This window comes from Ensifer adhaerens (assembly GCF_020035535.1).
GTDB lineage: Bacteria > Pseudomonadota > Alphaproteobacteria > Rhizobiales > Rhizobiaceae > Ensifer.
In genome coordinates, this window is the sequence record NZ_CP083349.1 from 1,409,343 (window position 1) to 1,465,242 (window position 55,900).

The window sequence follows — 55,900 nt, forward strand, 5'->3', positions numbered from 1 at the left end:
GCGCGCGGGACGGTGACGACGGCTTCCTGGATGAGCTGTTCGAGACGGCGCAGCGCGCCGATGGCGCTGCCGGCGTGGATCGTCCCGACGCCGCCGGGGTGGCCGGTGCCCCACGCCTTGAGCAGGTCGAGCGCCTCTGCACCGCGCACCTCGCCGACCGGAATGCGATCGGGGCGAAGGCGCAACGACGAGCGCACGAGGTCGGAGAGCGAAGCGACGCCGTCCTTCGTGCGCATGGCGACAAGGTTCGGCGCGGCGCATTGGAGTTCGCGCGTGTCCTCGATGATGACGACGCGATCGGCGGTCTTGGCGACCTCGGCGAGCAGCGCGTTGGTGAGGGTGGTCTTGCCGGTCGAGGTTCCACCGGCGACGAGGATATTGGCGCGAGACGCCACGCCCTGGCGCAGCATCTCGGCCTGTCCAGCCGACATGATCCCGGCGCGCACGTAGTCATCGAGGGTGAAGACCGCGACCGCGGGCTTGCGGATCGCGAAGGCGGGCGCGGCGACGACGGGCGGCAAAAGCCCCTCGAACCGCTCCCCCGTCTCGGGCAGTTCGGCCGAAACTCGCGGGGCACCGGCATGAACCTCCGCGCCGACGTGATGGGCGACCAGTCGAACAATGCGCTCGCCGTCCGCTGCCGACAGCCGCTCCCCCGTGTCGGAAAGCCCCTCGGAAAGACGGTCGATCCAGAGCCGCCCGTCGGGGTTCAGCATCACCTCGACGATGCCGGCGTCGTCGAGATAGCGCGCGATGGCGGGACCGAGCGCGGTGCGCAACATCCGCGCGCCGCGCGCAAAGCCTTCTGAATTTTGGTGAGACGCCGCCATACAACCCCGATTCCAACGGGGTTGAGACAGACCTTCCCCGGACGGGGATGATTAAAAGGGCTTGATTTTAGGCCGATTCAACAAGGATTTGCCGGCGTAGTACCGTAGCGTGCAAATACAGGAGATAGCGTAGGTCGCGACGTTGTTATGATTTGAATGCGCCCGAGGAGACATATTGATTCGCTGTTACCGGAGAGCTGAATGACGGCACGATTGCAACGGACATTGAAGCGTGCCGTTCGTCTCCGAGACATGACTGCGATTTCGAGCGATGACCTGCTTCGGATCGATGCAGACGGCTATCAGGAGATCCGGCGTGCCGCTACGCGCGCCCGAAACGAAGGACAGCCTGCTTTCGTCTGCGACCATTGCGGCTTTGCTGTTTATGCTCCGCGGGAGCCGAAGACACGATTGCCATTCTGGCGGCACCACAAGGGGGCGCCCCGGAGTTGCCCGTGGTGGACAGGCGAGCCCGGCTCAACTGATGACGTAAGTGCTTCGCAGTTCCAGGGCGCGCAAGAAAGCCCGTTGCATCTGCGCGTCAAACATATGGTCGCTGAACTACTGGCTGCAGATCCAAGCACAGAACCGGGATCTGTCGTGGTCGACGAATATGTTGTGTGCGGGGAAAGTCGACGCCGCCCTGATGTGCGTGCCGTCTACGATGGAAAGCCGATTGCCATCGAAATTCAACTTGCAACAACCCAGATCCCGATCATCGTCGCACGCGAGGATTTCTATCAGCGCGAAGGACGGCATCTCATTTGGTTGACTTGGAACTTCGTTCCCGTTGAGAGGGCGCATTTGCTCACGGCATTCGAGGACATCTTCTACTCGCACAACAAGAACCTGTTCTCGCTTGACGACGCGGTGGTTTCTGAAAGTCGGGAAAATGGAACCTTCCTCCTTCGAGCTTTTTGGGAACACGGCTCTGGTTGGAACTCGAAGATCACGACGCTTCCTGATCTGGAATGGCCTTCGTCTGGCTTGCCTTATGCAGTCGCTCCGCCTCCGCCTTGGCATAGTGACTTTCGGGCACGCTGGCTGGCAGCAACGACGCCACAAGGGACGCCGTGGCCCGCTCGAAACGCACTGCTTTCCGAACTGGCAGAGAAGTTCGTCGACGATTCGATTGATGCTTCAACGCTGGAGGAGATCGACATCGGAGCACTTATCAATGCGATATTATCGTTCGTTGAGGGCAAGCCGGTCGGATCGGCGCAAAAGAATCTGACCGAGGTGATCAACACCTTTCTGGCAAGTGAACGACGCTTCAGGTTTGCTCGCATCATGCGAAAAGTCATCGCAGTTACCGGAGTATTCGAAATTCTCGATAAACCGAGCGTCACAGCAAAGTTTTCTCGGGCGACGGAAGATGGCCAAGATGGGCCAGAAAGCCTCACCGGCAGAGTGGTTCTGCTGCTCTTTTCGGAATTATTTGAGAAACGACGACCGGCTAACTACCCCTCATCCCCTTGAGGGCTGACATCCTCGGAAATCTCCTGCCGCAGTTTCGGCCCCTTGGCGAGGCGGCGACCAAGGGCGGCCACGAAGGCCTCGTAGCGCTCACCAGTCTTGGCACGGGCGGCCTGCGCGGCGGGTTCCGGCAGCGCCGGCGTCGTGGAGAGCCAGAAGCGGATGAATACCGCGAGCGTCTCGACCGCGATGCCGACATCCCGCTCAAGCCGTGTCATCCGGCGATCGAGCTGGTCGAGGCGTTTCGTAACCGCGGCCTCCTGCCGTTCCGCCGCATCGGGAGATAGGAAAGACTCGATGGCGGCCTCGGCGATCAGCGATCGCGAATGGTCGCGGCGCGCGGCATGCTCTGCGAGCCGCCCCATCACGCCGGGATCGAGATAGACGGAGAGGCGCTGCTTTCTGGGTGATCTCGACATCGGCGCTCACAGCTCCATGCCGTCGTTGGGATCGAGCGAAACCTGCCGCGCCACGCCCTGTATCATCCGCGTCATGCGGCGGTTGCGGGCGGCAGCGTCCTCATCCTCATCGCGCTCGACATCGATCTCGAATTCGTTCTCGACCGGCGGCTTCTTCTCCACCGGCTGCACCCGATTAAGCTCGGGCTGATGCCGGCGTTCCGACTCGGTCGGATCTTCGTCGGATGTGGCGGACGTAGTCTTGGATTCGAGCAGCTCCGGGCGAGTGGGCCGCGGTAGAGTCGTCCAGTCGTCGGGTCGCCCTCGCGTCGGCACGGCAAGCGACGGCAGTGGCAGCAGGCGCTCCTTGAAGCGAGCGTCCTCGTAGTAGCGCGCCTTTTTCGCCCGGATCGGCGGGGTGCCGGCAACCATGACGATCTCGTCCGCAGGCGGGAGCTGCATGATCTCGCCGGGGGTCAACAGCGGCCGCGCCGTTTCGGACCGCGACACCATGAGATGGCCGAGCCAGGGCGAAAGCCGGTGGCCGGCATAGTTTTTCATGGCTTTCATCTCGGTGGCGGTGCCGAGCGCATCCGATACCCGCTTGGCGGTGCGTTCGTCGTTCGTGGCGAAGCTGACGCGGACGTGGCAGTTGTCGAGGATGGAGTTGTTCGCCCCGTAGGCCTTTTCAATCTGGTTGAGCGACTGGGCGATGAGAAAGCTTTTCAGGCCGTAGCCGGCCATGAACGCCAGCGCCGACTCGAAGAAGTCGAGGCGGCCGAGCGCCGGAAACTCGTCAAGCATCAACAGCAGCCGGTGGCGTCCCGCCTTCGCCTGCAGATCCTCGGTCAGTCGGCGACCGACCTGATTGAGGATCAGGCGGATCAGCGGCTTGGTGCGGTTGATGTCGGAGGGCGGCACGACGAGGTACAGCGTCGTCGGCCGCTTATCGCCCGCGATGTCGGTGATCCTCCAATCGCAACGCCGCGTCACCTCGGCCACCACGGGATCGCGATAGAGGCCAAGGAACGACATGGCAGTGGAGAGCACACCCGATCGCTCGTTGTCGGATTTGTTGAGCAGCTCGCGCGCGGCGCTGGCGATGACCGGGTGCGGTCCCGCGTCGCCAAGATGGGCGCTCTTCATCATCGCGGCCAGCGTCGACTCGATCGGGCGCTTTGGGTCGGAGAGGAACGCCGCGACGCCGGCGAGCGTCTTATCGTCCTCGGCATAGAGGACGTGGAGGATCGCGCCGACGAGCAGCGCGTGGCTGGTCTTTTCCCAGTGGTTTCGCTTTTCAAGCGAGCCTTCGGGATCGACCAGTATGTCGGCGATGTTCTGGACGTCGCGGACTTCCCATTCGCCACGACGCACCTCGAGCAGCGGATTGTACGCTGCGGATTTCGTGTTGGTCGGATCGAACAGGAGCACGCGGCCGTGCTTGGCGCGAAAGCCCGCCGTGAGCTGCCAGTTCTCGCCCTTGATGTCGTGGACGATGGCCGAGCCCGGCCAGGTCAGCAGTGAGGGCACGACCAGCCCGACACCCTTACCGGAGCGGGTCGGCGCGAAGCACAGGACATGCTCCGGCCCGTCATGGCGCAGATAGGCGTGATCGTAGCGGCCGAGCACCACCCCGTCGGGACCGAGAAGGCCAGCAGCATCCACCTCCTTCTTTTCGGCCCAGCGCGCCGAGCCATAGGTCTCGACTTTCTTGGCTTCGCGGGCCCGCCAGACCGACATGCCGATGGCGACGGCGATCGAGATAAAGCCACCGGAGGCGGCGATGAAGGCGCCCTCGACGAAGATCGACGGCGCATAGGCATCGTAGAAATACCACCACCAGTAAAAGGCCGGCGGATAGTAGAAGGGCCAGCCCAAAACCGAGAACCAGGCCGGGCCGAGCTGCGCCTGAAACCCCAGCTTCCACGCGACATATTCGGTGGCACCCCAGGTGGTGGCGAGCACGATCAGAAAGACGGTGAGGATCTGGCCCCAGAGGATTTTTGTTGCCGACATGACGACGGTCCTTTCCGAGAGAGGTTAGAGGCCGAGGCCGCGCTTGCGGCCAAAGCTCCAGTCGACCCCGCCATCGTCACGGGCGACGCCGGTGACGTGCTTGCCAAGCTGCTTTTCGAGAGAGGGCGACCAGGGGACGAGCTGGAAGCCGAGGCCGTCGTCCAGCATAGCGAACCGGCCGGAGGCGAGCGCCAGCCGTTGGCGGTAGGTGCCGGCGACATATTCGCCGCCGCCCGCGCGATTGAACGGCCGGCCTGTCTCGACGGCGAGCTTCTCGCCAACGGCCTCCAGTTCACGACGGCGCAGAGTCTCGATCAGCCCGCGATTGAAGGTGACGCGTTGGCCATGCTGCTCGCCGAAACCTTGCGCGACCAGATGATCCGCGCGCCGATCGAGCGCCTGCCGGACCTCGGCGCCGAAGCCGCCCTCGGAGAGAGCGGCCGGTTCACGCGCGAAATTCTGCCGGTCGAGCCAGGTCGCGCCCGTCGCCGTCACCTGCCGATCGATGTCGAGATCGGAGCGGACAGCGATGGCGACCCGGCGCTGACCCTGCGCGTCGTCGAATTTGCGCAGCTCCACGATCGAGCCCGGCGCGCTGTCGCCGGCGGCGTCGAGGTCGGACAGCTTGATGTGATGGGTGCGGCCATCGACGCCATCGACAACGGCGTAGGCCGTGCCCTTCAGCTCGTCATCAAGACCGCGATCGACCAGCCGGCCGATGACGGGCGCATCGAGACTCTCGGCCGCGAGCACATAGCCCGCTGAACCGCGCTCGATGCCGCGATCCGTCAAAGCCCGGTGCATGCGTTTGATGATGTCGCCGCGCTCGCCGAGTTCACGCAGCGTCGCCTCGGCCTTCGCGTCGATCGCCCATTGACCGGGGCCGACTTGTTCGGCGAGGCCGAGTGTCTCCAGCTTGCGGAGCCGTCCGACCTTCTGGGCGTGATAGTCGTCCGGCCGGGCGTTCGGATCGACCGCCATGTCGATAACGCCAGTGGCATGGCTATCGCGGAGGAGCTGCCGATCAAGCTGCGTGAAGCGCTCGGCATCGATCTGGCGTTCCAGACTGCGCTGGATGTCGAGATCGGTGCGTGGTCCCAACTCCTGCGTGATGAGGTCACGCGCTCGGTCGCGCATCCCTTCCTTGATGTAGTCGCGCGAGATGACGAGATCCTGCCCGTCGTCATGAACCCCGCGCACGATCAGGTGGACGTGGGGATGCTCGGTGTTCCAGTGGTCGACCGCCACCCAATCGAGGCGGGTGTCGAGATCCTTTTCCATCTGCGTGACGAGATTGCGGGTGAAGGACCGAAGATCGGCCATGTCGGTCGCATCGTCGGGCGAGAGGATAAACCGGAAATGGTGTCGATCGTCCTGGCACCGCTCCGCGAAGGCCTTCGGATCGGCGTCGTCTGCGCCCGGTCCGAAGAGATGGGTTTTCTCCCCGTCACGGGTCACGCCCTCGCGGCGCAGATAGTTGAGGTGGGTGGCGAGAGGCGCGGCGCGAGCGGTGTGACGCACGACGCGCGCCTTGATGACGGCGCCACGCGAGCGGGCCGTGAGCAACCGGTTCGCCTGGATGCTTGCACGTTGACCGCGCCCGAAGCGCGAGCGGTTTCCCGATGTGATCCGGCCAGAGCGCGAGACGCCGGCTCCGGCCTTCTTCGCCGCGGCGAGAGCCTGCGCGATGAAGGGACGGGCCTGCTGCGCACGAGACGAACGGATGCGGCCTGGCCGAATACGGAAATCACTGTCGTCGGTCATGGCCGATCCCCCGCACATCGCGCCAAGCGCAGGAAATCGCAGGAAAATCGGCGTAGCCGCGAGGTGCGGAGAAATCCCGCACCTCGCGAAATCGCCTCATAACCTATTGAAAAACCACAACCGAACGACGCGGCACCTCGCGGCCTTTTATCCTGCCATCCCCCGGTTGTGGTGTCTGCCTGCCACATCCGCGCCCTCTTGGACACGCTGGGGTGCGATATGCTGCGAATGCCGCCGAGTGCCATCATCGCGGCTCTTCCGAAGAGGCGCGCGCGACGAACAGCCCGTTCGACTGCGGCACGATGGCGGAGACATCGCGCGCCGTGTTCGTAGTCGCGGTGTCATTGGCAGGACGCTCGGCCGACACGGAAGTGACAGCCCGCGCGCGACCGGACTGCGCTATGAACAGCGGCGCGCGTGTCCACGCCGATCGGTCGATTGCAGCCATCACGGTCGGATTCGTGCCGCCCGAACCGTCGATGACCGGCGCGAGCAAGGCGACATAGGCGCGCGTCTCGGCCGGCAACGGACGGCCGCCGAGCGACGCTTCATAGCGTCCGGGTCCGGCATTGTAGGCCGCAAGAAATCCCGGCGAGCCGTAGCGATCGTGCAGCTCGCGGAGGTACGCCGTGCCCGCGAGGATGTTGTCGCGCGGGTCGTAGGGATCGCGACCGAGGCCATGCCGCGCGCGCAGGCCTGCCCAGGTCGCGGGCATGATCTGCATCAGACCCATCGCGCCGGCGGAGGAAACTGCGCGCGGTTCTCCGGCGCTTTCGGCGCGCATCACTGCCCTGATCCAGGCGATCGGAACACCAAAGCGCCGCGAGGCCTCGGCGATGTAATCTGCGTAGGCATCGCGCGTCAACGGTCGGACGGCGGGCGCGTGATGCGCCATGGTGATCACCGGCATCGCGCTTGCGAAGGTGAGGCCGGAAAGGAGAAGGAGAGCCATGCGCCGGGCAGCGCAGCGCGGCCCGGACGCAGTCGAACGGCTCGCCGGCTTGCGAGAGCCAAGCATCGCTCAATCCTTCTCGGCGCGGTCGCGCGGGCGCGACCAGTGCAGCGACCAGGCCTTGCCGGCGTCGTCGTCGCGGAAGAGGTTGGCGCGCATCGGATGCGGAAATGTCGGATCGTCGATCAGCAGCGCGATGTATTCACCGGCCTTCTCGCCGGTGCGTTTCCAGGCCGCGCCGACCTCCGGACCTGTTTCGTTATTCATGCTGTCGAAGAGGTGAACGCGATAATCCGGTGCGTTCTCGGCATCGGACGGCTCCGCCGTGACGATGATGACGTCCTGATGCAGCAAGAGCGTTCCGAGATGTCCGATGAAGCCGGTCTCCTCGCGTGTGAATTCTCCAATCTGTGGCATGACAGTCTCCATGGCGGTGAGGTTGAAGAGGCAGTCGGCGAGCACCGCTCCCGCCGATGGGGAAGCGGTCAGCGCGTGGGTGCGCGCCATTCGAAGTGGCCGGTGCCGTCTTCGTCGGTCCACAACGGGACAGCGCGGCCGATGATCTGGTCGGCCGAGATCAGGCCGAAGTAACGTCCATCTAGGCTGTCGCGGACCTGCCAGTTCATGAGGAAGACTTCGCCGATCTGCACGCGGCGGCAGCCTTGCCAGATGGGAAGATTGCGGCCGGCGCGATCGCGCTCCAGCGCTTCGCCCACCTCGACGCCATCCACTGTGACGGTGAGGTTCGAGCGGCACACGGTCTGCCCGGCGACTGCGAGAATGCGCTTCATCAGCGGCACGCCCTTGGGAAGATAGCTGCGCTCGGCGAGGAACGTCGCGAGCGGTTCGGGCGCATCTACGGCGACGAGATCGGTGACCTCGAACGGCCCGTTGAAGTCGATCGAGTAGAAGCCGATCGGCGCACTGGCTGATGCGTTCCAAACCAGCTTGATCGGCATCGGTGCGAGGCCGGGATAGCCGACGCCGAGCGCAGCGAGCGTCGTTGCAAGGAACAGGCCGGCGCGGCTCACGGCTCCGCCCTCCGGCGCAGCATGAACGCACGATGATGGTCGAGCGTGTAGGCGCGCGCCTCGTCGCCGGCGGCGAGCCGGTTGTGGACGTGCCGCCAGTGGTCGAGCGAAACCGCTTCCGGGTCGATGCCGAGACGCTCGATGGCGTCGATCGCCTGCAGCACGCGCTCGACCTTCGGCCAGCTCTCGACCTTCAGCAGGATATCGCCGCCTGGGCGCACGAAGGGCAGCGTCTGGTAGGCTTCGCCGCGCGACACGGCGCGCACAATGTCGATGCGCGAAATGATCGTGCCGAAGTCGTTCGAGGCCCAACGCACGAAGGCGAAGACCGTGCCGGGGCGGAAGGAGAGGACGCGCCGCCGACGGTCGAGAATCTGTTCGTGGGCGTGCGTCCCGAAGCGAATCCAATTCTCGATCTTCTTCTCGACCCAGGTCAGCTCGACATGGGTGAGCGTGTCGTGGGGGAGCGCGGCCGGCGACGGGCCGCCGCGCATGCGGGAGGCCGCGATGCCGGTCATGGTGTGTCTCCTTGGGTTTGCGGGAATTCGCGCGCGAGCAGCTCGCGCAGCATCTCGGTCACGGTGACGCCGCGTTGGAACGCGATGATCTTGATGCGCCCGCGCAGCTCCGGCGTGACGTCGATGGTCAGGCGGGCGGTGAAGCCCGCAGCATCGGCGGTTCGCGCCGGCTCAACCTGGGCGGCCTTGATCCAGGCGTCGGGATTGGTCGGGCGAGATGCGAAGCCGCGCCGTTCGGATCGCTCGCTCATGGCGCGATCCTTTCGATTTCGGTGACGAGCGCCGCGATCTCGCGCGCTGCGGGGCCGTCATCGTCGATCTCGAAAGCGAGGCGACCGGACTGTGCCGCATCGGCGTAGATGACGCGCTGGCCAATCGTGTTGCGCAGCACGGGCGGATCGTGATCGGCGAGCGTCTCGGCGGTCTCGCGGGCGATCACGGTGCGCGCACCGCAGCGATTGAGGACGAACCGCGCGCGCAGGTCCGGCCGATAGATGCGCGCCTCCGACAGGAGCGCCAGCATCTCGGCCGAGGCCCATCCGTCGAGCGGCGAAGGCTGGACCGGGATCAGCACGAGGTCAGCGGCGAGCAGCGCCGAACGCATCAGCCCGGCGACGCGCGGAGGTCCGTCGATGACGACGTGATCGACGTCGCGCGCTAGCTCTGGCGCCTCGCGATGCAGCGTGTCGCGTGCCAGGCCGACGACGCCGAACAGGCGAGGAAGACCACTGCGGCTGCGCTGTTGCGACCAGTCGAGCGCGGAGCCCTGTGGATCGGCGTCGACCAGCGTGACACGCTTTCCCTTGCCGGCCCATTCGCCGGCGAGATGCAGCGCCAGCGTCGTCTTGCCGACGCCGCCCTTCTGATTGAGGAGCGCAATGATCATCGCGCACCTTCCGACCGCGAACGAAGCGGCAGTTCGGGGGCGGTTTCGGGGGAGTGCGGGGCCGAGCCTGTGACTGGACCGGTGCTTTTCTTCGCGGCTGTGCTGAGGCTGCGGGCGGTGGTGCGGATGAGCTTTTGCACATCGCGCGCGCGCTCTTCAAAGTTAGATTCTTGGTTAGACTCTAAGTTAAGGGCGCGATTGCGGGTTTTGTTTCCGTGGGTTAGACCCTGTTTCGGTTCCCGATAGCACGAGCCTCGGGTTCCCGATGGCACGATAGTCCGGGTTCCCGATAGCACGAGGCTATCCACAGCCGGTCCACAGGCCGGAGATGGCTCAAAGGCGAGCAGGACGCGGCCACCGATCTCCGTTTCGAGGAACAGCGTGTAACCGGGCAGAGGCTGTCGGCGGATGATGTCGCGCAGCTCGAAGGCGAAGCGCTTGAACGGCGACAAGCTGCCGGATTTCTGATGGAGGTGGCGGAAGTCGAAGCGCCAGCCGTCGCGCTGCCGACCGCCGTGCTTGCGCACCAGGCGATAGAGCCAGCGATCAAGGCCGCCGGTGAGATCGAAATAAGCGGGGTCGATCGTCAACACGAGCGCGTCGTCGAGAACCGCGCGATAGAACCAGTCCGGGACGATCAGTTCGATCCCGGCCGGCCGGCCCTTGTGATCCGTCCGCTCCTGCCATTCGTTGATCCAGGAGAAACGATGGCGCCGGCCTTCGGCGGGCTGGCGGATTGAGGTGGAGACGGTGGTCGATTGCAGACGGTCGAGCGCGGCCTTCAGGCGTTGATAGTCGCGGAGGCCAGTGCCCCGCCCGACGAACATGAGGATTTCGTAGGGCGTAGCGGCCATGAGCCGGGAGGTTCGAAGGCCAGCATCGCGGGCCTCGACGATCTGGCTGGCGGCCCAGATAAGGATGTCGGCGTCCCATATAGTTGCCATGCCGTGGTCGGGCACGGCCTCGACACGGATAGAAACATTGCCGGCGGCGAAATCGATCGGGGCAACGCGGTGGGTCTTGGAGAGGGAGAAAAACGGATAGGCCATGAGATCCTGCGCGTCTCGGGGCGCGAAATCGCCGGGGAGCGCTCGAAACAGGTCGAGCTGTCCGCGCTCCGAAAGGGACCGGGGTCGCGCCGCCATTCTGGAATCCAGTCAGCGCGCGTAGCGGCCGGCATGGGACGGGGGTGCGGACGTCTGGCGCTTGGCCGGCAGCACGCTGCCGCGCGGATCAGACGTGGAGGTGACAGCCCCCCGTTCAGCCCAGGACTGGAGGTCGTCGACCGCGTAGACCACGCGGCCGCCGAGCTTCCGATAGGCCGGACCAGTGCCGTAGGTGCGGTGCTTCTCGAGGGTTCGGGCGGAGAGACTAAGAAATTCAGCTGCTTCTTTGGTGCGCAGAAAGCGCGGCGGCAAAACGGCGAGTTCGGGTCGCATGGATCGGGCCTCCGTGGGTTTTCGGCGACCGCTGGGGCTCAGCGGCGGACGGCGACCACGGTGGCGGAGAAGAGACGGCAGGAGGGATGGGGCACTTGAGGTGGCCAATATCCCCACCCGCTGCATAGCTTTATCACCGGCGACGGCGGTGCCGGAGCAACTTCAGGTATCCGCCATTGATGAGTGCTAGCCCGCCTTCGACGAAAGCGATCGCGGCATCGCGCAGCGGCGACGTCTTCCAGGGATCCGATTCGACGCGGCCTTCGCCATAGATCGCTGCGGCAATCTCACGATAGGTGGCGCCGTTCATATGGCCGTCGGCGGCGCGTAGCTTCAAGCGAAAGCGGCGACGCTGTTCCGCGGTCATCCGCGTGTCGCTCAGCGGCGCGCGCGCGAGCCATGTGCGGGACAGGCGTGTCAGAGCGCCGATACGATCAGGAAGATCGTCATCGAGCGGGACGACAGCCGCAAGTGGATCGTCTTTTGATGTATCGGCAAGGAAGAGGACCGGGAGATCGCTTTCGGAAAGCGCGGCGTATGTTCCTTCGGGTCCGTCACGCCCTGCGGTGAAGCTGCCAGTGGTCGGATGCGAGATTGCCGGGAGGAAGTGCGGGCGACGCGCCAACAAAAGTATGCTGGGATCGGCCGATGGCGACCACACCACCTGTTGCTCCAAGGCGGATAGAACTGGGCTTGCGGGGAAATCGTAAACCCCATCGTTGCTGTTTTTCTGGCCGAAGCGGCTGGTTCTCAGCCTTGTCTGTCAGGAGGCTTATATATTCGTCTTGATAAGGAACGTATCGGCGAAGGCATTCCCAGGCGAGCCCTTCGATCGGCAACCTATCAATGAAATCGTAGCTGCTGTCGTTTCGCCAGTTCGATGTATCGGGCCTCATTCGCTTGAACTCCCCGCTTATCGCGCAAGCCGAAGAATTCAGTGTTGGCCGCTCGCATCGAGAGATGGAAGTCTGGGAGAGGGCATCGCGTGATGGCAAAAGTGCATCACGGCATCCGCGGAAACGATCAGTCGCGGGTTTGCCTTAGCAACTTCCGATAGCCCGTGTGCGCCATCCAGTGAGCGCGTGTCAGGTGGCTGTCATGGACGCGTTTGCAGCGTTCGGTCTCGCGAACCGGATCGAGTCCGAAGAGCACGCGGACGGCTTCCGTCCAATCGGCGCCGTCGGCTGCAGCGTCCAGCAGGCGCATGTAAAGTTTGATATGCGACCTGTCATATTCGGTCAGCTCTGGCGCGGACGGTGCAGTATCTTCAAACGGTTCGATCATGACGCAGGTACGATTGGTAAACGAAGTTTGCATCGTAACCAAGAATGGTCCGAATCGGAGGCAACGCTGCAGGTGGCCAAGGTCGCTGCCGAGTAATCAGCGCTTGAGTTTAGGATGAGTCGGCTTGTCCCCGCGATCATCGACCAGCAGCACTCCTTGGCCTCGGTCGGTCGACAGAAGAACCACGCCGGAAGCTTCGAGAGCCCTGCGCACCTGATCGCGCGTCGTTTCATAGACCTCGAGCCTGCTTTCAGATTCGAGGCGCTTGAGCGCTGTCAATGATACACGGGCCTTGTCAGCGAGCGTCTCCTGCGTCCAACCCAGCAACGCGCGTGCGGCCCGCGATTGTCGGGCTGTGATCATGCATGATCACCTCCCATCGCAGCCGGTGCGCATTCCAGAACTACGACTATTTTAGTCGTCCTCGATCCTTTTCGCCAGCCCGAACGGTCTTAATAAGGCTGGCGGTGCGCTCCGTCCGATGAGCTGATTCGGCCGCGCTTGCTGGGGTTTCTGTTTGGCCGATCGTCAGCCGCGCACGAGATGGGGAATCCGTTGTACTTTGGATCGGTTTTGGCCGGACGACGACTGTTTGAGGTGTTCATCGGGTAGGGAGGCGGGGGCACGAAGGCGGCCCCGGCCTTCTGGGCCGGGGCCTTTGCCAGCCTCAATCGGTGCGGCGGCCGTTGGGGCGGGACCAGATCAGCGAGTATGCCTCACCGTCCTCGTCGTCGAAGAGGTTGGCGTAGATCGGGGCGTTGAAGCTCGGGTCGTCGAGCTTCAGACCGAGATAGTCGCGGCCCTCGTTGGAGGTTTTGGACCAGGCGGCGCCGATCTCGGCGCGGCCGACCAGGACCCGGTGGCTAGGGGCGTTCTCGCCGGTGGCGCGCTGGTCGGGGACGATGCGCACGTTCTTGGCCTGGACGCTGAGGGTGACGATTTCGCCGGTGAACTCGTTCGAGCCGGTCTTCTTGAAGGTGCCGATGGTCGCCATTGTAAGTCTCCGTTTTCCGTTCCCGAGCCCGCACCATTGCGGCCTCGATGGCGATCGGCAGGCCGGAGGCGATCGACGGCGCACCCCGAAGGGGCCTGACAGCTAAGGAGGGCTTTCTTGTCTCGCGAGGAATGCCGGCTTGAGCCGGCAGGGGAAGAAAGTTTGACGCGGCTGTTGCGTCATAGTCGAGCGAGGCGCAGCCGGCCTTCGGCCAGATCAAGCCGTTGAAGAGGCCGTTTGGAGCGGTCGATGTACGGCCAGGTAACGGAGAAGATGGCGGCCATCCTGCAACGGCAAACCGGCATCACGGCATGCTTACCGAATTCGTCTCCTCCCGCCAGGCCGATCCTGCTGCAGCCTGGCTTCCCACCGCCACCCCGGAGAACGCCGCGCCCGATGTCTGGTGCCCCGCCAAGACACGGCTTTGCTCCCGCAGCGCTCCATCGAGGACCGCCTTTCCGGACCAACGTCGATCCGCGTCGCACACGCCCATTGCTCCGACATGAGACGACGGCAGCGACCATGGCCAGGGTGCCCTGATCCTCCTGACGGCGATGTTGAAGATCAGGCCCGTGCAAGATCGCGATCGGACGGGGGCGATGCCGCCGCCATTCCAGCGACCCGCACGAAGGCGGTGATGCCGACCGCGACCGCGCCGATGACGGAGAAGGTAATTTGCCACGCGTCGGACGGCATAAGGTGCTTCACGATGCCATGGGTGGCATGGAAGCCGGCGATCGCGGCCGGCGCGACGAAGGCTGCGGCTACGATCAGCTTCAACCACAAGGGCCGGACGAAGGTGATGAGCAGATGGCCAGCGGCGAGCGTCACCGCCGCGGCGACTGCGCCAATGAGGATGGCGCCGGGAATGCCGGCGCCCGTGCCGTGAGCCCAGGCGCCCGCGGTGACGCCGACGAACGCCGGCAGCGCGAAGACGGCCAGAGTGAACAGCAGCCAGCAAAGCAGGCCTATCGCTGCGAGGGATGCCAGTATTGCGAGGATGATCATGGTGATGGCCTCCGTATGGGCAAGGTCTGACGGTCGCGCCTTCCACCACCACCACGGCGCGGTTGAAGTATAGCGCAAGGGCGCGCGTGCCGGGAGCGGAAATCGGTGACGATTTCCGCTCCTGCGACCGGAGCGCCCCCGTCAAGGGGCGAAGGGGTCGATCTCATGGACGATGGCGGCGGTGTCGCCGTCATATTCGCTGGCGGGCGTGACCGACAGCGTGCCGTCGCCGGCCTGGAAGATGATGATGGCGGCCATCAGCGTGGTGGCGAGACTGAAGGCGAAGGCGTGGGCGTCGTTGAGGGACATCGATCCGGCTCCTGTTTCGAGCAGAGGACCATCCCCCGCTGACAGGCGCCCGATGTGTTGGACTGAGCGCTGCAATCGCCGCGCAGGCGAAGCCGTAGCGGCGGCATGCTCGCATAGCCGACCCTTCACGGGTTGATGGCGCCAAGCGATCAGTCTGACCAAGGATTAGCGCAAAGAAGCGGGGTGGAGCTCGGCGACGACGAGAGCCGTTCGCGCTCCCGATCAACCAAGGAGAGCCGAACGATGCCCAACGGGAGCGTTGGCGATGAAATCCCTGTAGGCGTAGTTGATGAGGTCGCGAACGAGCTCGAGCAGACCGCCGACAGGCAGACCGTCGAACGGATCGCCATGGGCCATGCCATTGCGACGCTGGCTGAGACTAGGCTTCGACGCGCCGGTGACAAAGCCGATCGCAGTGCCGCCGGTGCGGACGATCATCGGGATGTGTGCGTCGTCGAGGCCGTCGACATCGACCATATGCTTCAGCAGCGCGGCGAAGGAGCGCTTCTTCTTCGCAATCCGGTCGCCATATCGATCCATCAGCGTCAGCTCAAGGGCGATGAGCGCGGCGAGTTCGCCGGCCTTCAGCACGTCGAGATCGATCCAGCCGAGAAGATAGAGCGCCTGCGCGCGCCGGAATTTGAGCTGGACGATGTCGGGTATGCGCGCGTCGATGCCGAGGCCGCCGATGAACTGGCGCCATTCGTCGGGCTCGTTGAACTGGATCATGCCGCCGGGGAGCCCGGGCGATGGCCATGCGATGATCAGGGGCGCGTCACGCGCGGCGAGTTGAATGTGGTCAAGGTCCAGATGCGCCTCCTGTCGGCAAAAACTCAGCGTTTCTGCCGACAATACCAGATCACGGTCAGTCGTTTGAAGTCGTGCGGCGCTCACGCGCCGCCGAACTTCCAGACCGGGATGCCGAGCTTCTTGGCCTTGTCGGCGAGGTTGTCGTTGATGCCCGTGCCCGGGAAGTGCATCACGCCCTTCGGCACGATCTGCAACATTTCGTCGTTGCGCTTGAATGGCGCTGCCCGGCCGTGCTTCGTCCAGTCGGGCGCGAAGCCGATCTGCGGGACGTTGCGGTTCTTCGCCCAGAGCGAGGCGATCTTCTCGGCGCCTTTCGGCGACTTGCCGTGGATCAGCACCATGTCGGGATGCTTCTGGTGGACCTGGTCGAGCTTGGCCCAGATCAGGCGATGATTGTCATAGTCGAGTCCACCGGTGACGACGATCTTTGGGCCTGGCGGCAGGAGCACTTCCTGGTCGGCGCGCTTCTTCGCCATCAGGAAATCGCGGCTGTCGATCATCGCCGAGGTCAGATTGCGATGGTTGACCTTCGATCCATTGCGAGGGAGCCAGGGCTTGCCAATCTGGCGTTCGTAGTGCTCGGCGGCCTGGTCGCGCATCAGCTCGAAGGCGTTCTGCCGCTCGATCAGTGTCATGCCCTCGGCGATCAGGCGCTCCAGCTCGACCGACTTCACTTCGCTGCCGTCCTGGTCGCGCTGTGCCCGCTTCTGGGCCTGCTCGTTGTCGTCCAGTTCCCGGCCGATCCGGTCGGTGGCGCGGTGGAAGACGTTGACGGTCGACCAGAGGAGATCGTCGAGGTCGGGTTCGAGGCGGGTGTCCTCAAGGGTTACGATCAGGGCGTCGAAGATGTCGGCGACGGCGCCCGCGACCTGGTTGCCGTCGGGCAGAAGCCGCTGGTCGGGCTCGTCGGCGAAGGGTCGGTAGCCGTGGAGCTGGAGTTCGTTGAGGACATGGTCGGTTGGTGAGGATTCGTGGCGTGGTTCGTAGTCGTCGTGATCGCGCATGGGATGCTCCGTCAGTTGGACCGCGACCGTCGCGGCCTTCATGGCGACGACGCCCACGGGCCGGACGGCCGGGCACCCGAAGCGCAAGCGCAGGGCTCGATGGCAAAGGCCGGCTATTTTGTCTCGCGATGGAAAGCGGCCTTCAGGCCGCGCCGGAAAATAGTCGGCCGCCGCCATTGCCCGGCTGGTCGGCTTGTGGGCCGATCGCCCTCTCGAAGGCCGTGGCGCGGTCCCCTTCGACGGATTGATGCATCCGCCGACCACGGCGGCGCAACCGCAGGCCCGTTCTCCTGCCGGCTATGCCGCCAACGCCATGAAGTGCGCGACGTCCTGCGGTGCTACTTGCAATCGGGCTTCCATGCGCAGTGCATCCAGACCGAGGGTGCGGAGATCCTCGTTGAAGTCGCTTAAGCTCGGCGAGATGACGATCGCCTCGATCCCGGCCGCGTTGGCCCGTTCGATCAAGCTATCGCGTGCCCCGTCGCCGGCCGGATCGTTGTCGCGGACGATGTAGAGCCGCCGCAGCGTGTCGGGGAACAGGATGGCGGCGAGATGCGCCGCCGAGAGCGCCGCCACCATCGGCATGTCGGGAAGGATCTGGCGGAGCGATAGGACGGTCTCGATGCCTTCGCCGGCTGCCATCACATCGCTTGCCGTGCCGAAGCGCACAGCGTTGCCGAGAAGTTCGCCCATTGCCCGCCTGGGCGTGTCGATCGGCGCCTTGTCGCGGCGGCAGGGATCGAGCCAGGTGCGATGCGCCCCGGTGATCTTGCCGTCGAGGTCGGTGACGGCTGCGATCATCGCCGGCCAGGTCTCGGTCGGCGAATGCTCATCAGGGCGGTAGTAGCAGCGCGGGTGGAAGCGGAGATTTCCGGTTCCACGTAAATCCGTAATGCCGCGTTCGCGTAAATACGCCTGCACGAGCGTGCGGTGGATCGGCTGCGACATGCGAACCAGTCGGCGGGCCGCCTCGGGCGAGCCATGCGGGACCGGACTCTGCCGCTGGTGCTCACGGGCTTCCAGCTCCGGCGGCGGCGTCGAGAGGAAGGTCCGGGCCTCATCGGCGACGTCCTTGAAGTCGACCAGGCCGCAGCTCTCCCGGATGACGTCGAGCAGATCGCCATGTTCGCCGGTCGCTGCGTCGGTCCATTTTCCGGCCCGGCCCCTTGGCGAGTCCTTGAGCCGGACGTACATGGAGCGGCCGGGCGTGTTGCGCACATCGCCGACCACCCAGTAGCCGCCCTCGCGCCGCCCGCTGGAGAGATAGTGCCGGCACGCCGCCTCGGCCTGCCGGCCGAGACTGTGCGCGAGGTCGGAAGCGTCCTGACGTGCCATTACGCGGCCTCCCGCTCGGAGATGCGCGCCACCGGGAAGGTGTCGAGCAGCCTGGCGAGGACGCCCGGTCCGGTGACGTCGACCGGTACGAAGAAGCGGAGCTTCCACGAGATGATCTCGCTGAACAGGCCATAGGCTCGTAGCCGATCCCGCATCGCCTCGGTGAAGCCGGTCAGCTCCAGGCGCTGGACGCTCATGACCCGGGCGCGCCGAAGCTGAAGGCCCTCAGTGAGATCGAGCATCGTCGTGCCGTCCATCAGGGCGGTGAAGGCCTGCTCCGGGGTCAGCGACGCGGCGCCCGTCGTGACGGCGTTCGCCGCCCACGCCGGCGAGACTCGGCGGCCGATGATGCGCTCGCCGGCATCGGTCTGGAGCCGGTAGACGCGGGTCGACTCGTTCGGCAGCCGCTTCCAGATCGGCAGCAGCAGGCCGGCGACAACATGGATCGTGCTGTCGGAGAACTCCGGCACGTCGTTCAGCTCCGCCCACCACGCTGCGGCGAAGGCGGCGCGATCGGCTTCCTCCCAATGGCTCTCGTCCATCATGCGCCGCGGCGCATAGTGCTGTTCCATCGGCCGGATCAGGCAGACGCGGCGCTCGATCTCGCCGTCGTCGAGCATCATCGACGGTGCGGGAACCTGCACGGCGGCGCGCCCGGAGCGGCCATTAACCAGGAGCCGTGCGCTTGGATCGGACAGATGGTCGAGCGCGTCGGCAAGGCTCGTCGGCCGATTGCGCTCCCTGCGGTTGATGGTGAGCAGCCGCGTTTCCGCGCCGGTGCCCGGATGGGTGTGGATCACCTGGCTGGCGGTGACGACGAAGCTCTCGGCCTGCAGCGTCTCAAGGCCGATGTCGTAGACGCCGCTGCGGATCGCGCCGTCGACCTTCGCGGTGAGAAGTTGCTCGAACGCCGTGAACAGCACGCCTTGCAGATCGATGGTGAGCGCCAGCAGCCGGTTGAGGAAGGTGGTGATTGGCGGCAGCTCGTCCGTGATGCCGTTATCGTCCACGAGCTTGAGGCCGGTGGCGGACTCGAAGCGATCGAGCGAGCAGCCATCGACCTTGCCGCGGACGAGCATCAAGTAGAGCTGTCGCAGCGCGTCGCGGGCGTACGGGCTTTCCAGATTGTCCTCGGGACGGAACAGGCCCTGGCCACCGGTCTGGCGCTGCCCGCGCGTGATGGCGCCAAGCGTGTCGAGCCGGCGCGCGATCGTTGAAAGGAAGCGCTTCTCGGCCTTCACGTCGCTGGCGATCGGCCGGAAGAGCGGTGGCTGCGCCTGGTTGGTCCGGTTGGTGCGGCCGAGCCCCTGGATCGCCGCGTCTGCCTTCCAGCCCGGCTCCAGGAGATAGTGGACGCGCAGGCGCTGGTTCCTGGCCGCGAGATCGGCGTGATAGCTGCGACCCGTGCCTCCGGCATCGGAGAAGACGAGGATGCGCTTCTGGTCGTCCATGAAGGCGGCCGCCTCGGCGAGATTGGCCGATGCGGCCCGGTTCTCGACCGCGAGGCGTTCGCCCTTGCGCACGACGCGTCGCGAGCGGCCAGTGACTTCGGCGACGACGTCGGTGCCGAAGCGCTGGACAATCTGGTCGAGGGCGCCTGGAACGGGCTCAAGCGATGCGAGCCGCTCGATCAGTTTGTCACGGCGGGCGACGGCTTCCCGGCTCTCGACCGGCTGGCCGTCCCGGTAGACCGGCCGCGACGAGAGATTGCCCACGCTGTCGGAGAACGGCTCGTAGAGCTGCACCGGGAAGGAATGGGCGAGATAGTCCAGGACGTATTCGCGCGGCGTGATGTCGACGCGGACGTCGTTCCATTCCTCGGTCGGGATCTCTGCCAGGCGCCGTTCCATCAGCGCTTCGCCGGTCGAGACGATCTGGATGACGGCGGTGTGCCCGTCGGCCAGGTCCTGCTCGATCGAGCGGATCAGCGTCGGCGTCTTCATGCTGGTCAGGAGATGCCCGAAGAAGCGCTGCTTCGCGCTCTCGAAGGCCGACCGGGCGGCCGACTTCGCCTGCCGGTTCAGCGTGCCGCTGTCGCCGGTGATATTGGCGGCCTGCATCGCCGCGTCGAGATGATTGTGGATGATGGCGAAGGCGCCGGCATAGGCGTCGTAGATGCGGGTCTGCTCGGGCGTGAGGTGGTGCTCGACCAGCTCGTATTCGACGCCGTCATAGGAGAGCGACCGGGCTGTGTAGAGGCCGAGCGCGCGCAGGTCGCGGGCGAGCACCTCCATGGCCGCGACGCCGCCGTTCTCCACGGCTTCGATGAACTCGGCACGACTGGCGAAAGGAAAATCATCGCCGCCCCAGAGGCCGAGCCGTTGGGCATAGGCAAGATTGTGGACGGTGGTCGCGCCCGTCGCCGAGACGTAGACGACGCGGGCGTTGGGCAGTGCGTGCTGAAGCCGAAGCCCAGCACGGCCTTGCTGCGACGGGGCCACGTCACCCCGTTCTCCCTTGCCGCCGCCGGCGTTCTGCATCGCGTGGGACTCGTCGAAAATGACCACTCCATCAAAGTCGGAGCCCAACCATTCGACGATCTGCTTGACCCGCGAAAGCTTCTCGCCGCGGTCGTCGGACCGTAGCGTGGCATAGGTGGTGAATAGGACGCCTTCGCTCAGCCGGATGGGCGTGCCTTGCGGGAAGCGTGACAGCGGCGTGACGAGCAGGCGCTCCATGCCGAGCGCCGACCAGTCGCGTCGTGCATCCTCCAGCAGCTTATCCGACTTCGAAATCCAGACGGCCTTGCGGCGGCCCTGGAGCCAGTTGTCGAGGATGACACCGGCCGATTGGCGGCCTTTGCCAGCGCCGGTGCCGTCGCCGAGCATGAAGCCCCGGCGAAAACGGGTGGCTTTCGGCGCATCGTCCGGCGCGGCGGTGACGAGGTCGCAGGTCTCGTCCACGGTCCAGGCGCCGGCGAGAAATTCGCCATGGGCCTCGCCGGCATAGATTACCGTCTCGAGCTGGGCGTCGGACAGCAGACCATCGGTGAGGATCGCGGCCGGAAGGGTCGGCCGATAGCTTGGCTTAGGCGGTGCGACTGATGCCATGGCGGCCGATTGCACCAATTTGGTGGGATGGGGCTGCGCGCCCGGGATGCGGATCGACTGAAGCGCATAGGCCTCGTAGATCGAGTCCGACAGGCGGCCACCCTCGGGCGGCGTCCACTCGACCGTTTCGTAGTCCATCGGCACGCCTTCGATCTCAGCGGTGCGCCGGGCGGGCGTGGCGGGTACGGCCCGGGCGAGATAGCCGCGAACGCTGCGCGGCGCGGCTTCGGGCCCGGTCCTCGGGAGCGCGACGGCCATGCGCGGCGGGACGTCCCGCTCGATCCAATCGAGCAGCGTCGCGACATCAGGCGCGACCCCGGGGGATGCGGGGAAACGCGCCGCATCCTCGGCGGGCGCCTTGTCGATGATGGTCAGGCGCGTCTCGACGGTCGTGCCGTGCTTGGCATAGACCGAGCCCGCAATCGCCGCTGTGAACACGACGCGGCAGCGCTCCTGCAGCCGGACGAAGCTGTCCCGCCAGGCCGGGAGCTCGGGCGAGAAATTCGCGCCGGTGATCGCGACCAGACGGCCACCCGGCGCCAGCCGCGCCAGCGCCGAGGCGATGTGGCGATAGGCGGCGTCAGCGACGCGTCCGGACACGTTCGCCATGACCGAGAACGGCGGGTTCATGATGACGACGCTGGGGATGGCGGCCCGATCGAGGTGATCGTCGATCTGGGCGGCGTCGAAGCGCGTAACGGAGAGGGCGGGAAAGAGAGACGCGAGCAGATCGGCGCGGGTCTCGGCCAGTTCGTTGAGGATGAGATCGGAACCGGCGACCTCTGCGAGGACCGCGAGGAGGCCCGTGCCGGCCGAGGGCTCCAGCACCCGGTCGGCGAGCGTGAGCGATGCGGCTGTCAAGGCCGCGAGACCCAGCGGCGTCGGCGTCGAGAACTGCTGGAGGGCCTGGGCCTCCTCGGAGCGGCGCGTGTGCGTCGGCAGCAGCCCGGCGATCTTGCCGAGCGCGGCGAGCCGTGCAGCCGGAGACGCGGCTTTGCGGAAAAGCGGCTTTCCGTATTTGCGCAGGAACAGGACGGTCGCTGCCTCGCAGGCGTCGTAGGCCGTCTTCCAGTCCCAGGCGCCGCTGGCGTCGGAGGCGCCGAAGGCCTGTTCCATGGCCGAGCGCAGTATCGCGGCGTCGATCGCGCGGCCCTGTTCGAGATGAGGAAGGAGATCGCCGGCGGCGGCGAGAATGGCGGCGGCCGGAGGCGCATCGGGCGCAAGCGGAAGCGAGGCCGCCGGAGCGGCTCCGGAGACGGGAGTGTGAAGCATGGAGGATACCTCGAAAGAGCGGAGAACGGACGAGCCGGCCTGGCGCTCTCTCTCGACCGGACGGGCTCAAACCCGTCCCGGCGGACCTCGAACTCTCCGTTCGAAGGCGCTTGAATGTCGCCGCTCGAAGACTAAATTTTCCGATGTCAGGGTCGCTGTGCGCCACGCACGGCAAGAACCGCTTGCGGCTATAGCCGCAATGGCTGAACTGCCCGAACCAACGGGCCGCCGCTGACCTGCCATCGCGATTTTCGCGGGCGGGTCTCGGCTATGCGGTTCACCGATCCCGTTCCTCCTCAGAACCGCGCAATATGACGGAGATAGGAATGGGTAAGGTCCTTACGTTCCCCAAGAAGATGATAGCGCCGGTGACAGTTCGGAACGGCGCGAAGCATCGCATCAGCATCGAGGTGCGCGATGCCGTGCGTCCTCGCCGCACGCGGTGGGCCGTGGCTGCCGGTCGGATTGCCCTTTGGGTCGACGGCGTGCGCGTGCAGTCACAGATCAAACGGCGCGCATAAAAAAAGGGGCCGGAGCGGGTTCTCCGCTCCGGCCCTGCAATCATTCGGCTACGACGAGGTGGGGTTCGGAGTCCTGGTCGTCATCGTCCGCGAGGAAGTCGGGCAGCGCAGCGCCGCCATCCTCGCCTTCGCTCTGGAGCTCCGGCGCAGACGTATCGGTTTCGGAGACCAGGCGCAGCGGCTCCGGCAGCCAACCAGTGTCGGCCAGCAGGCGCTCGGCCTCCTTGGCCATGTCGCCCTTCTTCAGATGGTCGATGAGCTGGGCAGCCTGTTCGCCGGCGCCTTCGCGGACGGCCTGAAGGATGCGGGACTTAGTGACCCGGTTCAGATAATTGCCGAAAGTCGGACGCCAGCCGGCTTCAACCAGGTCGAGCCCGGTCGCTCTTGTCAGCCGGTCGGCTTGCGCGAGCCGCATGTCGAGCGTGTGCTGGGATACGCCGCCGGCGCTGTGCGGATTCGGTCGCTCATAGAGCGCATTCACGCCGTAGCTGACGCAATGCGCCAGGAGAGCCATCCGGCTGGTGTCGTCCATGTTCGCGAGCCAGTCCCACAGGGCGTCGTCATCCTTCGGTATCTCGCCCGCCCAGGCGGCGTGGCGGTCCTGCACAGCGCGCGCGGACGGGCTGTCCTTCAACGCATCGTCCTGGGCCGGGAAGAAGATGTGCTTCACCCCGGCTTCCATGGACCCCGTATACATGCGGGTCATGAAACTGTCCGAAACGAGCTTGTGGAGCAGCGCGGTCATTGCCACGTGCGGATTCTCCGCGACGGCATTGCGCAGCGCGAGCGTGCGATAGGCCGTCAGCTCGATCACGAGGCGCTCCGGCAGCGGCTTGATGACGCCGTCGTCCTCGTCCTCCTCGGGATCAGCAGGCTGGCCGCCGACGGTGATGATCGCCCGCTGCACCACGGGCTCGGCCGAATCGGCGCCGGCTTCCACGCCGGTCTCGTCCTCTTGCTCGATCGGCGCTTCGTCCTCGGCCCGCACGTAACCGCGGTCGATGTCGAGGCTGCCGTCATGGGCGATGCTGATGAACACGCCCGCGCGAGGGATGTCGTCCGTATCGAAGCGCACCGGCCGGATCTCGAAGGCAGCGAGCGCCGTCTCGATCTCGCCGAGGCGCTGATCGACCTCGTCCGGAAGCTCGTCGGCACCTTCATATTCGGCCTCGAGCTTCTGATATTCGGCGTTGAGCGCCTCGATGGTCGCCTGTTCCTCCGCAGAGAGGTCAAGCGGCTCGCGCTGCAGCTCGCGAAGGCCTCGGGTGGCGTCATAGGGGAAGCTGACCGCGACCTCGATCCACTTCCAACCTTCGGCGGCGATCGTCTCGGCCGTGCCTTTGAGCTTCTCGGCGACGAGGCGGTCGAGCAGGGCCGGATCCTGCAGCCAGCCACCATCGTCGGACTGGAAGAGATCGCGCATGATGCTGCCGCCGGCAGCCTCATAGGCCTCGACTCCGACGAAGACCGCGCGCTTGTCGGACGCGCGCACCGTCGTCTCGGTGAGCATGCGCCGGATCTGAAATGGCTCCTTCGACCAGGCGTCCTTGATTGCGTCCCAGACCTGTTCCTGGCGAGCGTGGTCGTTCGACACGGTGAACGCCATCAACTGGTCGAGGGTCATGCCGTCCTCGGCATAAACCTCAAGCAAAGCGGGCGACGCCGCGGCGAGGCGGAGACGCTGCTTGACGACCTGCACGGGGACGAAGAGCGCCGCGGCAATCTCCTCCTCGCTTTTCCCTTTGCTGCGCATGTCGTGAAAGGCGCGAAACTGGTCGAGAGGATGGAGGGGTGCGCGGTCGGTGTTCTCGACCAGCGAGACTTCCTCGGCCAGGATGTCGTCATCACGGTTGCGGACGATGCAGGGGACCGGGGCAACCTTGGCGAGGCGCTTCTGCTTCACCAGGAGTTCGAGGGCGCGGTAGCGTCGGCCGCCGGCGGGCACCTCGAACATACCAGTCTCGTTGCCCTCGCCATCAACGACGGGGAGCACACTCAGGCTCTGAATAAGGCCGCGGCGGGCGATAGAGGTCGCCAGATCCTCGACCGAAATGCCGGCCTTCACGCGCCGGACGTTGGACTGACTGAGGACCAGCTTGTTGAAGGGGATGTCGCGCGAGGACGACAGGACGATCTTTTGAGCTGCAGTAGCCATCGGGGTTTACTCCGCGACGGGCGGCCGAGAGCCTCTCTCTCAACCTCCAACCCGTCACGGAAATCCCGTCCTTCCTCTCACTCTCTTCTTGCAGCGCTGCGAAGCATGCGCTCCGCCTCTCGGATGCTGCCGGTTCGGCGCGCGGTCTTCGCCCATATCGAGATCGGGACAAGTCCTTCGAACAGAATGTCGCGCTCGATGCCGAGCCCGAATGGCAAGCGGACGGCTGTTATCTCGGCGAGGCTGAACGAACCAAGCTCGGGCTCGCCAAGATCAGCCAGGCCATACAGGGTGTCGCCGTCCTCATCCAGCTCGGTGGCGAGCCAGACGCCTTCGCCGAGCGGGTTGAAGAGTTTGACCACGGGGACGGGGTCGGCACAGCGCTCGCGGCCATTGGCGAGCAAGCGCGTGCGCAGCTCGGGGGCGAGGAGGATCATGCCGCCCTCCTGTCGATCGAGGGCTCGCGCTGCAGCTTGGGGGCGTCGACGGGGACGAAGCCGAGTAGCCAATCGGCTGCCTTGCTCGCTTGGCTCGCGGCGCGGACGATGGCGCGATTGTCCTCGCGCAGCACCTCCAGCCAGGAACCGATATAGTCGGCATGCCTGACTGTCGGGACGATCCCCAGCGAGGCACAGCAGAAGGCCGCGTTCATCTCGGCGACCAGCTCCTCGAACGCGTACTTCTTGCTGCCGAAACCGCCGGTCATGTCGCGGCCGAGACGGGACGGATGGCCGGTGGCGTGGCCGAGCTCATGGAGCGCCGTGCGGTGCCAGTTGATCGGCTCGAAATAGGCCTGAGGCGGTGGAACCTGCACATAATCCAGTGCCGGGACATAGAACGCCCGGTTGCCGCCGATGCGGAAGTCGATGCCCGTCGCTCGGATCAAGGCCTCCACCTGCGGCTCGATCAGGCAAGGCGCCGGCGGCGGCGCGACGAGCGCGACTTCCTCGGGCAAATTCTCACACTGTGCCGCGTTGAAGACGGTAAATCGCTTCAGGAACGGAATCGCATGGGCTTCTTGGCCGCTCTCACGGGCCCGCTGTTTCTCGTCGTCCGGCACGAAACGATCAGCATAAACGACGGTGGTGCCGCGCTCGCCTTTGCGGACATTGCCGCCGAGCGCCAGCGCTTGGCGGAATGTCAGCCAGCTCTGGCCGGGGAAGCTGTGCTCGATCACGGCGCCCCAAAGGATCAGCACATTGATCCCTGAATAGTGGCGCCCGGTTGCCGCGTTCCTCGGCATGGCGAGCGGCGCCTTCGCCGCCGCCGTCCCCCAGGGCTGAACCCAGGGAATGCGTCCGGCCTCCAGTTCGGCGATGATCTTGTCGGTGATTTCGTCATAGAGGCTCGTCCGGTTCTGGCCGGCGCGAGTGGTCGCGGTCTTTCTGGACATCGCGGATCTCCGCGACGGGCGGCGGAAGCCTCTCTCCCAGCCCTGAACCCGTCACGGCAAATCCGGCGGGCACTCTCCCTCTAAGGGGGCGTTGCGGGGTCTCCCCGCAGAAGGGGTTGGCCGAGACGACAGGCTCGGTCGCAGGGGAAGTCTTTCCCCTATCGGTCCAATCTGACCCGCAATCTGCGCGCGCGCTCCCGGAAAGCCTCCTCACCACCTTCCAGGATATCGCAGACGGCCTTGCGGATTTCCGCATTTTCCAGGCCGCCAGCCTTGTAGGTGATCGGCGGGAGTCCGCCCGTGGGGTGAGGGCCGGCGTCGGCGACGATGATCTGATCCGCATCGGTGTTGATGACGAGATTGGCGTTGTGCGTGACCATAATTACCTGGCGCTTAGCCTTGGCGGCGATGAACAGGGAGACCAACTCCTCGAACACCGACTTGGGATCCAGGTTCTCCTCGGGCTGGTCGATGATGAGCGGCCGGTCGTCCGCATCGTCCAGCGCCAGGTAGAGCAAAAGAAGCACGATGCCACGCGTGCCCGGCGACAGCTTGCGGATGTCGATCCCGTCATAGACGATCTCGTATCGTACCGAGATATGGTCGGTGTCGAAGAGCCAGTGCGCGAACTGTTTCAGCCAGGCGCGAAACTCGGCTTGCTGGTTCTGGCCGTAGGGAGCATGGCCAATCAGATCGCGCATGTATTGCGCGATGAAGTTCGTCATCGCCGCCTGGACGTCGGCAGCCGAGCCCGTTTCCCAAGCCGGGCGCAAGGTAGCCTCGACCAGCGCGATCAGCGCGCCGCGGCCTTGGAACGGACCGGCCTTACGTCGGTCGAGAAGATCTTCTTCGGCGACCGTTCCCCAGGCGGTGATATCGACCACGCGGCGGACCGAGAAACCGAGCTTGCGCAGCGTGCCGGTCGACGCAGACAGGCGGGCCATCAGTGGCGCGTAGAGATCGGCTAACGCGGTTTGCTTGTTGATGATCGCTTGAAACACCCGGCCGTAAGCCGCGTCGCGCTCGCCCTGAAGCTCCCTACGGCGCGCGGCCGCGCCCTGAGCGTCGGTCAGGCGAGTTTGAAGGGTTTGAAGCGCCGTGTTCTCTTGCCCGATCCGTTGTGAAAGGGCGGCGTACTGCCCGCGTACGATATTGTCGGCGCTGACCAGGGCTTCTAGCCGCGTCATCTCGGCCATCAGGATGTTGAGGGTAAGCTTGGTGAGGTCGGCTGTATCCGGAAAGAGCGAGGTGTTCGGGTCTCCCGCTTGGACCGGCGCACCCGTGAGGGTCGCGATCTGCTGATCGGCCCAGGTCACATAGCCGGCGAGGCTCGTATCGACGGGCCCCTTGTAGATAAGCAGGAATTCGTCCCACTGCTGCGGATCGAGCCCGCTGTGCTGGTGCCGCTCTTTGGCTTGGCGCAGCAACTCGGGCGCCTTGGTGGCGCGCGTGCTCGCCACCTCGTCCTGCAGGGCGAGGAAGGTCCGGCGCTGGTTGCCATAGGCCTGGATCGTGCCGCGCAGCGTCTGAACGGCTTGGCCGAGCTGGGTGTGTCGGGCGGCCTGCGCCTCGGTGCCCTTGACGACAAGCTTGGCCAGATCCTCGTTGTAGCTCTTGATCTGACCGGCCTTCTGCGTGACCTGCAGCGATAGGATGGCGACCGAGGCTTCCTTTTCGATCTCCGTGGCGATGCGATCAGATATGTCGGCGATCGCATCGGCCTCCCGTTCACGGGCCTGCTGGAATCGGGCGGTGCGGAAATCGCGCAGTTCTGCGAAATCGATCGCGCCCTCGCGATCGTCCTGGGGATGAGCCTCGAAGATCACGCGCTCGATTTCGGCGATGAGGCCGTCAGAGACTCCGGCGGAGGAGCACAGCTCCTCGACGAACTGCTGTGACAGATAGCGCGCACGGGGAAAAGCCAGGTGGCCATTGGCGTCTCGGCCATCTAGGAAACGTGTAACCGAGGCCCCGCCGCCCCAGGTTAGCGTCGCTGCCGCGTTTCCGAGGAGCTTGCGGGCACGCACGAGGAACGACGGGCTGATGTTTTCGCTCGCGTTCCAGGCTGCGGGCGAGATCGCGTCGCAGCCCGCGGCGATCACATCGGCGAGCGCGGTCTTACCGGAGCCGCGCGCGCCGATGATGGCGACGAGGCCGGGATTGAGCGGAATTGCTGGTGTGGCGGCCCAATTGGCGTCGCCGATCGCAACGTGCGAGATGACCTGCGAGGGCATTGCCGTGCGTGGGGGTTCGGTGCCGACATAGGCGCGGCCCTCGGGGTCGATGCAGGCCTGACGCAGAGCGTCGAATTCGAGGCCACCCTTGATCCACGAGAAGCGCTCTTCGACTGGCTGCCCGACGGTCTTCTGATCGTGGGCGTCGCTGCCGTGAAGGCAAGGCTTGCAGCCGTCATAGCGCTCCTTGAGTTGGTCGAGCGTCACGCCCCGACGTCCCGACCAGAATTCGCGTTGCGCCGGGCTGCTCGAGAAGATGATGTGCGCGAACTTTTCGATTTCCTGGCGCATGGTTGCGTCGGCGGCCTGGCGCAGGCCCGACGTCCCGTCGCCAGCGGCGCCAGCGACAGCGACGAGGATGTTGGCCTTCGCCCAATCGCTCTCACGCATGACCCGGCGGAGCTGATCGAAGTTGACCTTGAACTGGGTGGCACCATGGGCGAGCGCCGCACGATCATCGATGATGCTGGTGTCGGCCTTTTTGCCGAGGGAGATTAGGTCGGCGCGGGTGCAATTGAAGGTGTCGCCGTGGGCCTGGAACTGCAGGCGCTGAAGAATGCGGTGCAACTCAGCGACGTGGTTCGGGTCCTCGGGACTGACGAGGAGGTGAACGTTGACGAAGCCGGTCTTGGCGGCTACGTCCAGGCGCAATTCCACGTTCGGGAATATGAGCTGTACATCGGGCAGGCGTCCCGCCGCCTTTTGTTTGAGGACTTCCTCGTAGGTGTCGGTGAGGTAATAGTCCGTGACCGCGATCGCCTCGATCTTCGGCGTCACAGTCTCAAGCGAGGTGAGATAGTTTTCCCAGGGGCTACCGCCGCCGAACTGATTGTTCAGCACGGTTCCGGGGGCATGGATATGCGGTTCCCAGCGACGCCATTCAGATCCACGGCCGATCATGTTTCCCCCTTAGTTCAATGCCGGTCGTCGTCCGTCCTGCTGGCCGTTCCTCCGATCGTTGGCATTCGGTTTGTTTTGTAGCTTGGGCCTCGCGAAGCGATCAATTCGCTTCCCGAGGCACTAGAAGTCTTCGGTATTCTGGCAGTGGTTAGGATAACCCGAGCAGCCCCAAAATTTGACATTTGTCGTGTGGTTCTGGCGGATCTTCATCGAGCGGCCGCAGGCCGGGCAGACCTTGCGCGCAAAAACGCGTTGGTCTTTTGCCAGCGTCATGATCCTGACTTCGCCAGCGCCGCTGGCGGCAAGTGTCCGCACGCATTCCCCGGTGGTTTCGCCGGTCGTGTAGACATCGTCGATCAGCAGGACCTTGTTGTTGTTCCATCTGAAGTTGGATTGGAAAGCTCCTTTGATCGCTTCAGAGCGCTCGAGGGGGTTCATTTGTTTGTAACCCTCGATCTCCTTGACGACGCGCAGGCCTTTCAGCTCGAGTTCGATGTCCTCGTCGAAATGCTCCGCCGCCTCGTTGAGGAGTAATTCGAAGCGATTGCGCTGTTGAGAAGGCTTCATGGGGACGGGCACAACATAGTCCGGCGCCCAGTCGAGGTTCGCAATGGCCTTGCCAACGGCTTCGCCGAGAACCTTGGCATGGGTGTCGTCGTTCTTCAGCGACAGCACGGCGGCGCTCAAGGCGCTGGTCGCGTGGCGCGGATCTGAGGCAGTGAAGTAGCGGCCGAGCGCATAGACGGTCGGGTCGTCGTCGCAATGCAAGATCGAGCCCCAATGGCTGTGAAACGGCCATCCGCTGGTCAACGCTTCGCCGATAAATCCACGGCCGCCGAGGCGTTCGCGCCTGAGCAAGGTGGATGCTTTTGCCATGAAAATGTCGGGGGCGCTGGACGATAGCTCGAATATCGAGGCGGGCCCCCAGCGAACCGCGACGGAAGTCACGCCGGCATGGTAGGCGGCTTCGACGTCACCGACATCGTCGCCGATGTAGAGCGTCTCTCCGCTGGCGGCCACACCGAGGCGTCGCAGCGCTTCCAGGATGGGCTCGGGGTCGGGCTTGTGGTTCTCGGTATCGCCGTAGCTGACCAGCACGTCGTAGGGGATGCGAAACTGCTGGAGGACGGATGTCGCGTACCATTCGGGCGATGACGTGACGATGCCAACCGTTTGCCCGTCCGCTTTGAGAAGACCGGGAAGCTCATGGGGCGCAGCGCGGCCCTGCGCGGCGAACGGCCGGATCAGATTCATGTTCTGCCGGACATTGTCCCACATCTGGAAGCGACGTTGCTGGGCGAGCGCGGAACTGTCGACAAGCGTCATGTCGAGGTCGAAAAGAAAGACGTTCGGCATGATTAGAGCATCGACATCTGCGTGGGCGAGGAGGGCTGAACAGGCGCGGCCTCGCCTCTGCCGGCAGCCAAGCGGGTTTCCAGCAGGTCAAGCATGGAGGTGTAATCCTCCTTGCTGGCGAGTGGCACAGCCACGGGGCCGTTGCGATACCGTTCGAACAGGATTCGCCGATAGTCGCCCTCAGCACGCGCTGCGTCGGCGAAGCGGGGTGCCGAAAACTGCGTCATCGCGAGGATGCCCTGGCTCTTTGGTTCTGCGGCATGGCGGCCCTGCGGCACTGGCGCAAACAGCAGGCGGTTCTGCTGGATCGTGAAGCGCACTGTGTGCATCGAGCCGCCCTTGATGTCGGTTTGCATCACGAAGGTCGCGATCGAAAGGCCGCTCTGCAGGCGATCGCGTTGGACGAGATTGCGCGGCGACGGCGGTACGCCGAAAGCCTGCTCGCTGACCAGAGCGCCATCCTTTTCAAGAATTTCGTCGGCGAGTTTGCTATTCTGCTTCGGATAGATGCCGTCGAGACCGCCCGCCATGACGGCGACAGTTCGTCCCCCGTGGCGTAGCGCAGCTTGGTGGCTCAGCGTATCGACGCCTATCGCAAGGCCGCTGACGATCGTCCAGTTTGCGCGGACGAGGGCTTCGACGATCTTGTCACTGACGATCTCGCCGAACTCGGAAGGCTCGCGTGTGCCGATACAGGCGACGCTTCGGCGGGGCGGCAGCTTGCCCTTTACGAAAAGGATCGGCGGTCGGTCGGAGAGGGATCGCAACGCTTCGGGATAGTCGGCGTCGAATATGGAAAGGACGCGGACGCCACGGCGGTCGGCCTCTTCGAGCACGCGTTGCGCCTTTTCACCTGCGTTAAGGACAGCGGTTGGCTCGTGAAGGCACTCAGCGACTGCGGCAGAGACAACAGAGCGAAGCTTCGCCGGCTCAGCGTCTACGATAGCATCAAGAAGTGAGAAGCGCTCGGCCAGGCGTTCAGCCGTAGCCGGGCCGATGCCGCGCAAAGAGGTGAGCGTGAGAATGCCGGCTGCGGTCCGTGTCGCGGTACCAATCATGAATTCAACGCCTTTCCAAAATAGCGGCCGGTTTTCGGCGTTCGGTAGAAAGCAGACTTGTCAAAGGAACGTCGTGAAAGGGTCATCTCGCACCTCCGACCTTGAAGGGAGCGTCGTGGAGAGCAGGCCTCTTGGAGATCTGGGGCGCGACTTCTCCTAGCGCGTGGATACGTACGGCCGGTCGTTTCGGCAGCCGGACGGTCAATTCAAGCTCGCCGCCGACGGCTTCGACATAGCTGCGAAGCGTCGAAATGTGCATGTCCGCTTGCTTCTCGATCTTGGAAACGGATGGCTGCTTGATGTTTAGCGCGGCTGCAATATCGGCCTGCCCCTTGCCGGCGATCTGGCGAAGCGCTCGCAACCCCTCGACGTCCTGAGGGGATTCCCTATCGAGAGAGCCCGAACCGCTGGGATTCGCTTCGGGCGGGTATGTGACGTCGTCCAGACTACGCGCCATTCGATTGACTCCGTGCTTCGGGAACCGCCTTTACGAGAACAAGGCGCGCAAGGAGGCGGAATTTCGTCCGCTTAGACTGGATAGCGCAGCTCTAAGCCTTCCACCATCCGCCTCATTGAGCATGATTCTAGTCTTCAACATAGCCTTGAGGCTATGTGGCGTCAAGAAATGCCATGGAGGTTGTCCAGCGGGACCAAGGTTTTACTTGCCTCATGCGGCCATCTTCGTGCGCTTCCTGGCGAGCATGGCGCGGACGAACTTGTCCCATTTCGCCATGCCAGCGCGCTTCTCGGCCATGTAGTTCCAGCGATCGTAGTGTTTCGAGCTTACGTCCTGAAGCGCGTGGTTCTGCAAGCGGTCCCGGATTTCCTTGGAAACACCAGCCTTGCCGGCGAGTGTCTTGAACGTGCGCCTGAGGTCGCGGTTCGTCGCGTAAGGGATTACGCCGCGATCTCGTTGACGCCATACGAAGCTGTAGAGCGTACCGTGGCTGACGGGCTTCGACGGGTCTTTGGCCGAAGGGAAGAACCATCCCCATTCGTTCGGCTTGATTGACTCGATCAGTTCGGCAGCCAGCAAGGGGACTGGGACGGCGTGGGGCTGGTCATTCTTGGTCTTGGACCAGTCGATGACCCGCTCCCCGAAGTCCCATTGATCGATATGGAGGCGCGCAATCTCCTCGACGCGCTGACCGGTCAGCATGATGAGTTGCACGGCGCGCGGATAAGAGGGGTGGACCGGCGTGTCGGGGCATTCGAGCCAGCGATAGAGCTGCACGAACTCATCTTCGTCGAGCCAGCGAGTGCCCTTGACCTTGGGTTCGGTCGGGATGCCCGTTGCGGGATTGAAGGGGAGGCGGAAGCGACGAGCTGATTGCTGCCGATAATCGTTGTCGGATTTCATGCCCCAGCTAAAGGCAGCATGAAGGTATGAGCGCACATGGTCGGCCATTGACTTGGCGCCACGCTCGTAGATCGGGCGGATCAGCTCGATGATTTCCTCGGCCTCGATCTCGCGGGCGAGGCGGTTGCGCCCGAGCGTATCGGCGATTTTGTTTAGGCCCTTTTCAGTTTCCTTCCAGGACGGCTTGCCAGCTTCCTTAAGCGCCGCGACGTACCCCTCGAACAAATCGGCGACTGTGCCGGGGCGGGTATCGGTGGCGATCTTGATGCTTCGACCCTTCTGGATGACGTCGGCGAAGTCGCGCTTGTAGATTTCGCGGGCTTGGGCGAGCGACATTGAGGGGTAGGCGCCAATCTTTTTCTTGGTGCGTTTGCCATCGCGCCATTGCTGCGCCATCCAGTCGGCGGTGACCCGCTTTGGCATAGGCTTAAGAACGAGGACAAGGCGGCCGGTGCCGCGTCCTTCGCCATCGGCGAGGTTTTCCTGCTTTTGACTCACTTCGACCCGCTTGAGTGCATGTCGGATCGCGGTGTCGGTTAGGGCTGGCATAGCGTTTCCTCCTTTCCGGAACTGGGATCGGTCGAGGAGAAGCAGGGATCGCTAGCTGGGAGCGTAAGGCCGTTTTCTACCCCTTTTACAGCTCCCAATTTGCCAAAACCGCCCCCAGTACGCAATGCAAAAAAATCAGCGATTTTCCTAGTGTTTCAATGCGCTTGAGCGTGATCCAACGTGATCGAACTGGGGGTAGTGGGGTGGTTGTGGACGAGGATGATCGCGGTGGCCGAGAGTTCCAGCGCCCGCTTGACCACTTCGCGCGGATAGACAGGCGTGTGGTCGATGGTACCCTGTTGCTGGACCTCGTCGGCGATCAGCGTGTTGCGCTTGTCGAGAAACAGGATGCGGAACTGCTCCTTGGTCTCGTAGGCCATCGCCGCGTGGCAATAGTCGATAACGGCGCTCCAGGACGAGAGAAGCTGCTTCTGGCGAAGTTCGCTCTTCAGGGTGCGATGGCCGATCGTGGAAATCAGCTTGAGGTCGAGAGCGACAGCCTCGCCGATGCCGCTCACTTCCTGCAGCAGCGCAATCGGTGCGCCGAAGACGCCGGCGAGCGTGCCGAAACGGGCGACCAGGGCCTTGGCGATCGGCTTGGTATCCTTGCGCGGGATCAGCCGAAACAAAAGCAATTCCAGGATTTCATAGTCGGCAAGCGCCGCGTCGCCCTGTTCCCGGTAACGCGTCCGCAGACGGTCGCGATGGCCATGGTAGTGCGCCTCGGGTTCCGGCGCCTTCTTCGTCGCCGGTTTCCCGTCCAGTTGCAATTGCGGAAAAAACGTCCTCTCGTCCGCCGATGGCGCCAAATCGCCGTCAGGGGAGACAGGACGCTTCTTCATGCGGCGCCGAGTGTGTTGACGCCGGGCTTGAAGAGGCCAGCTGGCGACAGTGTGAAAATCTCGCATCCATCGGCGGTCACGCCGACCGTGTGCTCGTACTGCGCCGACAGCGACCGGTCGCGGGTCACGGCGGTCCAACCGTCTGAGAGTACCTTCACATGCGGCCGGCCGAGATTGATCATCGGCTCGATGGTGAAGATCATTCCCTCGCGCAGTTCGGGGCCCTCATTGGCGCGGCCGTAATGCAGGATGTTCGGGGCGTCGTGGAAGAGCTTGCCGACGCCGTGGCCGCAAAAATCGCGGACCACCGAGCAGCGTTCCGCTTCGGCATAGGTCTGGATCGCCTCGCCGATGGCGCCGGTACGCGCGCCCGGTCGAACGGCGGCAATGCCGCGCATCAGGCTCTCATGGGTGACATCGAGCAGCCGTTCGGCCGCGCGCTTGATCTCGCCGACCGGATACATGCGGCTCGAATCGCCGTGCCAGCCATCGACGACATAGGTGACGTCGATGTTGACGATGTCGCCTTCGCGCAGCGGCTTGTCGTTCGGAATTCCGTGACAGACGACGTGGTTGATCGAGGTGCAGGACGACTTCGTGTAGCCGCGGTAATTCAGCGTTGCGGGCAGGGCGCCATTGTCCATGCCGAATTCGAACACGAAGCGGTCGATCTCGTCGGTCGTGACGCCGGGCTGAACGCGCGAAACGAGTTCGTCGAGGCAGCGCGCCGTCACCTGGCAGGCCTTGCGCATGCCTTCAAAACCTTCCGGTCCGTAGAGCCGGATAACGCCGGTGTTTTTATAGGGGGCGGACCCTGCCTCGATGTAAGTCACCATTCCAAAGCTTTCATTTGTTCCAAGTCGGATTTCATAGAGCAGCGAGGGCGCCTTCGTCCACTGCCATCAATCCGGTCGGACGGATTTGCGTTGGCGAAACCTGACATTTGACGGCATAGGCTTCGATCCCGCGGGAGATGGCGCGGTCGAATGCCTGCGCATAGACGGGATCGAAGTCGCGGCAGATTCTCAGGCGGTCGCAGTCGTCACGTTGCACCAGATAGATCATGATGGCGCGATGACCGGCCTCGACCATGTCGCCGAGTTCGTCGAGGTGTTTTGCGCCACGAGCCGTGGGGCTATCGGGGAATTCTGCGAGATTGGCCGTGCGACTGAAGTGTACGTTCTTCACCTCGACATAGGCAAGGCCGCGTTCGGGGTCGCTGAGCAGGATGTCGATCCGCGAGTTCCGGCCATACTTCTGTTCCCGCGCGAAACCTGGGTATGTGTGCAGATCGGAAACGAGCCCCAACCGGATGGCCTCTTCCGCAAGCCGGTTCGGCAGGCCGGTATTGATTCCTACCAGCGTTCCATCGGCTTCGACGATTTCGAGCATGTGGCGGTACTTCCGCGTCGGACTGTCGTGTTCCGACATCCAGATGCGCGATCCCGGTGTGGTCAGTCCGCGCATCGAACCGGTATTCGGGCAGGATCCGGTCAACGCCGCGCCATCGGGCTGGATCGCATCGAAGAGAAAGCGCTTGTAGCGCTGCACCAGGGTTGCCTGTGCGAGCGGTGGATCGAAGATCAAGATTGTTCCTGCAGCTGTTTCATGCCCGGGCGCGAACGTAGGAGCCAGGAGCTTCTTCGAGCGAATTCAGCGGCCCACCGGGTTTGCGGGCCGGAACGCGTCTCTTGTCGAGTTTTTCGATCCACTGATGCCAGTGCGGCCACCAGGATCCCGGCGTTTCCTTCGCGGCCTTGAACCAGTCGTCGAAATCGCCCTTGGGCGCGCCGCCGGTCCAGAACTGGTACTTTCCCTTGTCCGGCGGGTTGACGACGCCGGCAATGTGGCCAGAGCCGGAAAGCACATAGGTGACCTTGCCGCCGAATGAGGAGCTACCCAGGAAAACCGAGCGCGGCGGAGCGATATGGTCTTCCTTGGTCGCGAGATTGTAGATCGGTATCTTCACGTCGCCGAGCGAAACCTTTCGCCCAGCCAGCATCATCTCGCCCTTCGAGAGTTTGTTCTCGAGGTAGCAGTTGCGCAGATAGAAGGAGTGGTTGGCAGCCGGCATCCGGGTCGAATCGGAATTCCAGTAGAGCAGATCGAAGGGCAGGGGATCCTGGCCCTTGAGGTAATTGTTGACGAAGTAGGGCCAGATCAGTTCGGAGGCGCGCAGCATGTTGAAGGCGGTCGCCATCTTCGAGCCGTCGAGATAGCCGGTCACGCTCATGTTCTGTTCGATCTGGCGGATCTGGTCCTCGTCGACGAAGACCTTGAGGTCGCCCGCGTGGGTGAAATCGACCTGCGTCGTGAACAGGGTTGCAGAGCGGATGCGATCGTCTCCTTCGGCGGCATGCAGGGCAAGCGTTGCGGCCAGCAGCGTTCCGCCGACGCAATAACCGATGGCGTCGACTTCCCGTTCCCCGGTCGCCTGCTCTACGATGTCGAGCGCAAAGCCGATGCCTTCGCGGGCATAGGCTTCCCAGTCCTTGGTGGCGTGCCGCTCGTCCGGGTTGACCCAGGAGATGACGAACACGGTGTGACCCTGGTCGACAGCCCACTTGATGAAGGATTTCTGTGGGTTGAGATCGAGCACATAGAACTTGTTGATCCACGGCGGGCAGATCAGCAGCGGTCGCTTCAGCACCGTCTCGGTCGTCGCCTCATACTGCAGCACCTGGCAGACATCACTTTGGGCGATGACCTTGCCGGGCGTGATCGCGATATTCTCGCCGATCGCAAACTTGCTCGTATCCGTCTGCCGCAGTTTAAGGTCTCCACGACCCGCGGCCACGTCCTCGGCGAACATCTGCATGCCCTTGACGAGATTGGCGCCATTCGACGCGACGGTTTCGCGATAGAGTTGCGGGTTGGTGGTGACGAAGTTGGTGGGCGAGAGCGCGCTCGAAACTTGCCGGACGTAAAACGCCGCCTTGTGCTTGGTATGATCGTCGAGCCCCTCGGCGTCCTCGACCATGCGCTCGGCCCAATCCGAGGTGACGAAATAGGCTTGCCGAATAAAGTCGAAGAACGGGTTCTTCACCCAATCCTCGTCGGTAAATCTTTTGTCGTTGCGCTGGAGAGCGGTCGGCTCTGCCGCCTCGACATCGCCGGACATGCGATGGAGCGTCCGCGACCAGATCTCGAAGAAGCTGCCCATCAGATGCGTCTGTGCCTCGAGCGTGCGGCGCGGATCGGAAAGCCAGTATTCGGAAACCTTGGAGAGCGTCTTCACCATGTCGGTGACCGGCTCGGAAAAGACGTCGGACTTCTGCCCCGATTCACGCGGCGCCAGCCAGGCGGAGGCCGCCTTGCCGAGCTGTTCCATGGCGCGGGCGAGGTTGACGGCGAGGCTTTCCGGGTCCTTGACGATGTAAGGTTCGACGGATTTGGGGTCGAATCCCGCGAAGCCGTCCTTGCCAGCGGTGCCTTCCGCATTCCTCTCTGCTGTCACCCGGCTTCCTCCACAGCATCTTGTTTGTTTTGTATTTTTACATTCTGCCCGAAAATGATTACAAGGGCTAGCGCATCGTCGCGCCGTCAAAACAGAGGTCGTCTCCAGTATGCTTGCCGTCGGAAAACAGCGTTCCATCACCTGGGTTGCCGGGATCCTTCTGCTAGGCACGCTTGCTGGCTGCAACAGCCAGGGGGCCAACTTCGAAAACTATCCTTCGGTGTACGGCCAGAAGCCGGCAGCGACGACACAGATGACCAACGAAGAGGCGACCGATATGCAGGCGCGCCTGACTTCGCTCGGCGCTGCGCGCAAGTCCGGCGCGATCTCGGAAGCGGAATATCAGCGTCGGCTTAAGGAAATGCGCACGCTCGCCGAACAGCACGGTGCCGACACGCTCAAAGAGATCCAGAATTAGAGCTTGCCTTTCCGGTGATTTGGACGCAAAGCGTTCAATGGCCGCAAGGACGGCCGTTCACCACAGCGCACGGTTTCGCGAAGGCTTGAGCCGCTGGCGGGAGCGTGCGCCAAACGAGGTTTGGAGATGGAAGAGTTTCACAAAGTCCGGCGTTTGCCGCCCTATGTTTTCGAACAGGTCAACCGTTTGAAAGCAAGCGCGCGAGCGGCCGGTGCTGACATCATCGACCTCGGCATGGGCAATCCGGATCTTCCCACTCCACAGTCGATTGTCGACAAGCTTTGCGAGGTCGTTCAGGACCCGCGCACGCATCGTTATTCGTCGTCGAAGGGCATTCCCGGGCTGCGTCGTGCCCAGGCCGCCTATTACGCCCGTCGCTTCGGCGTCAAGCTGAATCCGGAAACGCAGGTCGTCGCCACCCTTGGCTCCAAGGAAGGCTTCGCCAACATGGCCCAGGCGATCACCGCTCCGGGCGACGTGATCCTGTGCCCGAACCCCACCTATCCGATCCACGCTTTCGGCTTCCTGATGGCAGGCGGCGTCATCCGCTCAATCTCGGTCGAGCCCGATGATACCTTCTTCCCGCCGCTTGAGCGCGCCGTGCGTCACTCGATCCCGAAGCCGCTGGCGCTGATCCTCAACTATCCGTCGAACCCGACGGCGCAGGTCGCGACCCTCGACTTCTACAAGGAAGTGATCGCCTTTGCGAAGAAGCACGACATCATCGTGCTTTCGGATCTCGCCTATTCGGAAATCTACTTCAACGACGCGCCGCCGCCGTCGGTGCTGGAAGTACCGGGCGCCATCGACTGCACCGTCGAATTCACCTCGATGTCGAAGACCTTCTCGATGCCGGGCTGGCGCATGGGATTTGCCGTCGGCAACGAGCGGCTGATCGCAGCGTTGACGCGCGTGAAGTCCTACCTCGATTATGGCGCCTTCACGCCGATCCAGGTGGCAGCGACGCAGGCGCTGAACGGCGACGGCAGCGACATCGCCGAGGTGCGCAACGTCTACAAGCGCCGCCGCGACGTCATGGTGGAAAGCTTCGGCAAGGCCGGCTTCGACGTTCCGCCGCCGGCAGCGACGATGTTTGCCTGGGCAAAGATCCCCGAGAAGTTCCGCCATCTGGGCTCGCTCGAGTTCTCCAAGCTCCTGGTCGAGAAGGCTGACGTTGCGGTTGCCCCGGGCATCGGCTTCGGCGAACAGGGCGACGACTACGTGCGTCTCGCTCTCGTCGAGAACGAGCACCGCATTCGCCAGGCGGCACGCAACATCAAGAAATTCCTGTCGACCGCCGACGAGACGATGCACAACGTCATCTCGCTCAACGCGCACAGGTAATGGGAGCGGGATGAGGAAAAGTGTATCCGGTTTTCCGCCCGCATCCCGCTTAACGAAATAAGTCAGGAGGCGTGCTTGAGGCGCGCCTCCTTCCACACCGGCACCGCGGTCCTCGTGGCTTGCCCTCTACATGTTAGGAAATGGCTATGGCAGATGCCCTCAAAATCGGCATTGCGGGCTTGGGTACCGTCGGTGCCTCGCTCGTGCGAATCCTCCAGGATCGTCACGAGATGCTCGCGACAACGTGCGGACGGGCAATCGAGACCACGGCAGTAACGGCACGCGACCGCAACCGCGATCGCGGCGTCGACCTTTCGAAGACCGCCTGGTTCGAAGACGCCGTTTCGCTCGCGCGTGACGCCGACATCGACGTGTTCGTCGAACTGATGGGCGGCGCCGGCGATCCGGCCTATTCGGCGGTCAAGGCTGCCTTGCAGCGCGGTATCCACGTGGTCACCGCCAATAAGGCGCTGCTGGCTGCCCATGGCATCGAGCTTGCGAAGATCGCCGAGGAAAAGGGCGCGCTGCTTAACTACGAAGCGGCTGTCGCCGGCGGTATCCCCGTGATCAAAGCGCTGCGCGAGTCCATGACCGGCAACACGATCTCGCGCGTCTACGGCATCATGAACGGCACCTGCAACTACATCCTGACGAAGATGGAGAAGGAACAGCTTTCCTTCGAAGCCTGCCTCAAGGAAGCGCAGCGCCTCGGCTATGCCGAAGCCGATCCCGCCTTCGACATCGAAGGCAACGATACCGCGCACAAGCTTTCGATCCTCACGAGCCTTGCTTTCGGAACGGCGATCGCTGCCGACGACATCTATCTCGAAGGCATCACCAACATTTCGATCGACGACATTCATGCGGCGGCCGATCTCGGCTATCGCATCAAGCTCCTGGGCGTTGCCCAGCGCACGGAGAGCGGTATCGAGCAGCGCGTCCATCCGACGATGGTGCCTTATGACTCTGTCATCGCTCAGGTCGACGGCGTGACCAATGCGGTTGCGATCGAATCCGACATCCTCGGCGAACTCTTGATGGTCGGCCCCGGTGCCGGCGGCAACGCGACGGCCTCGGCAGTGCTTGGCGACATCGCGGACATTGCAAAGAGCCGTCCCGGCGCCCAGCATGTTCCGGCCTTCGGTCGCCCGACCAATGCGCTGCTGCCCTATAAGCGCGCGCAGATCCAGAGCCACGAGGGCGGCTACTTCATCCGCCTGAAGGTCGTAGACCGCACCGGCGTATTCGCCAGCATTGCCACCCGCATGGCCGATAACGGCATCTCGCTGGAATCGATCATGCAGCACTCCAAGCAGTTGATGGAAACCGGCGAACCGCAGACGATCATTCTGGTCACGCACGCGACCTCGGAGCACTCTGTTCGCGATGCCATCAAGGCGATCAAGAGCGAAGGCTATCTCGTTGGCGAGCCGCAGGTCATCCGCATCGAACGCCCAAAAGCGAACTGAGGGCGGCATCGACCCGTGAGGCATGCAGCGCGATGCGCTGAGAAACACCGATAGATTGGAGCCTCGCCATGCAGGAATGCCGGCGAGGCTTTTTTTGTCCGCGCATTTGGGTCGGGCGGCGCCGAGAAGGTCCGCGAAACATGGATCTCTGTGTATGCCGTTCCAAAAACGGTCACGATTTTCAAGGTTATGCGCTAAGAAAAGTTAAGCGCAGGCGGGTGGACGAGCATGGAAGAATTGGTGGATCCGGTACAGCGGGCCTTTCTCGGCGTCGAGCAGTCGATCAGCGGACAACGCTGGGTGTCGCGACTTGATCAGGCGGGCCAGAACCGGGCGCTCGCCATCAGCCAGATCCACGGCTACTCCGATCTGCTGGGTCGCGTACTTGCCGGCCGCGGCGTCGTGCTCGACGATGCGGCAAGCTTCCTCGATCCGACGCTTCGGTCGCTGATGCCGGATCCCGACACGCTCACCGATTGCCGAAAAGCATCAGATCGCCTGGCGCAGGCTATCAAGCGGCGCGAAAAGGTTGTGGTCTTCGGTGACTACGACGTCGACGGTGCCGCCTCCTCGGCGCTGATGGCCCGGTTTCTCCGTCATTTCGGCATCGATGCTGAGATTTACATTCCCGATCGGATTTTCGAGGGCTATGGGCCCAACCCCACGGCGATCGAGCAGTTGATCGACAACGGTGCCGCGCTTATCGTGACCGTCGACTGTGGCTCGACGAGCCACGAGGCGCTTGGCGTGGCGGCGCAGCGTGGCGTCGACGTGGTTGTCATCGACCATCACCAGGTCGGCTCGGCGCTGCCGGCTTGCCACGCGCTCGTCAATCCAAACCGGGAGGACGATCTTTCGGGGCAGGGGCATCTCTGTGCCGCCGGCGTCGTCTATCTCGTCCTGGTCAACACGCTGCGCGTTCTGCGTAGTGCCGGCGATCCCCGCGTGGCATCCTTCGATCTGCTGGCGCAGCTCGATCTGGTGGCGCTCGCGACCGTTTGCGACGTCGTGCCGCTCAAGGGGCTCAACCGAGCCTATGTCGTCAAGGGACTGATAGCGGCACGGCATATGGGCAATGTCGGGCTTTCGGCGTTGCTGAGGAAGGCGGCGATCGGCGGCCCAGTCACGCCCTATCACCTGGGATTTCTGGTGGGGCCACGAATCAACGCCGGCGGCCGCATCGGCGACGCGGCGCTCGGCAGCCGCCTACTGGCCATGGAAGATGCTGGCGCGGCCGAAAAGATCGCAGCGCAGCTGGATGAACTCAACCGCGAACGGCAGGCCATGGAGGCCGCCATGCTGGCCGAGGCCGAGGCCGAGGTACTGGCCGAGTACGGCACGGGCGAGGGCGCGTCGGTGATCGTCACCGCACGGGAAAACTGGCACCCTGGCATCGTCGGGCTACTCGCCGCCCGCATCAAAGAAAAATTCCGCCGGCCGACCTTCGCCATCGCCTTCGATCCGAACGGCCGGGGAACCGGCTCGGGTCGCTCGATCAACGGCTTCGACATGGGCAAGATGGTGCGCGCCGCGGTTGATGGCGGCTTGCTCGTCAAAGGCGGCGGTCATGCGATGGCCGCCGGCCTCACGGTCGAGCGCGCGAAACTCGGCAAGCTCAGGCAATTCTTTGAAGAACGGGCAGAGGCGGCCGTGCGCGACCTGGTCGCCATCCAGACGCTCAAGGTCGACGGCGCGCTCGCAGCATCCGGCGCGACACTGGAGCTTATCGATCTCCTGGAGCAAGCGGGTCCCTACGGTTCTGCACACCCGCAACCGGTCTTCGCCTTCCCACAGCACCGGCTGCGCGACAGCCGGCAGGTCGGCGCCAATCACATCAAGGTGACGCTGGAAGGCCAGGACGGCAGCCGGCTCGACGGGATCGCTTTCCGGGCGACGGAAACGCCGCTCGGCGACTTCCTGCTGGCGAGCCGCGGCGCGTCCATTCACGTAGCAGGCTCGGTCTCGGCGGATCTCTGGCAGGGGCAACGTCGCGTGCAGCTTCGCGTTACGGACGCTGCAAGGGCGCTGTAACATCGTCGAGCAGGAGGCTCCCGGTTCTCTTCGTCTAAGATCAAGTGGTTCGCTGGTGCCAGGTGCGAGCAGGGATTGGCACGCCCAACGGGACTCGAACCCGTGTTACCGCCGTGAGAGGGCGGCGTCCTGACCGCTAGACGATGGGCGCCTTTAGGCTCGCGTCGCGCTGAGAATTACCGCGCATACCGCATACTAAGCCTTTTCCGCGAAAACGACGATAGTCTTCTCAGACACCGGCAGGGCGCTGGAAATGGGATCGTTCGGTCACGCGCCCAAACTGGCGGTAATGATGTAGCTTGAAATCCAAGGGGAGGTTCAACACAGTGGCACGCCCTAGGGGAGTCGAACCCCTCTTCCCAGAATGAAAATCTGGTGTCCTAACCGATAGACGAAGGGCGCACTCGCTGTGTGGGCGCCTTATAGCCAGCGACTCTGGATACCGCAAGCGCCAATCTCAGGATTTTTGTGCTTTTCCTGTTAAAAACAGCGAGAAAAATCCGACGACCGGAAAGCCGCAAGCGGGAGCGTTTCTGAGACGGAAAGGCACTGTCTCAAAGCGGAAAATAGCGATATTTCTTGGGGGAGGAGATCGACACAGTGGCACGCCCTAGGGGAGTCGAACCCCTCTTCCCAGAATGAAAATCTGGTGTCCTAACCGATAGACGAAGGGCGCACTCGCTGTGTGGGCGCCTTATAGCCAGCGACTCTGGATACCGCAAGCGCCAATCTCAGGATTTTCGTGCTTTTCCTGTTAAAAACAGCGAGAAAAATCCGATGCCCGACTGGCTGGAATCGACGGTACCGTGAAGTCGGGAATCGTCTGCTTCAGGCAGTGGAAATAGCAATTTTTACGGGGGGAAGAGATCGACACAGTGGCACGCCCTAGGGGAGTCGAACCCCTCTTCCCAGAATGAAAATCTGGTGTCCTAACCGATAGACGAAGGGCGCACTTGCTGTGTGGGCGCCTTATAGCCAGAGGATTTGAGAACCGCAAGCGACAATCTTCATATTTCTGTAAAAATTCCACAGTCTCGATTCTTGAGGCGGGGTCTGTGGAATAGCTCATGGAAACAAGCGGTTGGCTTTAGCCCTTGCCGCGCCGGCAGCGCCAGTTCCAATCCCGCTGTGTGCCGATGTCGATATGCACCGACTCCGTGTGGCAATAGGTGCCGACACCGCCTCGGCCGGGAACGCTGCGAAGGAATTCGGCCAGATCCCACTTGCTGACGCCCTGAACCTGGATGTCTGCCGCCTCGCAGCGCGTATGCAGCGACTGCTTCTCGCGGTTGACCTTGATGGGGCGTAGACCGGAGGTCACCATGACCTGCTTGCCGTAATGCGATTCCACCTTCTTCAACATCTGCATGAGTTCGGGCTTGAAGCAGCCGGCATCGACCTTCTCGGTCTGCAGGATCAATCCGCTTGGGGCCAGTCGTGCCAGGCCCGAAAGCGAGGCGACCTGAACCGGAGCATCGTCGTCGCCGCTAAGATGCTCTTCATGCTCGAAGTTATAGAGCGTATTCAGTTTGACGCCTGGCAGCGTGTAGGCGAGGGACGCTGTCTGCGGCTGGCTCGCATTGCTGGTGGTAATCGTCTTCCTTTCTGCCGGTTGCGCTGTGCGCTGTGTTTCCTGCTGCTTTTCCTTGCGCTTTCCGGCAAACAGCGTTGCAAGTGTCCAGGCCTTCGGCGCTTCCTTGTCTCCGTCGCTTTCGTTGACCTCTGTGACCGGCTGCGTCGGTTCCGCGATCGCCACTTCAGTCGCAGCTGGTACAACCTCTGCATTGGCCACGGCCTGAAGTGCAGCCGATTTCTCCCCGCCGGCGGCGGCCTCGGCGCTCAGGGGCAATGGAACGGATGCCGGAAGGACATGCTCCTGTGCTTCGGTGGGCGCGTAGGCGGCGACCGCGGTGCCCGACGGAGCGGAGGAGGTTTCGTTTGCCGCGCCTTGTTGCGGCGTCATGATGGGCAGGGGGCGCCGCTGACCACCGCTGAAAAGGCTGTTTGTGGTCGCGTTCATGGCGGGTTGGTCCGCCGGTACCGTTCCAGCGGCTTCCGGCTGGGTGCCCGGCATGGCTTGCGTCGCCGCGGCCCGTCCATAAATGCTTGAATTTGCAGCACTCAGGCCCGTGCTCTGCATCGTCAGGGGCTGGCCTTGCGCGGGATCCTGTGCCGTGGCGGTCTGCTGTGCTTGCGGATCGCTGCCCATGGCGGCCACCTGCGCATCGCGGACAGTGCCCGGCTCGGCCGATTCGGCGGTCTGAGGTGCCGCTTGTCCCTCGAGTCCCAGCTCGGCGGCCACGTCACCGTCGGCAACAGCCGACACGCAGCTGCAGAGTGCCAGGAGTGAAACGGACAAAGCTGCCGCCCGCGCAATCTTTGCGAGCACTGCGCCCTTCGTCTCCGGATGTTGCAACGTCCTATCCCCGCTCTCCGTGCATGATCGGCGAAGCCCCGCCCTGTCATGCATTAAGTCTCAGTTCCGAAACATCGCTCAGAACAAACAAACTCGTGTTTCTCGCGGCGGCCCGAAAGGACGCCACGGGAAAAGATCAGGCCAAGTACAAAGGGGGTCGCCGCCACGAGACATCGCGGATAGGACCCGGCATCAACGTTTCGCGCGAAAAAATACTCAACGATACGCGATTTGTAAACCGGCGCTAACCTTGAGCCCGCATGTTTCAAACATGCAAAGGCCCGGATAGACCGGGCCCCAGATCATTCATAGCTGCTGCTGATCGGCGACTCGGCCATGCCAACCGGAATTGCCGACTGCACACAGGCATCATCGCCAGTCAGAATTGCGCGGGGCTTACCACGCGCCGGTATTGGCCATCGAAGCCCAGGGCTCCTGCGGCGGACGGTTTTCGCCCTTCTGCAGAATCTCGATAGAAATGCCGTCCGGAGAGCGAACGAAGGCCATGTGGCCATCGCGCGGCGGGCGGTTGATGGTCACGCCATTTTCCATCAGGTGCTGGCAGAAACCGTAGATGTCGTCGACCTCATAGGCGAGATGGCCGAAATTACGGCCGCCGGTATATTCTTCCGTATCCCAGTTGTAGGTGAGTTCGAGGCAGGGCGAGAGCTCCCCGCGTGCACGATCGATGTCGCCGGGAGCGGCGAGGAAAACGAGCGTGAAGCGGCCTTTCTCGTTCTCGTAACGGCGGATTTCGGTCAGGCCGAAAAGCGTGCAGTAGAAGTTCAAGGCCGCATCCAAATTGTTGACGCGAACCATCGTGTGCAGATAGCGCATTGCAATGTCCCTGTTTTGCAGAAGATGGCGTATACTGAGCCGCCAGCAAGCCAGAGGCAAGGCTGCGTCCGCATATTAGATCTCGGCCAAAATATGCCGAGGGTCTTGCGTATCCGCGGCGGGACGATGTTATTCTGGTCAATAAGAATCAGTTAACCGTATCGGTAGTCGCGCGTAAACGAGGGGCTGGGAGAGAATGGCGGATAGGACATCTTCAAAAGACGTCATGCATGGTGACGACTTTGGCAGTGATGCTCTCGACCTCATCGAAATCACTGGCGTGATCAAATGGTTCGATGTCGCCAAGGGCTTCGGGTTCATCGTGCCGGATAATGGCATGCAGGACGTGCTGGTCCACGTAACCTGCCTGAGGCGCGACGGCTACCAGACGGTTCTTGAGGGCGCGCGGGTCGTGGCGCTCATCCAGAAGCGCGATCGCGGCTACCAGGCGTTCCGCATCCTGTCGATGGATCAGTCGACGGCGGTGCACCCGTCGCAGCTTCCGCCGGTGCGCACCCATGTCCAGGTGACGCCGACAAGCGGCCTCGAACGGGTCCTGGTCAAGTGGTTCAATCGCACCAAGGGCTTCGGCTTCCTGACGCGTGGCGAAGGAACAGAGGATATCTTCGTTCACATGGAGACCCTGCGGCGCTTCGGCCTCACCGAGCTTCGTCCCGGCCAGGTGGTTCTCGTTCGCTTCGGTGATGGCGAAAAGGGCCTGATGGCTGCCGAAATACATCCGGATGGTCCGTCGCCGACGAGCCGGTCGCACTGATGCTCGCCGCACGATACCTTTCCGGAAAAAGCGCCCTGTTGGCGCTTTTTTTGTTGTTCGCCTTCACCGTAGCGGCGCTGGCCGAGGTGTCCTTTCCCAAGGACAAGATGCGGCTCGTAACCGCGAACAGGAAGGTGCACGAACTGACGGTCGAACTGGCCGTCGATCCCGACCAGCGCGAGCAGGGACTGATGTTTCGCCGCTCGATGGCGCCGGATCACGGAATGTTGTTCGATTTCGGTGAAACCCGCCGTGTGATGATGTGGATGAAGAACACCTATCTTCCGCTCGACATGCTGTTCATCGACAACAAGGGCGTTGTGCGGACGATCCGCGAGGACGCCGTGCCATTTTCCGAGGCGATTATTGATTCCGGTGAGCCGGTCGCCTTCGTTCTCGAGCTCAATGCCGGTACCGTCAAACGGCTTGGTATTCGGGCCGGAGACCGCCTGGAGGGCGCTCGAATCCCAGGCCGGTGACCCGCCAATTGACCCGCCTATGGATCACGAATCGGCCGGTGGCGTGGGGCGCCGCCTTGTAGTTTGACGATCATCGCCTAAATCACCGGTATCGAGATGATTCGATCCTTTCGATGACGACTGCAAAGCCTTTTGGGCAGACTTCAACTTAATAAGTTGCTAATGTTTTGCCGAAGACAACAGGAGGCATCTGTGATGATCCGGAATGTGCTTGTTGCAATCGCGGCCGTCGCTGCATTCGGTCAAACAGCGATGGCGGCAGATTTGACGCCGGCGCTGGAGCCGACGCCAGTCGTCGAAACGCCACCCGTTTTCGTATGGACCGGCGGTTACGTCGGTCTCCAGGGCGGCGGCGGCTGGCTGAACGGAGATTTCAGCGCGCCCGGCGGCCGCGGCTCCGAAGATTTCAATGGCGGCCTGCTCGGTGCCTTTGCCGGCTTCAATTACCAGCAGGGTGATTGGGTCTACGGCATCGAGGGCGACGTCAACTACAACTGGAATGACAAGCGATTCGATCTTGGCGGGACCTCCGTCAAAGCCGGAACCGATGTTTCCGGCGCGATCCGCGGACGTGTCGGCTATGTGCTGAACGACAAGGCGCTGCTCTACGGGGCAGGTGGCTGGGCGGTTACCCGCGGCTTCGTCGACGTGCCCGGAGCGTCGAAGGAAAAAGAGACCTTCAATGGTTGGACGATCGGTGCCGGTGTCGATTACTCGTTCACCGACAACGTCTTCGGGCGCGCCGAGTATCGCTACAACGACTATGGCGACAAGGACTTCCGCGGCGTCAACGTCGATCTCGATCAGCATCAGTTCACCGTCGGCGTCGGTGTGAAGTTCTGACCTGTCGGCAGAAAGCGCCGGCATAGGGCCGACGCTTCCCCAATTCGTTCATGCAGGCAGCAATATGCCCCGCGCGCGATCGGCAATTTCGTCACGATCGCGTTCCTTCGAGAGATCGAGAACCACCCGCAGGCCATCCCGGATCGGCCGTTGCAACGCCTTTCGTGAGCCGGACTGCAGCGTCAGGCGCCCCTCTTCCTCCAGTCGAGTGAGCCTGCTGCGCGAGAGACCGAGTTCCGCCGAAAGCAGGCGATCGGCACGTATACTGACCGCCAACGGCGCGTGCACGACGAGTTCAAGGTGGGTGCACGCGTCCCGCGCTTCAGCGAGCACGCGCCTTGTCACACGGCAATCGGCGAACTCCTCGATCCTGCCGCTCTCGCGGCGAAGGCCCTCGACGTCGAACGAGACCTGGCGAACCCAGCCTGGATCGTTGTTCTGGAGGGCGTCGAGCGTTTCGGGCGGGATGTTGCGGACATTCTGCCGCTCGAAGATCGGGCGATTCCAGGTGTCGTCGCAGTCGGCGCAACGATAGATCAACCAGGCATCAAGCCGTCGGCCGTTGGCGTTCAGCCGCGTTTTGCCGCTGCACTCGAAAGGGCGCGCGCCGCGGCATCGTCTGCAGGCAAGCCAGGGGCGGGGCGCCGCTTGTGGTTCAATGGTCCACAGGACCGTCAATGTATGAGACATGTCGTCTGGTTCTTCCAAAGGGAAGTCCATCGAGACGACGGTTTGAGTACCCGTTGCGGGGACGCGGTCTGGCAGCGTTTGTAGGTGATGGTTTCGCCTGGTGCCATCGCACCGGGCTTGAGATCGGCAATGCCATTCCGGTCTCGAACCGCCACCTCAACGAACGCATGAAAAATCAAACCGATAGCGTCGAGCTATCGGGCGAACGGGGTGAAACTAGCGAGACCGGATTTTACAAAGGCAAGGCGAAACTCCAGCAGAGACAGCGCAATTGTGGCTGCGCGCTCGTTCTACACCAGCGCGTGTGCCGCACAAAGTGCAAAGCTATCAGTCGCACCCGCCATGGTGGCTGTTTGCGCGGCATAGGTGAAATTTGGCCACAGGCAATTTCGCTTAAAAGGAGTAGTATGAGGCATTACACCTCCAATCTGAGCGGCCTCCGCATGGGATGGCCGCTTCTTTTTTGAAGGATGTACCCTCATCAGCCGGCGCGGCCGAAGCTCACTTCCATTGACGTTGAAGCGGATGTAGTCGCCGAGGAAGATGACGTGACACGGTTACGGCCGCTGCGCTTGGCCTCGTAGAGCGCCGCATCCGCCCTGTTGAACAAATCCTCCCACGAGCTCTCGTTGCCGCGGGCAGCGGCGAGCCCCATGCTGACGCTGAGTGCTATGGGTTGTTCGTTGCTTGTAACAGCAAGCTTTTCGACAGCGCGACGCAGCCGCTCGGCGATGGCAAGCGCCTGTGCTTCGCTTGTCTGCGGCAGGTAGAGACCAAATTCCTCCCCGCCGAGGCGGGCGAAGCAATCACCTTTTCGCAGATTCGACCTGATCAGATCGGCAAAGGCGATCAGGGCCTGGTCGCCGGCGTGATGGCCGTAGCGATCGTTGATGCGCTTGAAGAAGTCCAGGTCCATGACGATGAGGCAGTCGCCATGCCAGTTCGAACCAGGCAGTTGCGTGAGAAACCAGCGTCGGTTTGAGGCGCCCGTCAGGGCATCGGTGTCGGCCGAGCGCCTGAGTTCCGCTTCGGCCCGTTCCTTGACGAGGACGAGTGCGAAAAGGGCAATCGCGAAGTGGCAGATGATCGAGAGGAAAAAAGCATAGGTGGTCGTGATCGGTATGATACCCGGCTTTACAAGGCCGATCACCACGGCAAGGCAAAGGCTGGCGCCGACGGCCATGGCTGCTGCAAACAATGCGCGTACCGGCAGCGGTTCCCGTTTGCGATCCGCGATGACGGCAACGGCGGAGGCGGCGAGGAGGGCAAAGGCTGTGGCATTGAAGACGCTCGCACGGACGTAGTTGACGATATGGAAATGGGTGGCAAGACCGATTGCCGCACCCGCGACCGGTATCGAAAGTGCGAGCCAGTCAGCCTTGCGCCGGCGGCCGGCGCTCAAGCGGCGGACCCCGATCCAGAACAGCGCATAGCCGCCGATCCCGAGCGTGAAGCTCGAAAGCGTCCACAGATGGGCCGGCAGCAGCTTCTGTTCGCCGTAGCCCGCGAGCGTCGACGCAAGTGCCAGGAAGAGGAAGCCGCTCGCCAGAATTCCGAGCCCTTCATCCCGCGGCGATTGCCAGCGAGCGTAAAGGAAGCAGAACGCGCCGACGAGGAAGGACGATTTGTGAAGAAGCAGAACGGTGGCGAGATCGAGTTGGGCGTTCATGGAATGCTCGGGAAGGTTTGGGAAGTTGGCACGGTGGGGTTGTGCGCCGCTTGGCTCTAGCCGCAATGGATTTAGCGATTACTAAATTCGGATGACAAACCGGCGCTTTTGTCCCAATTCGGGACATTTCCGCTGGCCGCGGACCGGGAATGGGGCGAGCGCAGGTTTCTTGAGAGTGGACAACAGCGAAATTACATGTTGCAGCCCAAGGGCGAAGCGTGTATCTCCGGCGCCGTTGGCACGGAGTGTAGCGCAGTCTGGTAGCGCATCTGGTTTGGGACCAGAGGGTCGGGAGTTCGAATCTCTCCACTCCGACCATCGTAACGCCTGATAGGCGTTCTCGTTCTCCCTGTTTCTTTCCGCCAGATATCGCTGCGCCGTCTTTGCGTGCTTGTGGCACGCGGATTGCGTGCCCCCTCAGTCGAGGCCTGCGTCCAGCGCGGTCCTCCCACTGAAAAGCCGAATTTATCCGGCCGAAAGTCATTCCGTTTTAAATCAATCTGCGTTATGGGAAGACGGAATGCTGGCGCCCGTGAATGTTGCCAGCGAAAGTATGGAGCCGTTCGAAACCATGTCCGCAAAGATCTATCGTCCAGCAAAGACCGCCATGCAGTCTGGCAAAGCCAAGACGAATCTGTGGGTGCTGGAGTTTGATCAGGAAAAGCCGCGCACCATCGACCCGATCATGGGCTACACCAGCTCCGGCGACATGAAGCAGCAGCTGCGGCTGACCTTCGAAAACGCCGAGCAGGCCATCGCCTATGCCGAGCGCAACGGCATCGAATACCGCGTAATCGCGCCGAAGGAAGCGACGCGCAAGAGTGTGTCCTACCCGGACAACTTCCGTTTCAACCGGATGCAGCCCTGGACCCACTAAGGTCCCAGGTCGCATCAGACGGGCACAGCCCGGGACGGCCCCTTAGCTCAGTTGGATAGAGCACCTGCCTTCTAAGCAGGTTGTCGCAGGTTCGAATCCTGCAGGGGTCGCCAAGTTTCTAATCATCTGTTTCTTTGATTGAAATCGTGGACACAGCCACGAGGTGCGTGGTGTCCGCCTAGGTCGCGTCCCGCGGCAATGCCTCCACAAATTGGATCACCTCCCATACCGTATTCTCGTTCCAGATGTCGTTGTGGCCCGAGCGTTCGTCGACCAGCATTCGTTTGGGTTCGGCAGCGATGCGGTAGAGCGCCTCGCCGGAAGATAGGGGAATGCTGTCGTCCAGCCGACCATGGATGAAGAGTTTTGGCTGCTTCACCGCGGCTATCTTGAGGTCGGAGCGGAAGGAGTCCTTGATGAGGAGCGCGACGGGAAGGAACGGATAGCGCGCTTCGGCAACCGAAAGGACCGATAGATACGGGGAGATGAGGACCACGCCAGAGGCGGGTCTTTGTGCGGCAGTGTTCACCGCGACGCCGGTGCCGAGGGAGCGGCCGAGCACGACGATGCCTCCTTTGACCCGGGGTATCAGCCAATCGAACGCCGCGATGCCATCCGTCAGCAGGCCCTGCTCGCTGGGTGAGCCGGTCGATCCTGGATAGCCGCGATAGGAAATCGCGAGCAATCCGATACCGCGCGCAGCCAGTGCCTGCGCCAGAAATTCGTAGTTGTCGGCTCGATCGCCGTTGCCGAAAAAGAGCAGCACACCGGGTTTATCGGGTTCACCTCGACTGTAGAGCCCGTGTAGCGTCTCGCCGTCCAGCGTGCTGACGGCGACATTCTCGCCCCAGATCGGTGGGTTCGGTGCGGCGGCGGCATTTGCCCCCGGATAGAGAAGGGTACGCTGCGAAAAAAAGATGAGGCCAAGAAACAAGAGATAGGTCAGGACCGCTGCAAGCGGCAAGATCAGCAGAAGCCTCGTGACGCTCATGGTGCATTTCCAGATGCTGGAGAGAACAGTCTACGGGAAAATGCGGGTCTCCGTAGAGTATACGCAATATATTGACGCCGATTGCCGCCATGACAGCAGACGATGCTTATCGTCCGGAACAGCGGCCGAATATATGCGCAAACGTACAGCAGAAGTTGCAAATGGTCGAGGCCTTGCCGGCGCTGCACGCATTCTTGACGCCCACGCGGGAGCCGGTTGCTGCGTCGGATCCGGCCGATGATGCGTGCCGCCACTGCGGCTCTTCTTTTTGTGGCGGCATAGAAAAAAACGGGCCGGTGGATGGCTCCAACCGGCCCGTTCCGGCAAAAGGCGGAAAGGGGAACGTCTCAGCGCGGGGCTGCAGCGCCGCGCGTAGGGAGATCGATACGGTCTGATAATGCCTGAACGTCATTTCCGGAATTGACATTTATCGCTCGAAATTTGACATTTCCCGCATGGCTTCTGATGGACGTCCACAATCTGTGATCGAAGTTTGCGTTGTCATCCTGCCGGAGTCGTCGATCATGTCGCTCGCCTCGGTGCTGGATCCAATGCGCGCCGCCAATCGCATCTCCGGACGTGACGTGTTTTGCTGGCGGCTGCTTTCGGCGGATGGAAAACCAGTGACGTTGACCTGCGGCATCCCGATCGTGGTCGACGGCAAGTTTGCCCAGCCGCTCGCCGGCGATGCGCTGCTGGTGATCGGTGGCTTCAATCTCGATCGGCATGTCGACAAGAAATTCATAGGGGTGCTGCAGGAGTGCGCCCGGCACTTCGATATCGTCGCCGGCATCGAATCGGGCTGCTGGTTGCTCGGACGAACCGGCATGCTCAATGGTCGGCGGGCGACCGCGCACTGGGAGGAGCTTGAAGATTTTAGCCAGGCCTTTCCGGCCTTGACGGTGCTTGGCGACCGTTTCGTCGCCGACGGCAAGTTCTGGACGTCAGGCGGCGCCTCGCCGACATTCGACATGATGCTGCACTGGATCACGCAAAGGCTGGGTTCGGCCTTGGCGCTCGATGTCGCCAGCATCTTCGTCTATGACCAGACCCACAGCGCGACTGACGTCCAGCCGTTCGTTTCGCTCGGGCGGATCGAAACGCGCGATCCGGAACTCGCCGAAGCGATTCGATTGATGGAGCGCACGCTTGAGCGTCCGCTGACGATCGCAGCTCTGACGAAGCGGCTGTCGATTTCGCAACGCAAGCTGGAGTTGCTGTTTGCGCGCGGGCTGTCGACCAGCCCCGGCGCCTACTATTTGCGCCTCCGTCTGCAGGTCGCACACCGGCTGGTGCGTGATTCCGGCAGCCCGATCCGCGAGATTGCGTTGCGTTGCGGTTTCGACAGCCTGTCCGCCTTCTCCCGCGCCTATAGTCGCGAATATGGCATGAGCCCCCTGAAGATGCGTGCGTCGAGGCGAGGCGCGGTGGCGTGAAAGCGCGTCCCAGGAGCGATATGTTCTTAGGCAAAGCGGGAATCAAAATTCAGGATCGGGTCAGTGAACCGTCTGTGGCGGCTCGTCAGTAAAGGCCTGAATGCCGTCGCGCTGGACGGTTGCAATGAATTCTTCAAAGGCCTCGCGATCGGTGGGGAAGGGGTCCTCCCACGTGGTGGAAAAACCCTCCTCATCGATAACCTCAAGAACCCAATCGTGATTCGTGCCTGCCGGCCGATAGATTCGCAATTCCACGACGACGCCGTCGTCACTGAACTGGCCGGAAAATTCCGAATATTCGTAAGTCTGCTCTTCGTCAGTCATTTGCGCAGTGTAACACGCTTGCTGGACAACGTCTCATGCTGTTCGCCGGTTCTCACTGCTCTGGCGTGCACCAACGCGCTAGCCGACGCCGCTCGCTTTGCTCTTGTCCTTGTGTCCCGCCCGATCACGCATGTCCGAGATGTTGGCGCCGCAATGGCGGCGCCAACATGCAAAACGCAACGCTGACCGCCAGGCGAGCGGCGGTCAGATCGTGTGCGATTGGAGAGGTCCGCCGGATTTGAAGTCACGCGCGTTGCAGGAAATGCGCGGCTTGCGTCAACGGGAAGCTGCTACTGGCAGCGCGCCTCATAGCGGCGGCCATAGCGGTCGCGATAGATGCAATAGCCTTCGCGCTCACGGGAACGGCCTATCAGGTTGCCCATGATGCCGCCCGCCACAGCGCCGATTGCTGCGCCGCCCCAACTGTCGCTCACGACGCCGCCGATGATGGCACCGGTACCGGCGCCGATTGCAGTTCCTTTCTCCGTCTGCGTGCAGGACGCGAGCGTACCAATGATTCCAAGCGCAATGATAAGCTTTTTCATGCTGTCACCCCTTTGCTACAAACCAACCTGGGAGTTCACCACTCTGCATCCTCAGCGTGAGGTTCAGCATCTACGCAACGCGCGCAATTGTCGATAGGGATGATTCCCGGGCGTAGGGCAGACGTTCACACGACAGGGCGTCCGCGGCCTCCGACCATCGATCGCATCAGCCGCATTAGCCCCTGGAAGCGCAGAGGCGACTATCGCCAGTAGCTTCGTCCGCTGTCGATCTTCGACCGGCCGATAGCGTAGCCAATCGCAAACGCAACAAAGCCAACAGCAAGCGTCAGACCGGATGCGGTGTATGGGTGATCTGCGGCGCCAACGGTCACAGCGTTTGCTTCACGACTTACAGCGGCGGCGGCCTTCCTTGCGACCTTGCGGGCGCCTGTTGGTGGTTCGGTTGGTTTTCCGGTGAAGCCCGCTCTCAGATCGTTCGCCATGGCGTTTCTCCTTGGTGGTCAAGGAAGGAACTGTCGATTCGAAAGGAAGTTCCGCAACTGCATGGCCGCGCCGCCCGGCATGCCGGCGGTGGGGACGGATCCGGGCAGCGCC

Annotated in this window: 53 protein-coding genes, 6 tRNA genes and 1 pseudogene (1 of these 60 running past the window's edge); 13 read left to right on the top strand and 47 right to left on the bottom strand. The window is 63.2% G+C overall.

From position 1 onward, the window contains the following. Positions 1-830 carry the 5' portion of a P-type conjugative transfer ATPase TrbB gene (gene trbB, locus LAC81_RS06900; RefSeq protein ID WP_223727213.1) on the bottom strand. It extends 157 nt beyond the left edge of the window, so only the first 830 of its 987 coding nucleotides appear in the window; the start codon lies at positions 828-830; the stop codon falls past the left edge of the window. A 201-nt stretch (positions 831-1,031) separates the two neighbouring features. Between trbB and LAC81_RS06905 the strand changes: the two genes are divergently transcribed. Continuing rightward, entirely contained in the window at positions 1,032-2,309 is a 1,278-nt protein-coding gene (locus LAC81_RS06905) for a DUF6035 family protein (protein WP_223727214.1), read from the top strand. On the opposite strand, the gene LAC81_RS06910 is transcribed toward LAC81_RS06905, so the two are convergent. The 22 genes from LAC81_RS06910 to LAC81_RS07015 form a co-directional block, all read right to left on the bottom strand. Further along, positions 2,291-2,725 (bottom strand): CopG family transcriptional regulator, encoded by a 435-nt coding sequence (locus tag LAC81_RS06910; protein WP_223727215.1) that lies wholly within the window; start codon positions 2,723-2,725, stop codon positions 2,291-2,293. The two genes, LAC81_RS06905 and LAC81_RS06910, sit on opposite strands and share 19 nt — an antisense overlap. Before the next feature lie 6 nt (positions 2,726-2,731). Further along, the gene (locus LAC81_RS06915) at positions 2,732-4,720 is read right to left on the bottom strand and encodes a conjugal transfer protein TraG (RefSeq protein WP_223727216.1); all 1,989 of its coding nucleotides are present in this window, start codon (positions 4,718-4,720) and stop codon (positions 2,732-2,734) included. 24 nt (positions 4,721-4,744) lie between these two features. Then, positions 4,745-6,484: a relaxase/mobilization nuclease domain-containing protein gene (locus tag LAC81_RS06920; protein WP_223727217.1), complete on the bottom strand. Its 1,740-nt coding sequence runs from the start codon at positions 6,482-6,484 to the stop codon at positions 4,745-4,747. Positions 6,485-6,728: 244 nt separating this feature from the next. Beyond that, positions 6,729-7,502 (bottom strand): lytic transglycosylase domain-containing protein, encoded by a 774-nt coding sequence (locus LAC81_RS06925; RefSeq protein WP_223727218.1) that lies wholly within the window; start codon positions 7,500-7,502, stop codon positions 6,729-6,731. Positions 7,503-7,505: 3 nt separating this feature from the next. Next, complete coding sequence (locus LAC81_RS06930) at positions 7,506-7,853, bottom strand: DUF736 domain-containing protein (RefSeq protein WP_223727779.1); 348 nt, start codon at positions 7,851-7,853, stop codon at positions 7,506-7,508. 68 nt (positions 7,854-7,921) lie between these two features. Continuing rightward, the gene (locus LAC81_RS06935) at positions 7,922-8,467 is read right to left on the bottom strand and encodes a S26 family signal peptidase (protein ID WP_223727219.1); all 546 of its coding nucleotides are present in this window, start codon (positions 8,465-8,467) and stop codon (positions 7,922-7,924) included. Beyond that, the gene (locus tag LAC81_RS06940) at positions 8,464-8,985 is read right to left on the bottom strand and encodes a DUF2840 domain-containing protein (RefSeq protein ID WP_223727220.1); all 522 of its coding nucleotides are present in this window, start codon (positions 8,983-8,985) and stop codon (positions 8,464-8,466) included. Before LAC81_RS06940 ends, LAC81_RS06935 begins: the two co-directional genes overlap by 4 nt. Next, complete coding sequence (locus tag LAC81_RS06945) at positions 8,982-9,236, bottom strand: hypothetical protein (protein WP_223727221.1); 255 nt, start codon at positions 9,234-9,236, stop codon at positions 8,982-8,984. Before LAC81_RS06945 ends, LAC81_RS06940 begins: the two co-directional genes overlap by 4 nt. Then, complete coding sequence (gene parA, locus LAC81_RS06950) at positions 9,233-9,871, bottom strand: ParA family partition ATPase (protein ID WP_223727222.1); 639 nt, start codon at positions 9,869-9,871, stop codon at positions 9,233-9,235. Before parA ends, LAC81_RS06945 begins: the two co-directional genes overlap by 4 nt. Then, the gene (locus LAC81_RS06955) at positions 9,868-11,016 is read right to left on the bottom strand and encodes a replication initiator protein A (RefSeq protein WP_223727223.1); all 1,149 of its coding nucleotides are present in this window, start codon (positions 11,014-11,016) and stop codon (positions 9,868-9,870) included. Before LAC81_RS06955 ends, parA begins: the two co-directional genes overlap by 4 nt. A gap of 12 nt (positions 11,017-11,028) precedes the next feature. Continuing rightward, positions 11,029-11,310, bottom strand: a complete 282-nt coding sequence (locus tag LAC81_RS06960; RefSeq protein ID WP_223727224.1) for a helix-turn-helix transcriptional regulator — start codon at positions 11,308-11,310, stop codon at positions 11,029-11,031. A gap of 133 nt (positions 11,311-11,443) precedes the next feature. Beyond that, positions 11,444-11,974, bottom strand: a complete 531-nt coding sequence (locus tag LAC81_RS06965; protein ID WP_223727225.1) for a DUF2285 domain-containing protein — start codon at positions 11,972-11,974, stop codon at positions 11,444-11,446. Beyond that, positions 11,865-12,206: a transcriptional regulator domain-containing protein gene (locus LAC81_RS06970; protein WP_223727226.1), complete on the bottom strand. Its 342-nt coding sequence runs from the start codon at positions 12,204-12,206 to the stop codon at positions 11,865-11,867. The genes LAC81_RS06965 and LAC81_RS06970 overlap by 110 nt, the downstream gene beginning before the upstream one ends. Before the next feature lie 127 nt (positions 12,207-12,333). Next, entirely contained in the window at positions 12,334-12,594 is a 261-nt protein-coding gene (locus tag LAC81_RS06975) for a DNA -binding domain-containing protein (RefSeq protein WP_223727227.1), read from the bottom strand. A gap of 96 nt (positions 12,595-12,690) precedes the next feature. Then, positions 12,691-12,957, bottom strand: coding sequence for a helix-turn-helix domain-containing protein (locus LAC81_RS06980; RefSeq protein WP_223727228.1), 267 nt, complete (start codon positions 12,955-12,957; stop codon positions 12,691-12,693). A 304-nt stretch (positions 12,958-13,261) separates the two neighbouring features. After that, a complete protein-coding gene (locus LAC81_RS06985) occupies positions 13,262-13,588 on the bottom strand; it encodes a DUF736 domain-containing protein (protein ID WP_223727229.1) in 327 nt (108 codons plus the stop codon). Positions 13,589-14,152: 564 nt separating this feature from the next. Then, positions 14,153-14,596, bottom strand: coding sequence for a hypothetical protein (locus LAC81_RS06990; RefSeq protein ID WP_223727230.1), 444 nt, complete (start codon positions 14,594-14,596; stop codon positions 14,153-14,155). Between the two features lie 141 nt (positions 14,597-14,737). Then, the gene (locus LAC81_RS06995) at positions 14,738-14,905 is read right to left on the bottom strand and encodes a hypothetical protein (protein ID WP_008125146.1); all 168 of its coding nucleotides are present in this window, start codon (positions 14,903-14,905) and stop codon (positions 14,738-14,740) included. Between the two features lie 222 nt (positions 14,906-15,127). Beyond that, positions 15,128-15,799: a hypothetical protein gene (locus LAC81_RS07000; RefSeq protein WP_223727231.1), complete on the bottom strand. Its 672-nt coding sequence runs from the start codon at positions 15,797-15,799 to the stop codon at positions 15,128-15,130. Further along, positions 15,796-16,719 carry a DUF2493 domain-containing protein gene (locus LAC81_RS07005; protein WP_223727232.1) on the bottom strand — a complete coding sequence of 308 codons (924 nt, stop codon included), beginning with the start codon at positions 16,717-16,719 and terminating at the stop codon, positions 15,796-15,798. Before LAC81_RS07005 ends, LAC81_RS07000 begins: the two co-directional genes overlap by 4 nt. Before the next feature lie 297 nt (positions 16,720-17,016). Next, positions 17,017-18,054 carry a DUF7146 domain-containing protein gene (locus tag LAC81_RS07010; protein WP_223727233.1) on the bottom strand — a complete coding sequence of 346 codons (1,038 nt, stop codon included), beginning with the start codon at positions 18,052-18,054 and terminating at the stop codon, positions 17,017-17,019. Next, the gene (locus LAC81_RS07015; RefSeq protein WP_223727234.1) at positions 18,054-22,376 is read right to left on the bottom strand and encodes a strawberry notch family protein; all 4,323 of its coding nucleotides are present in this window, start codon (positions 22,374-22,376) and stop codon (positions 18,054-18,056) included. The genes LAC81_RS07010 and LAC81_RS07015 overlap by 1 nt, the downstream gene beginning before the upstream one ends. 326 nt (positions 22,377-22,702) lie before the next feature. On the opposite strand from LAC81_RS07015, the gene LAC81_RS07020 reads away from it, so the two are divergent. Continuing rightward, on the top strand, positions 22,703-22,897 hold the full coding sequence (locus LAC81_RS07020; protein ID WP_223727235.1) for a hypothetical protein: 195 nt from the start codon (positions 22,703-22,705) through the stop codon (positions 22,895-22,897). Positions 22,898-22,937: 40 nt separating this feature from the next. On the opposite strand, the gene LAC81_RS07025 is transcribed toward LAC81_RS07020, so the two are convergent. From LAC81_RS07025 to phaC, 12 genes and pseudogenes are all read right to left on the bottom strand, one after another. Beyond that, on the bottom strand, positions 22,938-25,052 hold the full coding sequence (locus tag LAC81_RS07025; RefSeq protein ID WP_223727236.1) for a ParB/RepB/Spo0J family partition protein: 2,115 nt from the start codon (positions 25,050-25,052) through the stop codon (positions 22,938-22,940). Between the two features lie 77 nt (positions 25,053-25,129). Beyond that, the gene (locus tag LAC81_RS07030) at positions 25,130-25,489 is read right to left on the bottom strand and encodes a DUF2958 domain-containing protein (RefSeq protein WP_223727237.1); all 360 of its coding nucleotides are present in this window, start codon (positions 25,487-25,489) and stop codon (positions 25,130-25,132) included. Next, on the bottom strand, positions 25,486-26,445 hold the full coding sequence (locus LAC81_RS07035; protein WP_223727238.1) for an ArdC family protein: 960 nt from the start codon (positions 26,443-26,445) through the stop codon (positions 25,486-25,488). The genes LAC81_RS07030 and LAC81_RS07035 overlap by 4 nt, the downstream gene beginning before the upstream one ends. A gap of 158 nt (positions 26,446-26,603) precedes the next feature. Next, positions 26,604-29,579 carry a TrlF family AAA-like ATPase gene (locus LAC81_RS07040; RefSeq protein ID WP_223727239.1) on the bottom strand — a complete coding sequence of 992 codons (2,976 nt, stop codon included), beginning with the start codon at positions 29,577-29,579 and terminating at the stop codon, positions 26,604-26,606. 120 nt (positions 29,580-29,699) lie between these two features. Next, complete coding sequence (locus LAC81_RS07045) at positions 29,700-30,935, bottom strand: HAD-IA family hydrolase (protein ID WP_223727240.1); 1,236 nt, start codon at positions 30,933-30,935, stop codon at positions 29,700-29,702. Between the two features lie 2 nt (positions 30,936-30,937). Next, entirely contained in the window at positions 30,938-31,993 is a 1,056-nt protein-coding gene (locus LAC81_RS07050) for a DNA-processing protein DprA (RefSeq protein WP_223727241.1), read from the bottom strand. Between the two features lie 82 nt (positions 31,994-32,075). Further along, a complete protein-coding gene (locus tag LAC81_RS07055; RefSeq protein WP_223727242.1) occupies positions 32,076-32,450 on the bottom strand; it encodes an XRE family transcriptional regulator in 375 nt (124 codons plus the stop codon). Positions 32,451-32,660: 210 nt separating this feature from the next. Next, positions 32,661-33,902, bottom strand: a complete 1,242-nt coding sequence (locus tag LAC81_RS07060) for a tyrosine-type recombinase/integrase (protein WP_223727243.1) — start codon at positions 33,900-33,902, stop codon at positions 32,661-32,663. A gap of 173 nt (positions 33,903-34,075) precedes the next feature. After that, positions 34,076-34,744, bottom strand: a pseudogene (locus LAC81_RS07065) (JAB domain-containing protein); the annotation flags it as partial. Further along, positions 34,741-35,580, bottom strand: a complete 840-nt coding sequence (gene map, locus LAC81_RS07070; protein WP_223727244.1) for a type I methionyl aminopeptidase — start codon at positions 35,578-35,580, stop codon at positions 34,741-34,743. The pseudogene LAC81_RS07065 and the gene map, both read right to left, overlap by 4 nt. A gap of 31 nt (positions 35,581-35,611) precedes the next feature. After that, the gene (gene sfsA, locus LAC81_RS07075) at positions 35,612-36,331 is read right to left on the bottom strand and encodes a DNA/RNA nuclease SfsA (protein WP_223727245.1); all 720 of its coding nucleotides are present in this window, start codon (positions 36,329-36,331) and stop codon (positions 35,612-35,614) included. A gap of 19 nt (positions 36,332-36,350) precedes the next feature. Continuing rightward, positions 36,351-38,339 (bottom strand): poly(3-hydroxyalkanoate) polymerase subunit PhaC, encoded by a 1,989-nt coding sequence (gene phaC / locus LAC81_RS07080; RefSeq protein WP_419195807.1) that lies wholly within the window; start codon positions 38,337-38,339, stop codon positions 36,351-36,353. Here phaC and LAC81_RS07085 point away from each other — a divergent pair. The 4 genes from LAC81_RS07085 (at position 38,311) to recJ (ending at position 43,463) form a co-directional block, all read left to right on the top strand. After that, positions 38,311-38,619 carry an SHOCT domain-containing protein gene (locus LAC81_RS07085; RefSeq protein ID WP_223727247.1) on the top strand — a complete coding sequence of 103 codons (309 nt, stop codon included), beginning with the start codon at positions 38,311-38,313 and terminating at the stop codon, positions 38,617-38,619. The two genes, phaC and LAC81_RS07085, sit on opposite strands and share 29 nt — an antisense overlap. A gap of 126 nt (positions 38,620-38,745) precedes the next feature. Next, positions 38,746-39,963 (top strand): LL-diaminopimelate aminotransferase, encoded by a 1,218-nt coding sequence (locus LAC81_RS07090; RefSeq protein WP_113537505.1) that lies wholly within the window; start codon positions 38,746-38,748, stop codon positions 39,961-39,963. Positions 39,964-40,109: 146 nt separating this feature from the next. Continuing rightward, the gene (locus LAC81_RS07095) at positions 40,110-41,432 is read left to right on the top strand and encodes a homoserine dehydrogenase (RefSeq protein WP_223727248.1); all 1,323 of its coding nucleotides are present in this window, start codon (positions 40,110-40,112) and stop codon (positions 41,430-41,432) included. A 228-nt stretch (positions 41,433-41,660) separates the two neighbouring features. Beyond that, positions 41,661-43,463 carry a single-stranded-DNA-specific exonuclease RecJ gene (recJ, locus tag LAC81_RS07100; protein WP_223727249.1) on the top strand — a complete coding sequence of 601 codons (1,803 nt, stop codon included), beginning with the start codon at positions 41,661-41,663 and terminating at the stop codon, positions 43,461-43,463. A gap of 76 nt (positions 43,464-43,539) precedes the next feature. Here the strand turns inward: recJ and LAC81_RS07105 are convergent. From LAC81_RS07105 to LAC81_RS07130, 6 genes are all read right to left on the bottom strand, one after another. After that, positions 43,540-43,614, bottom strand: a tRNA-Glu gene (locus LAC81_RS07105). 176 nt (positions 43,615-43,790) lie between these two features. Beyond that, positions 43,791-43,865, bottom strand: a tRNA-Glu gene (locus tag LAC81_RS07110). Positions 43,866-44,064: 199 nt separating this feature from the next. Further along, positions 44,065-44,139 (bottom strand) — tRNA-Glu (locus LAC81_RS07115). Between the two features lie 200 nt (positions 44,140-44,339). Beyond that, positions 44,340-44,414 (bottom strand) — tRNA-Glu (locus tag LAC81_RS07120). 136 nt (positions 44,415-44,550) lie between these two features. After that, complete coding sequence (locus tag LAC81_RS07125) at positions 44,551-45,879, bottom strand: YcbK family protein (RefSeq protein ID WP_223727250.1); 1,329 nt, start codon at positions 45,877-45,879, stop codon at positions 44,551-44,553. Positions 45,880-46,275: 396 nt separating this feature from the next. Further along, positions 46,276-46,716 (bottom strand): VOC family protein, encoded by a 441-nt coding sequence (locus LAC81_RS07130; protein WP_113537103.1) that lies wholly within the window; start codon positions 46,714-46,716, stop codon positions 46,276-46,278. A gap of 196 nt (positions 46,717-46,912) precedes the next feature. Here LAC81_RS07130 and LAC81_RS07135 point away from each other — a divergent pair, with 196 nt between their 5' ends. The 3 genes from LAC81_RS07135 to LAC81_RS07145 all read left to right on the top strand — a co-directional run bounded on the left by LAC81_RS07135 (position 46,913) and on the right by LAC81_RS07145 (position 48,813). Continuing rightward, the gene (locus LAC81_RS07135) at positions 46,913-47,491 is read left to right on the top strand and encodes a cold-shock protein (protein ID WP_043623636.1); all 579 of its coding nucleotides are present in this window, start codon (positions 46,913-46,915) and stop codon (positions 47,489-47,491) included. Then, positions 47,491-47,970: a DUF192 domain-containing protein gene (locus tag LAC81_RS07140; RefSeq protein ID WP_223727251.1), complete on the top strand. Its 480-nt coding sequence runs from the start codon at positions 47,491-47,493 to the stop codon at positions 47,968-47,970. Before LAC81_RS07135 ends, LAC81_RS07140 begins: the two co-directional genes overlap by 1 nt. A 195-nt stretch (positions 47,971-48,165) precedes the next feature. Further along, complete coding sequence (locus tag LAC81_RS07145) at positions 48,166-48,813, top strand: outer membrane protein (RefSeq protein ID WP_223727252.1); 648 nt, start codon at positions 48,166-48,168, stop codon at positions 48,811-48,813. Between the two features lie 48 nt (positions 48,814-48,861). On the opposite strand, the gene LAC81_RS07150 is transcribed toward LAC81_RS07145, so the two are convergent. After that, a complete protein-coding gene (locus LAC81_RS07150) occupies positions 48,862-49,503 on the bottom strand; it encodes a DUF1062 domain-containing protein (protein WP_223727253.1) in 642 nt (213 codons plus the stop codon). A gap of 481 nt (positions 49,504-49,984) precedes the next feature. Then, on the bottom strand, positions 49,985-51,172 hold the full coding sequence (locus LAC81_RS07155) for a GGDEF domain-containing protein (protein WP_223727254.1): 1,188 nt from the start codon (positions 51,170-51,172) through the stop codon (positions 49,985-49,987). A gap of 241 nt (positions 51,173-51,413) precedes the next feature. Between LAC81_RS07155 and LAC81_RS07160 the strand changes: the two genes are divergently transcribed. From LAC81_RS07160 to LAC81_RS07170, 3 genes are all read left to right on the top strand, one after another. Then, positions 51,414-51,490, top strand: a tRNA-Pro gene (locus LAC81_RS07160). Positions 51,491-51,743: 253 nt separating this feature from the next. Next, positions 51,744-52,049 (top strand): ETC complex I subunit, encoded by a 306-nt coding sequence (locus LAC81_RS07165; RefSeq protein WP_034791376.1) that lies wholly within the window; start codon positions 51,744-51,746, stop codon positions 52,047-52,049. Between the two features lie 36 nt (positions 52,050-52,085). Further along, positions 52,086-52,162, top strand: a tRNA-Arg gene (locus LAC81_RS07170). A gap of 65 nt (positions 52,163-52,227) precedes the next feature. Here the strand turns inward: LAC81_RS07170 and LAC81_RS07175 are convergent. Beyond that, positions 52,228-53,040, bottom strand: a complete 813-nt coding sequence (locus LAC81_RS07175) for an alpha/beta hydrolase (protein WP_223727255.1) — start codon at positions 53,038-53,040, stop codon at positions 52,228-52,230. A gap of 455 nt (positions 53,041-53,495) precedes the next feature. Between LAC81_RS07175 and LAC81_RS07180 the strand changes: the two genes are divergently transcribed. After that, positions 53,496-54,476: a GlxA family transcriptional regulator gene (locus LAC81_RS07180; protein WP_223727256.1), complete on the top strand. Its 981-nt coding sequence runs from the start codon at positions 53,496-53,498 to the stop codon at positions 54,474-54,476. A gap of 60 nt (positions 54,477-54,536) precedes the next feature. Here the strand turns inward: LAC81_RS07180 and LAC81_RS07185 are convergent, their stop codons facing one another. The 3 genes from LAC81_RS07185 to LAC81_RS07195 all read right to left on the bottom strand — a co-directional run bounded on the left by LAC81_RS07185 (position 54,537) and on the right by LAC81_RS07195 (position 55,788). Next, positions 54,537-54,800 carry a hypothetical protein gene (locus tag LAC81_RS07185; protein WP_113537110.1) on the bottom strand — a complete coding sequence of 88 codons (264 nt, stop codon included), beginning with the start codon at positions 54,798-54,800 and terminating at the stop codon, positions 54,537-54,539. A 290-nt stretch (positions 54,801-55,090) separates the two neighbouring features. Continuing rightward, entirely contained in the window at positions 55,091-55,345 is a 255-nt protein-coding gene (locus tag LAC81_RS07190) for a YMGG-like glycine zipper-containing protein (protein WP_113537111.1), read from the bottom strand. Positions 55,346-55,545: 200 nt separating this feature from the next. Then, on the bottom strand, positions 55,546-55,788 hold the full coding sequence (locus LAC81_RS07195; protein WP_223727257.1) for a hypothetical protein: 243 nt from the start codon (positions 55,786-55,788) through the stop codon (positions 55,546-55,548). Positions 55,789-55,900 lie beyond the last annotated feature (112 nt).

Bases quoted from the DNA above. Each gene is read 5' to 3' on its own strand.
- LAC81_RS06960 (WP_223727224.1), bottom strand. From the start codon at position 11,310: ATGCGACCCGAACTCGCCGTTTTGCCGCCGCGCTTTCTGCGCACCAAA.
- LAC81_RS06930 (WP_223727779.1), bottom strand. From the start codon at position 7,853: ATGCCACAGATTGGAGAATTCACACGCGAGGAGACCGGCTTCATCGGA.
- LAC81_RS06925 (WP_223727218.1), bottom strand. From the start codon at position 7,502: ATGCTTGGCTCTCGCAAGCCGGCGAGCCGTTCGACTGCGTCCGGGCCG.
- LAC81_RS06915 (WP_223727216.1), bottom strand. From the start codon at position 4,720: ATGTCGGCAACAAAAATCCTCTGGGGCCAGATCCTCACCGTCTTTCTG.
- map (WP_223727244.1), bottom strand. From the start codon at position 35,580: ATGGTGACTTACATCGAGGCAGGGTCCGCCCCCTATAAAAACACCGGC.
- LAC81_RS06990 (WP_223727230.1), bottom strand. From the start codon at position 14,596: ATGATCATCCTCGCAATACTGGCATCCCTCGCAGCGATAGGCCTGCTT.
- LAC81_RS07195 (WP_223727257.1), bottom strand. From the start codon at position 55,788: ATGGCGAACGATCTGAGAGCGGGCTTCACCGGAAAACCAACCGAACCA.
- LAC81_RS07130 (WP_113537103.1), bottom strand. From the start codon at position 46,716: ATGCGCTATCTGCACACGATGGTTCGCGTCAACAATTTGGATGCGGCC.
- LAC81_RS06910 (WP_223727215.1), bottom strand. From the start codon at position 2,725: ATGTCGAGATCACCCAGAAAGCAGCGCCTCTCCGTCTATCTCGATCCC.
- LAC81_RS07085 (WP_223727247.1), top strand. From the start codon at position 38,311: ATGCTTGCCGTCGGAAAACAGCGTTCCATCACCTGGGTTGCCGGGATC.
- LAC81_RS07015 (WP_223727234.1), bottom strand. From the start codon at position 22,376: ATGCTTCACACTCCCGTCTCCGGAGCCGCTCCGGCGGCCTCGCTTCCG.
- phaC (WP_419195807.1), bottom strand. From the start codon at position 38,339: ATGGAACGCTGTTTTCCGACGGCAAGCATACTGGAGACGACCTCTGTT.
- LAC81_RS07060 (WP_223727243.1), bottom strand. From the start codon at position 33,902: ATGCCAGCCCTAACCGACACCGCGATCCGACATGCACTCAAGCGGGTC.
- LAC81_RS07040 (WP_223727239.1), bottom strand. From the start codon at position 29,579: ATGATCGGCCGTGGATCTGAATGGCGTCGCTGGGAACCGCATATCCAT.
- LAC81_RS06955 (WP_223727223.1), bottom strand. From the start codon at position 11,016: ATGGCGGCGCGACCCCGGTCCCTTTCGGAGCGCGGACAGCTCGACCTG.
- LAC81_RS06980 (WP_223727228.1), bottom strand. From the start codon at position 12,957: ATGATCACAGCCCGACAATCGCGGGCCGCACGCGCGTTGCTGGGTTGG.
- LAC81_RS07150 (WP_223727253.1), bottom strand. From the start codon at position 49,503: ATGTCTCATACATTGACGGTCCTGTGGACCATTGAACCACAAGCGGCG.
- LAC81_RS07090 (WP_113537505.1), top strand. From the start codon at position 38,746: ATGGAAGAGTTTCACAAAGTCCGGCGTTTGCCGCCCTATGTTTTCGAA.
- LAC81_RS06945 (WP_223727221.1), bottom strand. From the start codon at position 9,236: ATGAGCGAGCGATCCGAACGGCGCGGCTTCGCATCTCGCCCGACCAAT.
- LAC81_RS07140 (WP_223727251.1), top strand. From the start codon at position 47,491: ATGCTCGCCGCACGATACCTTTCCGGAAAAAGCGCCCTGTTGGCGCTT.
- LAC81_RS07185 (WP_113537110.1), bottom strand. From the start codon at position 54,800: ATGACTGACGAAGAGCAGACTTACGAATATTCGGAATTTTCCGGCCAG.
- LAC81_RS06985 (WP_223727229.1), bottom strand. From the start codon at position 13,588: ATGGCGACCATCGGCACCTTCAAGAAGACCGGCTCGAACGAGTTCACC.
- LAC81_RS07190 (WP_113537111.1), bottom strand. From the start codon at position 55,345: ATGAAAAAGCTTATCATTGCGCTTGGAATCATTGGTACGCTCGCGTCC.
- LAC81_RS07135 (WP_043623636.1), top strand. From the start codon at position 46,913: ATGGCGGATAGGACATCTTCAAAAGACGTCATGCATGGTGACGACTTT.
- LAC81_RS07005 (WP_223727232.1), bottom strand. From the start codon at position 16,719: ATGCGCGATCACGACGACTACGAACCACGCCACGAATCCTCACCAACC.
- LAC81_RS06920 (WP_223727217.1), bottom strand. From the start codon at position 6,484: ATGACCGACGACAGTGATTTCCGTATTCGGCCAGGCCGCATCCGTTCG.
- LAC81_RS07045 (WP_223727240.1), bottom strand. From the start codon at position 30,935: ATGCCGAACGTCTTTCTTTTCGACCTCGACATGACGCTTGTCGACAGT.
- recJ (WP_223727249.1), top strand. From the start codon at position 41,661: ATGGAAGAATTGGTGGATCCGGTACAGCGGGCCTTTCTCGGCGTCGAG.
- parA (WP_223727222.1), bottom strand. From the start codon at position 9,871: ATGATCATTGCGCTCCTCAATCAGAAGGGCGGCGTCGGCAAGACGACG.
- LAC81_RS07050 (WP_223727241.1), bottom strand. From the start codon at position 31,993: ATGATTGGTACCGCGACACGGACCGCAGCCGGCATTCTCACGCTCACC.
- LAC81_RS06905 (WP_223727214.1), top strand. From the start codon at position 1,032: ATGACGGCACGATTGCAACGGACATTGAAGCGTGCCGTTCGTCTCCGA.
- LAC81_RS07035 (WP_223727238.1), bottom strand. From the start codon at position 26,445: ATGTCCAGAAAGACCGCGACCACTCGCGCCGGCCAGAACCGGACGAGC.
- LAC81_RS07155 (WP_223727254.1), bottom strand. From the start codon at position 51,172: ATGAACGCCCAACTCGATCTCGCCACCGTTCTGCTTCTTCACAAATCG.
- LAC81_RS07010 (WP_223727233.1), bottom strand. From the start codon at position 18,054: ATGGCACGTCAGGACGCTTCCGACCTCGCGCACAGTCTCGGCCGGCAG.
- LAC81_RS06970 (WP_223727226.1), bottom strand. From the start codon at position 12,206: ATGAGGCCCGATACATCGAACTGGCGAAACGACAGCAGCTACGATTTC.
- LAC81_RS07165 (WP_034791376.1), top strand. From the start codon at position 51,744: ATGTCCGCAAAGATCTATCGTCCAGCAAAGACCGCCATGCAGTCTGGC.
- LAC81_RS07180 (WP_223727256.1), top strand. From the start codon at position 53,496: ATGGCTTCTGATGGACGTCCACAATCTGTGATCGAAGTTTGCGTTGTC.
- LAC81_RS06995 (WP_008125146.1), bottom strand. From the start codon at position 14,905: ATGTCCCTCAACGACGCCCACGCCTTCGCCTTCAGTCTCGCCACCACG.
- LAC81_RS07020 (WP_223727235.1), top strand. From the start codon at position 22,703: ATGGGTAAGGTCCTTACGTTCCCCAAGAAGATGATAGCGCCGGTGACA.
- LAC81_RS06940 (WP_223727220.1), bottom strand. From the start codon at position 8,985: ATGACCGGCATCGCGGCCTCCCGCATGCGCGGCGGCCCGTCGCCGGCC.
- LAC81_RS07030 (WP_223727237.1), bottom strand. From the start codon at position 25,489: ATGATCCTCCTCGCCCCCGAGCTGCGCACGCGCTTGCTCGCCAATGGC.
- LAC81_RS06975 (WP_223727227.1), bottom strand. From the start codon at position 12,594: ATGATCGAACCGTTTGAAGATACTGCACCGTCCGCGCCAGAGCTGACC.
- LAC81_RS07055 (WP_223727242.1), bottom strand. From the start codon at position 32,450: ATGGCGCGTAGTCTGGACGACGTCACATACCCGCCCGAAGCGAATCCC.
- LAC81_RS07175 (WP_223727255.1), bottom strand. From the start codon at position 53,040: ATGAGCGTCACGAGGCTTCTGCTGATCTTGCCGCTTGCAGCGGTCCTG.
- LAC81_RS07025 (WP_223727236.1), bottom strand. From the start codon at position 25,052: ATGGCTACTGCAGCTCAAAAGATCGTCCTGTCGTCCTCGCGCGACATC.
- LAC81_RS07095 (WP_223727248.1), top strand. From the start codon at position 40,110: ATGGCAGATGCCCTCAAAATCGGCATTGCGGGCTTGGGTACCGTCGGT.
- LAC81_RS07145 (WP_223727252.1), top strand. From the start codon at position 48,166: ATGATCCGGAATGTGCTTGTTGCAATCGCGGCCGTCGCTGCATTCGGT.